Source organism: Mucilaginibacter sp. JRF (assembly GCF_015223065.1).
Lineage (GTDB): Bacteria > Bacteroidota > Bacteroidia > Sphingobacteriales > Sphingobacteriaceae > Mucilaginibacter.
The window spans coordinates 1-57,671 of the sequence record NZ_JADFBY010000002.1 but is presented as its reverse complement, the minus strand read 5'-3'; the positions used below and the strand labels follow the sequence as shown (position 1 = coordinate 57,671).

General features: G+C 44.2%; 56 protein-coding genes (1 of these 56 running past the window's edge). 14 read left to right on the top strand and 42 right to left on the bottom strand.

From position 1 onward, the window contains the following. A protein-coding gene (locus tag IM792_RS05640) for a glycosyltransferase family 2 protein (protein ID WP_194100869.1) crosses the window boundary here: on the bottom strand, window positions 1–217 show its 5' portion. It extends 479 nt beyond the left edge of the window; only the first 217 of its 696 coding nucleotides appear in the window; the start codon lies at window positions 215–217; the stop codon falls past the left edge of the window. A gap of 85 nt (window positions 218–302) precedes the next feature. Between IM792_RS05640 and IM792_RS05635 the strand changes: the two genes are divergently transcribed. From IM792_RS05635 to IM792_RS05625, 3 genes are all read left to right on the top strand, one after another. Further along, window positions 303–1,436 carry a glycosyltransferase family 9 protein gene (locus IM792_RS05635; RefSeq protein ID WP_194100868.1) on the top strand — a complete coding sequence of 378 codons (1,134 nt, stop codon included), beginning with the start codon at window positions 303–305 and terminating at the stop codon, window positions 1,434–1,436. 69 nt (window positions 1,437–1,505) lie between these two features. After that, window positions 1,506–3,344, top strand: a complete 1,839-nt coding sequence (locus tag IM792_RS05630) for an ABC transporter ATP-binding protein (protein ID WP_194100867.1) — start codon at window positions 1,506–1,508, stop codon at window positions 3,342–3,344. A 6-nt stretch (window positions 3,345–3,350) separates the two neighbouring features. Further along, window positions 3,351–4,289: a hypothetical protein gene (locus IM792_RS05625; protein ID WP_194100866.1), complete on the top strand. Its 939-nt coding sequence runs from the start codon at window positions 3,351–3,353 to the stop codon at window positions 4,287–4,289. A gap of 3 nt (window positions 4,290–4,292) precedes the next feature. Here IM792_RS05625 and IM792_RS05620 read toward each other — a convergent pair whose 3' ends face one another. From IM792_RS05620 to IM792_RS05610, 3 genes are read right to left on the bottom strand one after another with little or no spacing between them, the layout of a single operon-like run. Beyond that, window positions 4,293–4,946, bottom strand: a complete 654-nt coding sequence (locus IM792_RS05620) for a glycosyltransferase (RefSeq protein WP_194100865.1) — start codon at window positions 4,944–4,946, stop codon at window positions 4,293–4,295. Beyond that, window positions 4,946–6,118, bottom strand: coding sequence for a glycosyltransferase (locus IM792_RS05615; RefSeq protein ID WP_194100864.1), 1,173 nt, complete (start codon window positions 6,116–6,118; stop codon window positions 4,946–4,948). The genes IM792_RS05620 and IM792_RS05615 overlap by 1 nt, the downstream gene beginning before the upstream one ends. A 59-nt stretch (window positions 6,119–6,177) precedes the next feature. Then, a complete protein-coding gene (locus tag IM792_RS05610; RefSeq protein ID WP_194100863.1) occupies window positions 6,178–6,852 on the bottom strand; it encodes a porin family protein in 675 nt (224 codons plus the stop codon). Window positions 6,853–6,973: 121 nt separating this feature from the next. Here IM792_RS05610 and IM792_RS05605 point away from each other — a divergent pair, with 121 nt between their 5' ends. Together IM792_RS05605 and IM792_RS05600 are read left to right on the top strand one after the other, a co-directional pair. Further along, entirely contained in the window at window positions 6,974–8,701 is a 1,728-nt protein-coding gene (locus IM792_RS05605; protein WP_194100862.1) for a glycoside hydrolase family 3 N-terminal domain-containing protein, read from the top strand. Between the two features lie 142 nt (window positions 8,702–8,843). Next, window positions 8,844–10,691 (top strand): DNA polymerase III subunit gamma/tau, encoded by a 1,848-nt coding sequence (locus IM792_RS05600; protein WP_194101413.1) that lies wholly within the window; start codon window positions 8,844–8,846, stop codon window positions 10,689–10,691. 709 nt (window positions 10,692–11,400) lie between these two features. Here IM792_RS05600 and IM792_RS05595 read toward each other — a convergent pair. The 4 genes from IM792_RS05595 to IM792_RS05580 all read right to left on the bottom strand — a co-directional run bounded on the left by IM792_RS05595 (window position 11,401) and on the right by IM792_RS05580 (window position 15,615). Beyond that, on the bottom strand, window positions 11,401–13,449 hold the full coding sequence (locus IM792_RS05595; protein WP_194100861.1) for a M13 family metallopeptidase: 2,049 nt from the start codon (window positions 13,447–13,449) through the stop codon (window positions 11,401–11,403). Between the two features lie 64 nt (window positions 13,450–13,513). Next, window positions 13,514–14,272 (bottom strand): DUF4846 domain-containing protein, encoded by a 759-nt coding sequence (locus tag IM792_RS05590; RefSeq protein WP_194100860.1) that lies wholly within the window; start codon window positions 14,270–14,272, stop codon window positions 13,514–13,516. Then, the gene (locus tag IM792_RS05585; RefSeq protein WP_194100859.1) at window positions 14,269–14,982 is read right to left on the bottom strand and encodes a M23 family metallopeptidase; all 714 of its coding nucleotides are present in this window, start codon (window positions 14,980–14,982) and stop codon (window positions 14,269–14,271) included. Before IM792_RS05585 ends, IM792_RS05590 begins: the two co-directional genes overlap by 4 nt. A gap of 63 nt (window positions 14,983–15,045) precedes the next feature. Beyond that, complete coding sequence (locus IM792_RS05580; protein ID WP_194100858.1) at window positions 15,046–15,615, bottom strand: pentapeptide repeat-containing protein; 570 nt, start codon at window positions 15,613–15,615, stop codon at window positions 15,046–15,048. 118 nt (window positions 15,616–15,733) lie between these two features. Between IM792_RS05580 and IM792_RS05575 the strand changes: the two genes are divergently transcribed. Continuing rightward, window positions 15,734–16,681, top strand: a complete 948-nt coding sequence (locus tag IM792_RS05575) for a TIGR01212 family radical SAM protein (protein ID WP_194100857.1) — start codon at window positions 15,734–15,736, stop codon at window positions 16,679–16,681. A gap of 13 nt (window positions 16,682–16,694) precedes the next feature. Here the strand turns inward: IM792_RS05575 and IM792_RS05570 are convergent, their stop codons facing one another. After that, window positions 16,695–17,300: a hypothetical protein gene (locus IM792_RS05570; RefSeq protein ID WP_194100856.1), complete on the bottom strand. Its 606-nt coding sequence runs from the start codon at window positions 17,298–17,300 to the stop codon at window positions 16,695–16,697. Window positions 17,301–17,456: 156 nt separating this feature from the next. Between IM792_RS05570 and IM792_RS05565 the strand changes: the two genes are divergently transcribed. Next, a complete protein-coding gene (locus IM792_RS05565) occupies window positions 17,457–18,701 on the top strand; it encodes an acyltransferase (RefSeq protein WP_194100855.1) in 1,245 nt (414 codons plus the stop codon). On the opposite strand, the gene IM792_RS05560 is transcribed toward IM792_RS05565, so the two are convergent. Further along, window positions 18,684–19,154, bottom strand: coding sequence for an SRPBCC family protein (locus IM792_RS05560; protein ID WP_194100854.1), 471 nt, complete (start codon window positions 19,152–19,154; stop codon window positions 18,684–18,686). The genes IM792_RS05565 and IM792_RS05560 overlap by 18 nt on opposite strands. Before the next feature lie 183 nt (window positions 19,155–19,337). Here IM792_RS05560 and IM792_RS05555 point away from each other — a divergent pair, with 183 nt between their 5' ends. Further along, the gene (locus tag IM792_RS05555) at window positions 19,338–21,722 is read left to right on the top strand and encodes an ABC transporter permease (protein WP_194100853.1); all 2,385 of its coding nucleotides are present in this window, start codon (window positions 19,338–19,340) and stop codon (window positions 21,720–21,722) included. Between the two features lie 5 nt (window positions 21,723–21,727). Here the strand turns inward: IM792_RS05555 and IM792_RS05550 are convergent, their stop codons facing one another. From IM792_RS05550 to IM792_RS05500, 11 genes are all read right to left on the bottom strand, one after another. After that, window positions 21,728–22,201: a ribonuclease H-like YkuK family protein gene (locus IM792_RS05550; RefSeq protein ID WP_194100852.1), complete on the bottom strand. Its 474-nt coding sequence runs from the start codon at window positions 22,199–22,201 to the stop codon at window positions 21,728–21,730. 173 nt (window positions 22,202–22,374) lie between these two features. Beyond that, window positions 22,375–22,596 carry a hypothetical protein gene (locus tag IM792_RS05545; protein WP_194100851.1) on the bottom strand — a complete coding sequence of 74 codons (222 nt, stop codon included), beginning with the start codon at window positions 22,594–22,596 and terminating at the stop codon, window positions 22,375–22,377. A 72-nt stretch (window positions 22,597–22,668) separates the two neighbouring features. Then, a complete protein-coding gene (locus IM792_RS05540) occupies window positions 22,669–23,007 on the bottom strand; it encodes an MGMT family protein (protein WP_194100850.1) in 339 nt (112 codons plus the stop codon). A gap of 7 nt (window positions 23,008–23,014) precedes the next feature. After that, window positions 23,015–23,662 (bottom strand): tRNA (guanosine(46)-N7)-methyltransferase TrmB, encoded by a 648-nt coding sequence (gene trmB / locus IM792_RS05535; protein WP_194100849.1) that lies wholly within the window; start codon window positions 23,660–23,662, stop codon window positions 23,015–23,017. A gap of 73 nt (window positions 23,663–23,735) precedes the next feature. Continuing rightward, window positions 23,736–24,200: a hypothetical protein gene (locus tag IM792_RS05530; RefSeq protein ID WP_194100848.1), complete on the bottom strand. Its 465-nt coding sequence runs from the start codon at window positions 24,198–24,200 to the stop codon at window positions 23,736–23,738. Window positions 24,201–24,205: 5 nt separating this feature from the next. Further along, window positions 24,206–24,550, bottom strand: a complete 345-nt coding sequence (locus IM792_RS05525) for a phage holin family protein (RefSeq protein WP_194100847.1) — start codon at window positions 24,548–24,550, stop codon at window positions 24,206–24,208. 57 nt (window positions 24,551–24,607) lie between these two features. Beyond that, window positions 24,608–24,874 (bottom strand): YtxH domain-containing protein, encoded by a 267-nt coding sequence (locus IM792_RS05520; RefSeq protein ID WP_194100846.1) that lies wholly within the window; start codon window positions 24,872–24,874, stop codon window positions 24,608–24,610. 144 nt (window positions 24,875–25,018) lie between these two features. Continuing rightward, window positions 25,019–26,062 (bottom strand): AI-2E family transporter, encoded by a 1,044-nt coding sequence (locus tag IM792_RS05515; RefSeq protein ID WP_194100845.1) that lies wholly within the window; start codon window positions 26,060–26,062, stop codon window positions 25,019–25,021. A gap of 79 nt (window positions 26,063–26,141) precedes the next feature. Then, window positions 26,142–26,339, bottom strand: coding sequence for a hypothetical protein (locus IM792_RS05510; RefSeq protein ID WP_194100844.1), 198 nt, complete (start codon window positions 26,337–26,339; stop codon window positions 26,142–26,144). A gap of 5 nt (window positions 26,340–26,344) precedes the next feature. Continuing rightward, entirely contained in the window at window positions 26,345–27,820 is a 1,476-nt protein-coding gene (locus IM792_RS05505; RefSeq protein ID WP_194100843.1) for a sigma-54 dependent transcriptional regulator, read from the bottom strand. A 124-nt stretch (window positions 27,821–27,944) separates the two neighbouring features. Continuing rightward, window positions 27,945–28,727: an enoyl-CoA hydratase-related protein gene (locus IM792_RS05500; RefSeq protein ID WP_194100842.1), complete on the bottom strand. Its 783-nt coding sequence runs from the start codon at window positions 28,725–28,727 to the stop codon at window positions 27,945–27,947. Window positions 28,728–28,946: 219 nt separating this feature from the next. On the opposite strand from IM792_RS05500, the gene IM792_RS05495 reads away from it, so the two are divergent. After that, complete coding sequence (locus IM792_RS05495; protein WP_194100841.1) at window positions 28,947–30,602, top strand: glutamine--tRNA ligase/YqeY domain fusion protein; 1,656 nt, start codon at window positions 28,947–28,949, stop codon at window positions 30,600–30,602. 141 nt (window positions 30,603–30,743) lie between these two features. Beyond that, window positions 30,744–31,037, top strand: coding sequence for a hypothetical protein (locus IM792_RS05490; protein ID WP_194100840.1), 294 nt, complete (start codon window positions 30,744–30,746; stop codon window positions 31,035–31,037). 1 nt (window position 31,038) lies between these two features. Here IM792_RS05490 and IM792_RS05485 read toward each other — a convergent pair whose 3' ends face one another. The 4 genes from IM792_RS05485 to recJ form a co-directional block, all read right to left on the bottom strand. Then, window positions 31,039–31,869, bottom strand: coding sequence for an N-acetylmuramoyl-L-alanine amidase (locus tag IM792_RS05485; RefSeq protein ID WP_194100839.1), 831 nt, complete (start codon window positions 31,867–31,869; stop codon window positions 31,039–31,041). Beyond that, entirely contained in the window at window positions 31,869–32,822 is a 954-nt protein-coding gene (locus IM792_RS05480) for a DUF3578 domain-containing protein (RefSeq protein ID WP_194100838.1), read from the bottom strand. Before IM792_RS05480 ends, IM792_RS05485 begins: the two co-directional genes overlap by 1 nt. A gap of 47 nt (window positions 32,823–32,869) precedes the next feature. Further along, window positions 32,870–33,721 (bottom strand): neutral zinc metallopeptidase, encoded by an 852-nt coding sequence (locus tag IM792_RS05475; protein ID WP_194100837.1) that lies wholly within the window; start codon window positions 33,719–33,721, stop codon window positions 32,870–32,872. 106 nt (window positions 33,722–33,827) lie between these two features. Next, window positions 33,828–35,528: a single-stranded-DNA-specific exonuclease RecJ gene (gene recJ / locus IM792_RS05470; protein WP_194100836.1), complete on the bottom strand. Its 1,701-nt coding sequence runs from the start codon at window positions 35,526–35,528 to the stop codon at window positions 33,828–33,830. Window positions 35,529–35,660: 132 nt separating this feature from the next. Here recJ and IM792_RS05465 point away from each other — a divergent pair, with 132 nt between their 5' ends. Next, window positions 35,661–36,431, top strand: coding sequence for an MBL fold metallo-hydrolase (locus IM792_RS05465; RefSeq protein ID WP_194100835.1), 771 nt, complete (start codon window positions 35,661–35,663; stop codon window positions 36,429–36,431). On the opposite strand, the gene IM792_RS05460 is transcribed toward IM792_RS05465, so the two are convergent. The 3 genes from IM792_RS05460 to IM792_RS05450 all read right to left on the bottom strand — a co-directional run bounded on the left by IM792_RS05460 (window position 36,428) and on the right by IM792_RS05450 (window position 40,952). Beyond that, a complete protein-coding gene (locus IM792_RS05460) occupies window positions 36,428–36,847 on the bottom strand; it encodes a response regulator (RefSeq protein ID WP_194100834.1) in 420 nt (139 codons plus the stop codon). The genes IM792_RS05465 and IM792_RS05460 overlap by 4 nt on opposite strands. 344 nt (window positions 36,848–37,191) lie before the next feature. After that, window positions 37,192–40,083, bottom strand: a complete 2,892-nt coding sequence (gene gcvP / locus IM792_RS05455; protein WP_194100833.1) for an aminomethyl-transferring glycine dehydrogenase — start codon at window positions 40,081–40,083, stop codon at window positions 37,192–37,194. Window positions 40,084–40,223: 140 nt separating this feature from the next. Beyond that, on the bottom strand, window positions 40,224–40,952 hold the full coding sequence (locus IM792_RS05450) for a pyridoxine 5'-phosphate synthase (RefSeq protein WP_194100832.1): 729 nt from the start codon (window positions 40,950–40,952) through the stop codon (window positions 40,224–40,226). Between the two features lie 341 nt (window positions 40,953–41,293). Between IM792_RS05450 and IM792_RS05445 the strand changes: the two genes are divergently transcribed. Then, window positions 41,294–42,019, top strand: coding sequence for a glycosyltransferase family 2 protein (locus IM792_RS05445; RefSeq protein WP_194100831.1), 726 nt, complete (start codon window positions 41,294–41,296; stop codon window positions 42,017–42,019). A 2-nt stretch (window positions 42,020–42,021) separates the two neighbouring features. Here the strand turns inward: IM792_RS05445 and IM792_RS05440 are convergent, their stop codons facing one another. The 3 genes from IM792_RS05440 to IM792_RS05430 all read right to left on the bottom strand — a co-directional run bounded on the left by IM792_RS05440 (window position 42,022) and on the right by IM792_RS05430 (window position 44,694). Beyond that, window positions 42,022–43,044 (bottom strand): asparaginase, encoded by a 1,023-nt coding sequence (locus IM792_RS05440; protein ID WP_194100830.1) that lies wholly within the window; start codon window positions 43,042–43,044, stop codon window positions 42,022–42,024. Between the two features lie 27 nt (window positions 43,045–43,071). Then, entirely contained in the window at window positions 43,072–43,842 is a 771-nt protein-coding gene (locus IM792_RS05435) for a TatD family hydrolase (RefSeq protein WP_194100829.1), read from the bottom strand. A 93-nt stretch (window positions 43,843–43,935) separates the two neighbouring features. Then, complete coding sequence (locus IM792_RS05430; RefSeq protein ID WP_194100828.1) at window positions 43,936–44,694, bottom strand: DeoR/GlpR family DNA-binding transcription regulator; 759 nt, start codon at window positions 44,692–44,694, stop codon at window positions 43,936–43,938. Between the two features lie 141 nt (window positions 44,695–44,835). Between IM792_RS05430 and IM792_RS05425 the strand changes: the two genes are divergently transcribed. Beyond that, window positions 44,836–45,510, top strand: a complete 675-nt coding sequence (locus IM792_RS05425; protein ID WP_194100827.1) for an HAD family phosphatase — start codon at window positions 44,836–44,838, stop codon at window positions 45,508–45,510. A 79-nt stretch (window positions 45,511–45,589) separates the two neighbouring features. Here the strand turns inward: IM792_RS05425 and IM792_RS05420 are convergent, their stop codons facing one another. The 3 genes from IM792_RS05420 to IM792_RS05410 are packed head-to-tail and all read right to left on the bottom strand — an operon-like array spanning window position 45,590 to window position 48,612. Next, on the bottom strand, window positions 45,590–46,582 hold the full coding sequence (locus IM792_RS05420) for an FKBP-type peptidyl-prolyl cis-trans isomerase (RefSeq protein ID WP_194100826.1): 993 nt from the start codon (window positions 46,580–46,582) through the stop codon (window positions 45,590–45,592). 60 nt (window positions 46,583–46,642) lie between these two features. Beyond that, a complete protein-coding gene (locus IM792_RS05415) occupies window positions 46,643–47,599 on the bottom strand; it encodes an FKBP-type peptidyl-prolyl cis-trans isomerase (RefSeq protein WP_194100825.1) in 957 nt (318 codons plus the stop codon). Window positions 47,600–47,601: 2 nt separating this feature from the next. After that, window positions 47,602–48,612: a DHH family phosphoesterase gene (locus IM792_RS05410; protein WP_194100824.1), complete on the bottom strand. Its 1,011-nt coding sequence runs from the start codon at window positions 48,610–48,612 to the stop codon at window positions 47,602–47,604. 199 nt (window positions 48,613–48,811) lie between these two features. Here IM792_RS05410 and IM792_RS05405 point away from each other — a divergent pair, with 199 nt between their 5' ends. Continuing rightward, complete coding sequence (locus IM792_RS05405) at window positions 48,812–49,231, top strand: nucleoside-diphosphate kinase (RefSeq protein ID WP_194100823.1); 420 nt, start codon at window positions 48,812–48,814, stop codon at window positions 49,229–49,231. Window positions 49,232–49,416: 185 nt separating this feature from the next. On the opposite strand, the gene IM792_RS05400 is transcribed toward IM792_RS05405, so the two are convergent. The 8 genes from IM792_RS05400 to rplM all read right to left on the bottom strand — a co-directional run bounded on the left by IM792_RS05400 (window position 49,417) and on the right by rplM (window position 56,538). Next, window positions 49,417–51,177 carry an ABC transporter ATP-binding protein gene (locus tag IM792_RS05400; RefSeq protein WP_194100822.1) on the bottom strand — a complete coding sequence of 587 codons (1,761 nt, stop codon included), beginning with the start codon at window positions 51,175–51,177 and terminating at the stop codon, window positions 49,417–49,419. 72 nt (window positions 51,178–51,249) lie between these two features. After that, a complete protein-coding gene (gene frr, locus IM792_RS05395) occupies window positions 51,250–51,813 on the bottom strand; it encodes a ribosome recycling factor (RefSeq protein WP_194100821.1) in 564 nt (187 codons plus the stop codon). 99 nt (window positions 51,814–51,912) lie between these two features. After that, a complete protein-coding gene (gene pyrH / locus IM792_RS05390) occupies window positions 51,913–52,617 on the bottom strand; it encodes a UMP kinase (protein ID WP_194100820.1) in 705 nt (234 codons plus the stop codon). Between the two features lie 36 nt (window positions 52,618–52,653). Continuing rightward, the gene (gene nagA, locus IM792_RS05385) at window positions 52,654–53,778 is read right to left on the bottom strand and encodes an N-acetylglucosamine-6-phosphate deacetylase (RefSeq protein WP_194100819.1); all 1,125 of its coding nucleotides are present in this window, start codon (window positions 53,776–53,778) and stop codon (window positions 52,654–52,656) included. Between the two features lie 96 nt (window positions 53,779–53,874). After that, window positions 53,875–54,726 (bottom strand): translation elongation factor Ts, encoded by an 852-nt coding sequence (gene tsf / locus IM792_RS05380; protein ID WP_194100818.1) that lies wholly within the window; start codon window positions 54,724–54,726, stop codon window positions 53,875–53,877. A 90-nt stretch (window positions 54,727–54,816) separates the two neighbouring features. Beyond that, the gene (rpsB, locus tag IM792_RS05375; protein WP_194100817.1) at window positions 54,817–55,665 is read right to left on the bottom strand and encodes a 30S ribosomal protein S2; all 849 of its coding nucleotides are present in this window, start codon (window positions 55,663–55,665) and stop codon (window positions 54,817–54,819) included. Between the two features lie 21 nt (window positions 55,666–55,686). Next, window positions 55,687–56,073 carry a 30S ribosomal protein S9 gene (rpsI, locus tag IM792_RS05370; RefSeq protein WP_194100816.1) on the bottom strand — a complete coding sequence of 129 codons (387 nt, stop codon included), beginning with the start codon at window positions 56,071–56,073 and terminating at the stop codon, window positions 55,687–55,689. A 27-nt stretch (window positions 56,074–56,100) separates the two neighbouring features. Further along, the gene (rplM, locus tag IM792_RS05365; RefSeq protein WP_194100815.1) at window positions 56,101–56,538 is read right to left on the bottom strand and encodes a 50S ribosomal protein L13; all 438 of its coding nucleotides are present in this window, start codon (window positions 56,536–56,538) and stop codon (window positions 56,101–56,103) included. Window positions 56,539–57,671: the final 1,133 nt, after the last annotated feature.

Here is a 57,671-nt window from a genome sequence, read left to right as displayed (position 1 = left end):
TGGCATCGTAAATACCGCCGTCGGGTTCGCTTAGCCAGTAGCTTATTTTATGGGCATTTTGTTCAATTATCTGTTGTGTACCATCGGTACTGTTACCATCAATAACAATAAGCTGTATATGCTGATGCGCTTGCGCGAATACACTATCAAGGCAAACTTGCAGGGTTTTGGCCGCGTTGTAGGTAACTATTATTACCGATATGGTATCCGTTTTCATACAAATGTTTAATTACAGTATTGATGCCTATATTTGCCCTTGGGGATGCAAATTAACTTATTAAAAAGCAAATCCTGATGTATTGATGGCGCAAAACCGCAATTTATACCGGCTAACCCGTTTCATTTTACTCCGCGTGCCATACCTGTTCAGGCTTATCTCGTTTTTGAGGCCAACACGTAAAAAACTGCTTATTATTAAGGCCGATGCCATTGGCGATTATATCATATTTCGCAATTTTATTGAGCAGGTAAAAACATCAACACTATACCGCGATCACGAGATACATTTGTTAGGTAACGATTTATGGGCTGATCTGGCGCGTGAGGTTGACGGTGACCGCATTACCAGGTTTTATTTTACACGGCCCAATAGTTTATATTATAATCCACGGGCGGTATTTAAATTGGGATGGCAACTGTTTACCGCGGGCTACAATGTTGTGCTAAATCCTAACTCCACCCGCACATTTATTACCGATGGCTTTGCCGGATTAACAGCCGCCAAACAGACAATCGGTTTTGAAAGTGACACCGAAGGCATTGAGTTAAAATTCAAACGCAAAACCGACCGTTTTTACACCCGCTTGCTTCAACTACCCGGCAATGTAAACTTTGAGTTTTACCGGCACCGGTATTTTTTTGAAACGGTGCTTAACCAGCGCACATCCGTTTCGCAACCAAAGCTTGAGTTAGGTGTTGATGGCCACAGAGCTGGAATTATTATTATGGCTGGCGCCGGATTGGCCAACCGGGCCTGGGAGCCACACAAATTTACCGAATTGATAACCCTGCTACTTGAGCATACCACCGAAACCATTTACATAGCCGGTGCACCGGGCGATGCCGCCATCAATCAAAAGATAATAGCGCAATTTAATACCCCGCAAATAGTTAATATAACAGGGCAAACCAGCCTTACGCAGCTATGCCGCAAAATAGCATCGGCAACATTGGTGATAGCTAATGATAGCGGAGCCATACATATAGCGGCGGCCACGGGTACGCCATCGGTATGTGTTGTTGGCGGCGGGCATTTTGAAAGGTTTGTACCCTACCCCGAAAGTTTTGTGACAGCGCCGGTATCTGTATTTAAAAAAATGGAATGTTATTACTGTAACTGGCGGTGTATTTATACTGTAAAGGCCGATGAGGCGTTTCCTTGTATCGGTAATATAGCGATTGCTGATGTTTGGCAGCCGGTAAAACAGCTTTTATAGCAACAATAAAAACACTTGTACAACCTAATTTATTAATTACTATTAGCTTTGTACCCTTTATAATTCTTAATGAAAACATATTTCAGGCTTTTATCGTTCGCAAAACCTATCGAAAAATTTGCTATACCCTATATAGTATACACCATATTGTATGTAGTATTCAGTACTTCGGTATTGGCATTGCTTGGCCCGTTGTTAAATACATTATTTAATGTTAACGATAACTGCGGCCAGCAGCAAGCCGCGAAAGCAAGTCAGGATATTTCAACTTTTGATGTTGCAGGCCGGTTCACTTATTACCTTAACGATTTTGTAAATAAGTACGGTCATTTTGGCGCTTTGCAATTTGTTTGTGCCGTAATTGTTGTAGCGGTAATATTGGGTAATTTGTTTCGCTACCTGTCGCAGCGTACAATGGAGAACATGCGCATACATACACTGCTAAAAATACGCAAGGCCGTGTTTGATAATGTGATGAACCTCCACTTGGGTTATTTCAGCAATGAGCGTAAAGGTGATATTATATCAAAGGTAGCCTCTGAGGTTCAAACGGTACAATATACGGTAACCGGCACACTCCAGGTAATATTTAAAGAGCCGCTGTTACTTATAGCTTACCTGGTAGTGCTGTTCTCAACATCAGTAAAGCTTACTTTAATATCGTTGCTGGTAATACCTATAGCCGGCTTCATAATATCTCGCATTGTAAAAAAACTGCGCGCCCATGCGGTTGAGGCGCAAAACTCCTATGCTAACATGGTGAGCTATCTTGATGAGTCGCTTTCAGGCATTAAAATAATCAAGGCATTTAACGCTACCAATTTCATCATTAAACGTTTTGATGATGAAAATGTGCGCTACTCAAAAATAGGCAAAGCCATGTCGCGCAGGCAACAGCTGGCTTCGCCGGTATCTGAAGCATTATCCATCATCATGATCTCCTTCATTGTTTTGTATGGTGGATACTTGCTTTTCAATAACGAGTCAGAACTTACTCCCGGCCAGTTCATCGCTTACATAGCGCTGTTTTCGCAGCTGATGCGCCCGGCTAAGGCCCTGGGCGATGCCTTTAGCAACATACATTCGGGCCTGGTAGCAGGCGAGCGTGTATTAGCGCTTATTGATGAACAACCACAAATAACCGATGCGCCTAATGCCGTTGCCATTACCGAATTTACTGAGGGCATACACCTCAATAACGTAAGCTTTGCTTATAATGAGCGGGTGGTATTAAAAAACATTAATCTTACGGTGCCAAAAGGCAAAACGGTAGCATTGGTGGGGCCTTCGGGGGGCGGTAAATCAACCATGATGGATCTGTTGCCAAGGTTTATTGAACCTAAAGATGGTGATATTTTAATTGATGATAAGAACATTAAAGAAGTTACAGCTACATCATTACGCTCATTGATGGGTATAGTTAACCAGGAGTCGATTTTATTTAACGATACTATATTCAATAACATCGCTTTTGGTAAAACCGGGGTTACACAACAGGAAGTTGAAGCCGCGGCACGCATTGCCAATGCCCATAACTTTATTGTTGATACCGAAGATGGTTACCAAACCAATATTGGCGACAGGGGTGTTAAACTTTCGGGTGGCCAGAGGCAGCGCATTAGTATAGCCCGCGCGGTGCTTAACAACCCGCCGATCATGCTGCTTGACGAGGCCACATCGGCGCTGGATACCGAATCAGAAAAACTGGTGCAGGATGCTTTGAATAACCTGATGAAGAACCGTACATCATTAATTATTGCACACCGCTTAAGTACCATACAAAGCGCCGATATTATTGTGGTGCTTGAAGAAGGCCGCATTGTTGAGCAGGGCAGCCACAATGAATTGATAGAACATAACGGCCTCTATCGTAAACTGATAGATATGCAAACCTTTAATGCCGACTAATTTATAATGCATAAAAGAGGCTTTTTAAGCAAAAACTGGTTAAAGGTTACCAATAAGGCAGAGTACAAAACCTACAAACGTTTTTTAGAGGAAGAACGCCGTTTAAATGAGTTTTTATTTCTGTATAAAAAACAACGGTTAAATGACCGTGAAGTATATACCCTCAAAGCCCGGGAAACCGGCGAGCTTAATTTTAGCCATAGCGGTAACGCGGGCGATATAATTTACGCGCTGCCAACCATAAAAAAAATTCAGGAGATAACCGGCACGCGCGTTAACCTGTATTTAAAGCTCGATCAGCCACTGGAGCTGAAACCGGGTTACAAGCATCCGTTAGGTAATGTAATGCTTAACCAAAAAATGGTTGATATGCTGCTGCCTTTAATTAGTAAACAACCTTACATTACATATTGCGGCGTTAATACCGGCCAGGAAATTGATATTGACCTGGATTTTTTCCGCAACGGGCCTATGCCGTTGGATAAGGGCAACATTGCCCGGTGGTGTGGGTACATAACAGGTATTAATCCAGATTTAGGATCGGCCTGGCTTACTGTTGAGGCTAATAAGGAATATAATGACACCATTATAATTGCCCGCAGCGAACGTTATCAAAACATCACTATTGACCATTCATTTTTGAATGATTATAAGAACGTGGTATTTGTTGGCGTAAAAAGCGAATATGATGCCATTAAAACCAAGCTTAGTGGAATTGAGTGGGTGCGGGTAGATGACTTTTTACAACTTGCCGAAATGATAGCCGGATGCAAATTTTTTATCGGCAATCAATCATTTCCCTTCTCTGTTGCCGAAGGCTTAAAGGTAAAAAGGGTACTTGAAACAAGTTTTGAGGTGATCAACGTAATACCTGAAGGACCAAACGCATTCGATTTCTTTTTTCAGCAGCATTTTGAGCATTTAGTACACGAACTTAACAGTTAGGTATTAGCTAAGGGTGTCATAAAAATCATTCTGCTTTTCCTGCCGTTTTATATCCTTAATATGTAAAAGGCAGCGGGTATAATTACGGTCGGCAATATGATAGGGGCATTTAACACCGTCAAAAACCTCGTGCACCTTATTTTTCCAACGTATAGCGCCGTTGGTGTGTATTATTCGTGGCTGCGCATCCGGAAAATTGATATACCCTTTTTCGTTAACGTTCCAGTTCCATTTACCTGCATGCTCCTCAGTGTAACCATTAACAATATTTATACGGGGCACCAAAAAACAATCGCGCTTGCGCCCGTACTTAAACAGTACACGTTTTAGATCCTGTAAAAGCCCGTCTTGCGGTATTTCATCCGCATCTATCTGAAAAAGGAACTTTTTGCTTGCATTAGTTATAAGCCTGTTTTTAAATGAGGCAAAGTCACCATTAAGTCTGGCTTCAATAAGCCTTATCTTATCCTTATATTTTTCAATAACCGCGGTAGTATGCGCATCTTTATCAGTTACATCCTGCAATACAATAATTTCATCATTATTGTCAATACTGCTTACAAGGCAGCTAAGTAATTTATCAAGCTCGGCATGCTCATTGCAAACGGTTACCCCGTAGGTAATGCTTACAAAGTATTTATAAAAGTTAAAAAGCATTACTTACGTATTATCAATGTATGTTCAAGAGGACTATATCGCCTTATGTTTATTTGCAATATATCTCTCCTGAATTTAAAATTATTTTTACCTATTAACCGCTCAAAAAAATTGAGCTTTTTATTAGCCTTACGGGTTATTATCTCATTTAAATGTGTAATGGCACCATAGGTATCATCGGTAAAGCTATCACCGTTAAAAGTAATGATCACATCGTTTGTTCTTTCTGCATTGTAGGGTTTAATTCTTTGGCTTAAATTAAACGCTGTGTTTGCCTGCTCGGCATTAATATATTCATCAACAGGCCCATCGGTATAAATATTGGTGCAATAGGGTTCTATCTTAGCCAATAAGGCTGTATTGGCAGCTTTTACAACAAAACCAATATCGTATTTGCTTTTAATGGCCGCGTGGGTGCTAAAGCCCCATTTACGAATAAAGTTTCTGTTTGAATTTATTTCGATCGCTTTGGTACGATCCTTATATTCCTCAGATGACCGGGATGTTTTACTTACAAAGTGATAGGCTTTTGCGTTTTTAACGATGTAGAAAGATATTGCTGCCAATCGTAAGCGAAGCACTATGTCATCATCCTCACAAAACATCGGATCAAACAATGGGTCAAAGCCTCCAAGTTTTAATAGCACATCGCGGTTGAGGCATAAAAAAAAGCTAACACCATCCGGATAAGGTATAGGCTGGGTTTGAATAATTGAATCGTGAACAAAAGATTGAAAACCGTTAACATCTATAGTTTCCAGATCGCTGCCAAAATCCTTAATAATTTTATTCGGCCGCTCATCAGCTGAAAATATGGGAGGCTCTACAACAGTATAGGCAAGCGCCTTTTGAGGTGACAACTCCTTTTCAAGGCTTTCAATAAAACCCGGAGCCAGTACCATATCGTTATGAGCTAATACAATATATTCCTTAGTGGCTAATTCGGTACACTTATTAAAAGTGTCTGAAAATGTTTTTTGCTCTGCGGAGTAATAGTAGATCAGGTACGGATCATTCAGCCCGTCAAGCCATTCGTGGGTACTATCGGTACTGCCGTAGCTTACAAAAACTATCTCAACGTAAGGATACAGCGCACGCGTGGTTTTGTAAAAGTTTATACTGTAATCAAGGTTATTTTTTAACCCAACCAGCAGAGAAATATTGTTTTTCATTTAGATGACTTACGGGTAGCCATTGATAACAGCTGCCCATAAGTCAAAAATACACCTTTTTACCTGAACTTAAAGCCCAGGCCAATTTGCCAAACCTGGTTACGGTAATCGGGTATGGCCGAGTAGCGTTCGGTATTGCTGTCCTGCAAGTCAATGGTGTATCGTGCATGCAGATCAACCGTGCGGTTAAGGTCGATACTTAAGCCTACCACGCCGCCAACAAGGGTTTTGTTGCCCTCGTAATCGTAACGCTCCTCAATAACGGTAGCAAAATCATTACGGTAAATGTTTTTTGATGATACCAGGAATGACAGCTGCGGACCGATAACAAAGTTCAGCCCCGGTGTAAGCTTAAGTTTAGCTAACAGCGGCACATCAATAAAATTGTTACGTTGCTTAAAATCGCCGTCAACCGTTTGCGCGCTGAACCCTTTTTGCGACCACAGCACCTCCGGCGCGAAGGATAGCGGGTAAATGATCGGCACTTCTAAGGTAAAACCTACGTTGGCACCGGCAATGGTGTTGGTTGTCCAGTCGGAGTTGTAAGCATCAACCGTGTTGGCAATATTTAGGCCGCCCTTAATACCGGCCGTAACCTGGTAAAAATCGTTATGGCGGCGTTGGTTGTTGTAATAGCCCGGCGGCGGGCGGCGTACCGGTTTACGGCGGTAGTACTGAGCGCTAACATCTCCTGCTATGAGCAGGCATATGGCAATAAATACAAGTTTTTTCATTTTTTAAAACATGTTGGTTTCTCAACATAGAGTAAAACCGTGGGCAAAGGTTTATTCGTAACTTAAAAAACAGGAATGGCAAAACAATTGATAGGAATAGTAGATTAACTACATTTGAGCTATGAAAGGATATTATCCGCGTATAAAATATTTGCTGTTAACATTATCATTATTTTTTTGCAATTACACCTTTGCTCAAAAAACAAGCTTTGTGCAATCGCTGGCGCAACCCAACCGCTGGGTTGATTCGGTTTACGATGACTTGAGCACCCGGGAACGTATTGCCCAATTATTTTTTATACGTGCCCATACCAACAAAGGCCGCGCTTACGAGGATTCGGTTGAAACGGTGATCAAGGAGCAAAAAGTTGGCGGCCTGGTATTTTTTCAGGGTGGGCCGGGCAGGCAGGCGGCGCTGACCAACAGGTACCAGCGCGCGGCCGAAGTTCCGCTCATTGTATCAATGGATGGCGAATGGGGTGTTGGCATGCGCCTGGATTCGGTGATCAATTATCCTTACCAGATGACGCTTGGCGCCATACAGGATAACACATTGATATATAAAATGGGACAAATGATAGGCCGGGATTTTAAACGCCTTGGCCTGCAAATGAACTTTGCCCCGGTAATGGATATCAACAATAATCCCGCGAACCCGGTGATCAACTACCGTTCATTCGGCGACAACCGTTTTAACGTGGCGCGTAAGGGTATAGCCTATTTTCAGGGGATGCAAAACGAGGGGATATTGACCACGGCAAAGCACTTTCCCGGCCATGGTGATACCAATGTGGACTCGCATGCCGATTTGCCGATATTACCTTTCACCCGCTCAAGGCTCGATTCGCTGGAAGAATATCCGTTCCGCGAAGCCATCAACGCCGGACTATCGGGCGTTATGGTGGCGCACATGAATATCCCCGCGCTTGATTCGGCTAAAAACAGACCATCAACATTATCGCGACCAATAATTACCGGCATTCTGAAGGATTCGCTTAAATTTAAAGGTTTGGTAGTTTCCGACGCGATGGAGATGAAAGGCGTTACCAAATTTTTCCCTAACGGGGAGGCTGATGTACAGGCATTTTTGGCAGGCAATGATATACTGGAACTATCAGAAGATTCGGAACGTGCCATCAAGCTCATTAAAAAAGCCATCCGTAAGGATATGATAACCGATGCTGAGTTTGAAGCCAAGGTAAAAAAGGTACTTGCCGCCAAATACTGGGCAGGGCTTGCCAGCTATAAACCCGCCCCAACGCGTGATGTGCTGCCCTTTATTAATCGCCCCGAAGCCAAGGCATTGATACAGCAACTAAGCGACGCGGCAGTAACCATGCTGAAAGGCAATACCCAAACCTTACGTTTGAACCCTTTGGCCCGTACAGCTATAGTAAATATCGGGATAGATAAAATGACGCCTTTTCAGCAGGAGCTTTCGCGCTGGTACCCTAACAGCATGTTGTTTGTTGTGGGCAAAACCACTTCGCTTAACGATCTGAACGCCATGTTGGTGAACCTTAAAAAATACGACCAGATATTCATCTCGATATATGATACCCGTACCCGCCCGCAAAGTAAGCTGGATTATAACTCGGATATCAAGTTCCTGATAGCGCAACTGGCCGCGCAACCACGCACCGTAACTACCGTATTTGCCAATGCCTATACCATTGCCGGTTTACCGGGTATTGAACGCAGCGGCGCCCTGCTGGCCTGCTACCAAAACTCAGATGAGTTGCAACGTGCCGCCGTTAAAGTGATAACCGGGCAAATAAAGCCAATGGGCAAACTTCCGGTAAGTGTAAACAGCTTTTTCCCTACCGGAACAGGTGTGATGCTGCCGTAGATAAGCGAAACTTTAACAGCCCGTTAACCGGATTTATAATAGCGTGGCAAGGTGAAATTGGTAGGTGAGTGGAGTAATCCACCTCTCTGAATTTACCAACACCTGTTTACCGTTACCAAAGTTTTTAGCTACCTTTATGGCTGTGGAGAATTTTATAGTTTCGGCACGTAAATACCGCCCGGCTACTTTTGAAACCGTTGTTGGCCAGCAGCATATAACCAACACCCTCAAAAACGCTATTAAGAATAACCAACTGGCGCAGGCATTTTTGTTTTGCGGACCACGTGGTGTGGGCAAAACTACCTGCGCGCGTATACTCGCCAAAACCATTAACTGCCAAAATTTGCAGCCCAATGGCGAGGCTTGCGGTACCTGCGATTCGTGCCGGTCGTTTATGAACGGAAATTCCTTTAACATCCACGAGCTCGACGCGGCATCAAACAACTCGGTTGATGATATCCGTAGTCTGATAGACCAGGTGCGCATACCGCCACAAGCTGCCCGTTACAAGGTGTATATTATTGATGAGGTGCACATGCTATCGCAGGCGGCGTTTAACGCCTTCCTGAAAACGCTTGAGGAGCCACCTAACTACGCCATATTTATATTAGCCACTACCGAGAAGCATAAGATACTGCCCACCATACTTTCGCGATGCCAGATATTTGATTTTAACCGCATCCGAGTTGAAGATATGGCATCTCACCTGGCATCCATCGCCGAAAAGGAAAAGGTGAATTACGAGGCCGACGGTTTGCACATCATCGCTCAAAAGGCTGATGGCGGCTTGCGCGACGCGCTTTCGATGTTCGATCAGATAGTGAGTTTTTCAGGCGCCAACGTCACCTATTCGTCGGTGATCAATAACCTGAACATCCTCGATTACGATTACTATTTTAACGTTACCGATAGCCTGTTGGCAGGCGATAGCGCCAAAACTCTGCTGTTCTTTGATGAGATATTAAGCAAGGGTTTTGATGGCGCGCATTTTATATCAGGCCTGTCCGAACATTTGCGTAACCTGCTGGTAGGCAAAGATGCATCAACCCTGAAACTACTTGAGGTGAGCGAGAATATTCGTAACCGCTATTTGCAGCAATCGCAGGCGGCACCGGTATCGTTCATGCTATCGGCATTAAATATTGCCAACCAGTGCGATCTGAATTACAAGCTTAGCAAAAACCAACGTTTACAGGTTGAACTGGCATTATTGAAGATGTGCCATTTGCCCGCCCTGTTCAGCGCCGCCAATGCGTCACTGCCCGAGGGGGAGGTAAAAAAAAAACCTGATACCCCAGCAATAACAACTCCGCCGGCAGCCAAACCTGCCGAGGTGAACAGCATACCTGTTGTTAGCGAAAGCCCGGTAAGTTATAACACGGTTAAAACGCCACCACCTGTTGCTCCGCCTGTAGCTGCCCCTGTTTCGGCACCAAGACCGGAGCCTGTGCAGCCCGTAGCGCAAGCTACCCCGGCAGTTGCCCCGGCCATTGATAAGCCCAAGGTTTTTATACCGAACCTGCACTCGCCATCAACCTCTATAAAAATACCATCGCTCAATAACCTGAGCGCAATGGATGATATTGCCGTTGAGGAGGAAGACCCTTACCTGAAAGGCGAGGACAAGGAAGCTTTCACTGCCGAGCAATTCGTACATTACTGGAACCTTTACGGCGAGCGTGTAAAGACAGAAGGTAAAAAGATACTATCGACCATATTTACCGGCAAACCAGTGATGATGAACCCCGTACTGTACGAGATAGTGATTGAAACCAAGGTACAGGAAGCATCGTTACGAGATGAAAGACCTTTGTTGCTCAACTACCTGCGCAGTAACCTCAAAAACTTTGAGCTGGACATTATTACCCGTATTGACGAGGTACAAGCCAACCGCAAACCCTACGGTGCCAAAGAGATATTCCAATACATGGCAGCCAAAAACCCACAGTTAGTGGAGTTGAAGAATAAGTTGAATTTGGAGATCGATTAGATATAGGTCCTGAGTTAATCCCTTTGTGGATGTCCCCTTGAATTAGCCGCTTGGGGATTGCTTCGTACCTCACAAAGACGTTTCTTTTATTTCTTTATGTCATTTCGACGAAGGAGAAATCTGTACGCATTCAATGACCAGACGACAGATTTCTTCTCGTACCTCGTTCGAAATGACAAAAATGTATATAAAATTAAAAGCATAACCCGATAATAACCGCCCCCTCCGGCCTTTTAATTTTCGGGTAGCACTGATGATGCACTGCCTTTCATAGAAAATTAAACAGCCGGCGATTTTTGTTTCTTTTGATCGATCAAAAGAAATTCAGGACAGGTAATGAACTTTGCTCTATTAAACTTTTGTGCTTTATGTCAAAGGTTGTGCTTTTACCCTTGTCAGTCTGCTCTTGGGCGCAGAGCCCAATTACTTTACCTTAGATGCAAAGTAACCAAACATCAAGGCAGAAAAAACCTTCCGCCCGCAAGGCCATACTCCCTGGCCCGGTTTTCTGCCAGGCCGACGCTCTTTTTTCTCTGTTTTATCCTATTTTATAAAAAACGCGTCATTGCACGAAGCAATCCCCGAGCGACCTACCTTGTAGAATATCCTAAAGAGATTGCTTCACTATCGAAATGACCGGGATGGGTAAAAAGAAGTGCCGATCAATTATCTTGACCGGCACTTCTTATGATCATTGAATGTCAACTCATTACCAAACCTTAACCAAATCCTTTTCGGCGCGGTACATTTTGTCGCCGGGTTTTACGTTGAAGGCTTTGTAGAATGCCGGGATGTTTGACAGTGTACCGTTCACGCGATATTTCTCGGGCGAGTGCGGGTCAGAGCTGATGCGTACACGCATTACCTCATCGCTGCTTTTTATACGCCATACCTGCGCGTACGACAGGAAGAAACGCTGATCGGGCGTAAAGCCATCTACCTTAGCATCGCCCTTGCCTTGTTCGGTGTTTTTAAATGCCTGGTAGGCTATGGCCACACCGCCAATATCGGCCAGGTTTTCGCCCTGGGTAAGACTGCCGTTAACATGCAGGTTGTTAAGTACGGTAAAGCCATCATATTGCTTTATCATTACCTGTACCTTGTCCTTAAACTTGGTAGCATCGGCAGCTGTCCACCAATCTTTCAGGTTACCCTCAGCATCGTACTGGCGACCCTGATCATCAAAACCGTGGGTCATTTCGTGGCCGATAACCGCGCCGATAGCGCCGTAGTTAATGGCATCATCCGCATTCTTATCAAAGAACGGGAACTGCAATATACCCGCCGGGAACACGATCTCGTTGAATGATGGATTGTAGTAAGCATTTACAGTTGGTGGCGTCATCCCCCACTCGGTTTTGTCGACAGGCTTGTTCACCTTATCTATCATCTCCTTGTAGTTATGCTTCGCTATCGACTGTAAGTTTTTATAGTAAGCATCCTTGCTGATCTCCACATCATCATACTTCTTCCACTTGTCAGGATAGCCGATCTTTTTGATGAATGTGCTCAGTTTCTCCAGCGCCTTTTTCTTGGTTTCGGGGCTCATCCAATCCAGCTTTTCAATACGCTCCTTGTACACGGCTTGCAGGTTGTTCACCAGCTTAAGCATACGCTCTTTAGCATCAGGTGTAAAGTATTTTTCTACATATAGCTGGCCAAGTAACTCGCCCAGGCCGCCATCAACCTGCGATGCCATATCTTTCCAGCGCTCCTTTTGCTCTTTTTGACCATACAGCGTGCGGCTGTAAAAATCAAAGCGTGCGTCCCTGAATTTTTTGCTCAGGTCGCTTGCCGCGCTGTTCAATACGTTAAAGGCCAGCTTATCTTTCCAAACATCAATAGGTTGCGATTTCAGTAAGCCATTCAGCGCCTTGTAATAGCCGGGCTGACCAACCAATACGGTATCAGTACTCAGTTGCATACGCACAAAAACATCTTTCAGGTCAATATCCGGAACGGTTTTTTGCAGATCGGCCACAGCGAACTTATTGTAGTTGGCATTAGGATCGCGCAGCTCAACCGGTGTACGGTGCGATTTAGCTATCTCTGTTTCCAGTTTCAAAATACCATCAGCCTTTTTAGTGGCATTGGCAGGTGTTTCGCCGGTGTATTCAAACAACTTGGCAATGTATTTAACATAAGCCTTACGGATGGCTACCTTATCTGAATCTGGTTTCAGGTAATAATCGCGGTTAGGCAAGTTCAACCCGGCCTGATCAAAGTGTGCTTTGTTCTTTGAGCTCTCCTTATCATCAGGCGATACATAAAAGCCTAATAAAAAGCCATCACCATCCTTGTAACCATCAGCGGCAAGGGCTATCAGCTCCTTATGATCTTTTACGGCCTTTACTTTGGCCAACAGAGGTTTTATAGGGTCGTAACCCAGTTTTTCCATGGCTACGGTATCCATACCGCTGGTGTACAGGTCGCCTACCTTTTGCTCGGTGCTACCCTGCTCATTGCCTTGTTTGGCTATGGCTTCCAGTATTTGGTGCAGATTTTTCTGATTATCATCATACAAAGTATAGAATGATCCCCAACCCGTTTCTGATGGTGGTATCTTGGTCTTTTTCATCCAGCTACCGCTTGCATACATAAAAAAGTCGTCGCCCGGTTTAATGGTGGTGTCCATGGCGGTTTTGTCGAGAAACACGGTACGCGCGGGTGGTTCGCTCGTAGCATTCTTTTTGTCGGAGTTACAAGCTACGGCAGCAACGGCTACCGATGCCAGCATAGCCCAGTGTGTTATTTTCATAATAGGTTCAGTTAATTAATAAGTACTAATTGACGCAATATTATTTAATATGTTACCATATTAATCAAAAACGTTTCAAATATGTTTTATTTATCAGCTCGCCGTAAGGTATGGCAGCTACCCTGTCTAAACTAAACCAAGGGCCATCATCATCGCGCAGCACCTGTATACTTTGGGCGGGCATAAAGCTTTGCGCCAGCATAAATTGTTTTTTGCCCGATGCATTGGTAGCTACATCCATCACTATAAAGCAATGCCCCGGCGAGCCTCCCTTGATAAAAACATCACCCGCCTTAATATCAGCGGCGTTGGTTACGGGTTTAAGTTCTTGCTGTAAGGATAAGGTGCCCGCGTAGGAGAATACCAGCGTCATGTACTTCATAAAACCGGCGTAGCTGTAATCCTTAGCGGCCTTTTTAACCCATTTCTCGTTACTGTACCTATAGCCATCGGCAAAGTGGATATAATCGCACTTAAAGCCGCTGGTAAAATTGAAGCTGATGTCGCTATATTTTTTTTGCTGATACAGATATTCTCCGCGCAAGCGAATAACCGCATCGGCACACTGTTGCAGATCCTGCTTACCTATGCTCATATCAATCACGGCGGCGGTATACATATCGGTACGGGCTATACTGCCCTGATAAGTTACCGCATGGGTACCCGCTGGTTTTAATGGCAAGTTTTGCAACCAGGCTCCGAATGAACCGGCCGCAGGTTGCACGCGTTTAAAGCTGCTGTTTGTTTTAAAACGATCAGTTACGCCGGCATTAAATGTAAATACCGAAGTAAGGATAAGCACGATGGCGATCAAATTTTTCATGAGCGTGCAGCATTTACCAGTTTACTATATGGATTGAACGGCACCGGAATATCATTTGCCAGCGAGAATGCCGAGAAGTGCAAATGCGTAGGCGAACGCTTTTTGTACGCGCTAAACCCTGTGCGACCAACCTCGGCGATCTTCTGCCCCTGCTTTACCTCATCGCCGGGCTTTACCAAAATTTGCCTGTTGTGGGCGTAGTATGTAACATAATTGTATTGCGGGTGATATACCCAAATGTATTTACCGCCACGCAAGGTGCTGCCTGCATCCCAAACATTGCTGCAAGCTATCACAATGCCATCATCAACACTGAGTACATCAACAGGTTTGCTGGTGCGGTCGTCCAGGTCATTTTGATCACGGTCGGTTATAAAAATATCGTGCGCGGGGTGTGCCTTGTGTTTGTTACCATCCAGATAATTATAGCCCTTGCTGATATAGCCGTTACCATTTACCCCGCCAATGGCATTAGCCCTGTACCCCTTAAGCGGAAATACCCATTGCGCATGTTTAGCGCCGGTGGCAACCGTATTCAGTTGTTTTATCAGCACACCAAACTGGACTACCGCTGCCTTACGCTCAATAGTCCCGTTAAGCACCTTAGTATTAAGACTGTTTATTTTGTTGCAGATGCTTAGTCTGTCGGTTTGCGGCTGCTGTGGCTGGCTGATGGTTAAGGTTAATGCAAGTAGTAGCGTTTTAAGCATAAGGTTTATATATGCTACAGTAACGCTCAAACTAACGGATTAGTTGTGCGGGAAAAGAAAAATTTATCCCTCTATACGGATATCATACTTGGCCAGCAACCCGGGCAAACCATGCACCGAAAAGCGGGCCTTTTTCAACGTATTCTCATCCGGGTCGATAATATAGTTGTATGATGTACGCAGATCGGCATTTTTGAGGATGGTATAACTGAATACGGTACGGTGCATATCGCAATTGGTAAATATGGCATCGGTGAGGTCGCATTCGGTGAGGTCGGCTTCCTTTAGCGAACAATCGGTAAAGCGTGCGCGTTTGTTCTTCTTTTTGTAGAGGATAGCGTTGTTAAGCGTGCATCCCTCAAAACTCATCCCGAACAAAAAATCAGATGCTTTGCTGAAGTCGATACCATTCACATTGCAATCCTTAAAAAACGCACCCTGAAAACCGGTTTTAAAAACTACGCTCCTCTCCAGGTTACAACCCTCAAACTTACAATCAATAAAGGTGATGTTAGATAGATCGGCAGCGGGCAATTCGCAATCAATAAATTTACAGTTATCAAAACTTTGCGCCAGGCCGGCAAGGGTTGTAAGGCCGGTAAATGTGTTATCTTCCTCAATGTGGTTAAACATGGCGGCAAATTAAATATTTTTCCAATACAGACATTGGCATTATTTTCAGCATCTGCATCATCAAAGCATTATTCGTATCTTTGTAATTCACATCAATTTACGTTGCAATAAAAGATAAGTGGAAACAGCAGAAGTAAAACAGGGATTTAAAGGATACAACAACTACGGTGCATGGCTGCGCGAAAAATATGCCGGACAGCGCGTGTTCAAGGTAATTGTTGATGGTGGTTTTACCTGCCCCAACCGCGATGGCTCAAAGGGTTATGGTGGTTGCACGTATTGCAATGTTGATTCGTTTACGCCATCAGTATCGCGCAGTACGCCAAACCTGCGCGAGCAGGTTGAGCAAGGTATGGAGCGTGCCATAAAAGGCAATAAAGCCGATAAGTTCATCATCTACTTTCAGCCCAATACCAACACCTATGCCCCTACGCATTATTTAAAAATGATGTATGATGAGGCCCTGAGCATCAATACCGAAAATATTGTTGGCCTATCAGTAGGTACCCGCCCCGACTGTATAGATGCCGAAAAGATAGCCTTGCTTGAAAGCTATACCGACCGTTTTGATGTGGACCTGGAAATGGGTATGGAATCTATCTACAACGATACCCTGAACCAGATCAACCGTGGTTGTACGCATGAGGATCTGCTGAATGCCCTGAAACTGGTGGAGAACAGCAAACTGGATATTTGTGTGCATACCATCTTCGGCTTCCCGTGGGAAACCCGTGAGATGATGCTGCGCTATGCCGACGAGATAAACCGTCACCCGCAAATAAAATTCGTAAAGTTCCATCACCTGCATATTGTTGAAGGCTCGGTAATGGGTGTAAAATATAAACGCGACCCGTTCAAGCTATTTACACTTGATGATTACGCCGAGTTTTTATGCGAGCTGTTACCTATCGTTCGCCCGGATGTGGTGGTACAACGCCTGTTCGGCCTAAGCGATCGTGAGTTACTTATAGCCCCTAACTGGCAACTCAAAAAATCGGAGATACAATATTATATCGATAAAAAGATTTTAGACAGAGGTGTAATACAGGGTTCGGCATTGGTTTAACCAATGCTATCTGTTATTTCATTGGTGCTTCTTTAAACTCCAGTTTGGCGTCGGATATTTTCATCTTAAATCGAGGAAACATATTACCCTCAACAGTAATTGAATTTATAGTTCCGAGTACACGGCACAAACTACCGGTCATTTTATCGAAATGATCCTTGTCAAGTTTTTCTGCTAAAGCGATGTACTCAAATGAGTATAAATCAGTACCGGCTTTATTGGTTTGGGTGATAAATAAAGTATCGATCGTATTGTTATGCGGACTAAGCATATTCAGTCGTTGCTTCGAGCTTAAGGTATTCCAGGGTCGCAAAATGGTTAGGCCTTCAAATTTTTTTACTTTTTTCAACGCTTCGTCTTTCGATAGTTTTTTAGAATACATTAAGCCGGATTGAGCTGTTATATACATATATCTCAATATAGCAGCCTGACCATCATTCACATTCTGCTTAGGAATCCTATCCAGATAATCCTTTAAAACAGGGTCGACCTTTTCCCAATCTTCTTTATTAAGCACGGCAATTAAATCGCCAAATTCCTGCTGACTAATGGTTGACTGAGCTTTCGCTCTAACAATAAAAACAAACAATAAGAGTGACAAGATAATGGCCTTTTTCATACCCTAAATCTAATTATTCGCTATCAAATATCAGCACCAATAGTTTAATCTGGCTTAGTTATAGTTTAGTTCTGTTAATAGTTTGATGACTGTGGTATTTAGTTTGCGGTATTATTTCTTTAAACTTTTGGAATAAACCCTTACTTAAGTACTGCTTTGTCACAAAACCGCTTGCAAAACTACTTCCCGGCGCTTACGGGTGTGCGCGCTTTGGCTGCTTACCTTGTGTTTGTATCCCATTATTTCTACATATTTGGTGAAAATTTTTCCCAAATTGGGCAACGCTTCTTTGGCGAATTCCACATTGGGGTAACCATTTTTTTTGTTCTATCAGGTTTTTTGATCACTTACCGGTATTATAATAACTTCCATTTAACTAAGGATTGGTTTAAGCAATACTTAAAAAACCGGGTGGCACGTATATACCCAATGTACGCCCTGCTAACCGTTGGCGCGTTCGTGTATTTCTTCGCCACCGGCGATCAAAGCATTACCAAGGGCTACAACCCATACGCTATGCTGGCCATGAACATCACCTTTGTGCGCGGCTTTTTTTATAACTTTTGGGATACGGGCATTGCCCAGGGCTGGTCGCTTACGGTTGAGGAGTGCTTTTACTTTTCGGCACCGTTTGCGTTCTTTATTATGCAGCGTTACCGCAAGTTTTGGTTGCAACCGGGTATCATCACCCTGTTTGGCGCGTTGCTGGTAGTAATATTTAGCCGGGTGGATTGGTTCGGGTTTTTCGGCAACTTCACCTTCATGATGCTGTTCACCTTTTTAGGGCGCTGTTTCGAGTTTTTTGTGGGGATGCAATTAGCGCTTTACGTATTGGGTAAGGGTTTTGTGCGCAGTAACAAAGTTAAATACTCGTACCTGGGTTTACTGTTGATGTTTGGCTGCGTTTACCTTATGGCGCTACAAACTCCGCCAAAAGGCTGGCCTACGGGCTTGCAAAGCCCGATTGGTATATTCACCAATAACTATTTGCTGCCGGTTTGTATAGCGCTGTTCTTTTACGGGTTGCTTACCGAAACCACCATCCTCAAAAAAATATTAGCCAATAAATTTGTTGAGCTGCTGGGCAAAAGCTCGTACATATTTTACCTGATACACCTGGGCTGGATGTACAACCTGATGCACGGCTGGTTTGATCATGCCAACGAATACGCTTTTGAACTATACGACAAATGGGGCAAGGATTGGTACTCCCCTTTCGAGAACGACCCGATCAACCTGCTGTATGCTTTTGTGGCGCTAAACATTGTATCTATCATCCTGTTCAAACTGGTTGAGGAGCCACTGAACCACTACATCCGCAAGTCTGACTTCCTGATCAAAAACCCGAAGAAGAATCCCGAAAACAAATCGGCATTAATGGAATCACAGCCTGCCGAATAATTTTTCGATAGCTTTTTCGCGATAACTGAATATCTCGTTCACTTTTTTGCGCACCAATACTTTGTTAGCGATGGTGCCCACCGCGCCGTAAGGTATGGCATAGGTGAGTTTATCCGTCATGTGGATGCCCCCATCAATCTCCCTAAAATGATGCTCGTGGTGCCACATAGCATACGGCCCGAAACGCTGCTCATCAATAAAGTAACTTTTATCATCGGCAATGTGGGTTATCTCGGTCGTCCAGCGCATTTTTATGCCGAACAGTGGTGTTATATTGTATGAGATGAGCATGCCCTCGTACATCTTAGTGTGTTCGGTAAAATCAGATGTGATGACGAAGCCCATCCCCGCCGGGGTTATCTTAGCCAAATTAATCGGCGACGAAAAAAAGTCCCAGGCCTCCGCGGCCGAAATGGGTATGGCCTGCTGCCATGTTAAGGTGTATGTTTTCACGCTGTTATAACATATAACGCCCGTAATAGTTGTTACCTCAGCATAAAACAGCATTTGCTATAAAAGCGAACGCAGTGTTCATTATCGCACAACGCTAAAATACATACATAACTGAATAGCAATAGTTTATATATTGGCTTAAAATATGCGCCAATTACAGCGTAACTAACCTTTTTATCTGCCATGACTAATCTTGACGTAAAAATTGCGCTGCGAACTTTTTTAAAAGGCAAATGGTATAACTTTTTAAATATCGCGGGTTTGGCGTTGGGCTTAGCGGCCTTCATTTTTGTAACGCTGTATGTTAATAACGAAACCAGCTACGATACATGGAATAAAAACATCGACCGTATATTTTTGGTGGAGCGAGAGATGCCCAACGGACCATCGCCCTATACCCCCGGTAAACTGGCAGCCGAAATAAAAAGCCAGTGCCCCGAAGTTGAGGAAACCGGGCGAATGAATACCGCGCTGTTTCAACTGCCATTCCATACCGCAACAGCCAGGTTCCTGATAAAAAAATGGGTTGGGGCTGATTATTCTATCGCTAAAATATTAGGCATTAAGCCCGAAGGGTTTAACTTAAATCCGGACAATACCATTCCTACCATCCTGCTATCAAAACAAACCGCGAAAGCGCTTTTTCCGGGCGATAGCAGCGTTCAAAACAAAACGGTGAACATGGTATCTAAAAACGGAATGCCCATGACCATTGCCGGTATAGCCGAAGCCGCGCCCGGTAACACCAACCTGAATTTTGACTGCATTGGCTTTAGTGAGGATATAACGCAGGGCAAGGATCAAAGCTACGCCAACCAGATATACCAAACCTTTTTACTGGTAAAACCCAATACCGATGTAGCCCTGCTTTCAAAAAAGATAGACAAAATATACAAACAAGCAGCGCTGGCCGATAGCAGCCAGGTATCAAAAGACGCGTTAACACTTACTTCGGCTAAGCCCGCCATTTACTTAGATCCGCTTAAAAACCTGCACTTAAAGCCCCATTATGGTTCGCACGCTAATGATCAGATCGTGAAAAGCCTCATTATTTTAGCCTTGATTATACTGATAGTAACGGGTGTAAATTTTACTAACCTGTATATATCGCAAGCCAATAAACGCTCGAAAGAGGTAGGTGTTAAAAAGGTAAACGGTCAGCTTAAAAGGCATATCATTTTTCAATTTTTGGTAGAGATATTTTTTCAGTGCCTTTTAGCCTTAGCTGCCTCATTTGTAATAGTTGTTACCGGCTTGCCCTACTTTAATCAATTATTGGGGGTTGATCTGCTGCTGTCGGGCATAAACTTCACCATAGTTGCGCAACTGGTTACTGCCCTTGTTTTGCTCACGCTATTGGCAGGTATTTACCCGGCATTGGTTATGGCCGGCTTTAAACCGATAGAAGTATTGCAGGGCAACCAATTCACCAACCGCGATACCTTTGCCTGGGTGCGTAATTCAATTACGGTATTGCAATTCGCCTTCGCTATTGGGTTTGTAATAACGCTGATGGTGATTAGTCAGCAGGTAACATACATGCGGTCAGAAAACGTAGGCTTTACCGCCAAACAGGTGGTATACATTGATAACTTGGGTATTTATAATGATCCTGAAAAATTCGCCCCGGTGAGTGATCGTATAGCTGCCATACCGGGCGTAAAGGCGGTTACGGTGGCATCAAATATACCCGGCGGCATTATCCCGGCATCCTATGAGTACAAGGTGCATAACAAGGCTTATTCAATGCAAACCATTGGTGTGGGATATAAATATCCGGAAACGCTGAACATCGACTTAAAAGAGGGCAAGTTTTTTTCATCGACATTTAAGGCTGATTCTACCCATGCGGTGATCAACGAAACAGCAGCCAAAGCCATGGGCTTAACAGATCCGCTTGGCAGCGTGGTATCAGGCTGTGGTGGCAATTATAAGGTTATCGGTGTGATTAAGGATGTTAAGGCTAACGGATTTGAGGGCAACGTACAACCCGCCATTTACCTGATGAATGCCGGTTGTGGCTTACAAAAAACCCAGATAATGATAAGTGCCGAAAGCAAAGCCATACCCAACCTGTTAACCACCCTTAACCGCCAATGGAGCGACATTAACAAAATGGACGGCGATAATTTTAACTACCATTTTTTAGATGAGCTATATGGCCGGTTGTTTACCAAGCAAGAGCAGTTACGATCAGTGCTTACCTGTTTTTCGGCTTTGGCGGTATTTATAGCTTCGTTAGGGTTTTTCGCTTCGGCGGCACAATCAATCCACCTGCGGATGAAGGAGATAGCGCTCAGAAAAGTATTTGGCGCCAATGGCAAGCAGTTATTGCTTACGCTGAGCAAGCCTTTTGTTTATATAGTTTTAACGGCTAATGCCATAGCGTGGCCCGTAGCGCTCATGGTAACCAATACATGGCTGGCAACCTTTGCTTACCGCATACATGTTTCAATGGCGCCTTTTGCTATAGCGCTGCTTATCTCTATAGCAATTGTTGCCATAACAGTTTGCCTGCAAATAGCAAGGGCAGTTAGGTTTAACCCGGCTGTTAAGCTAAAAGCTTAGGGCTGTTACTGTACCATTTTATTGGCGCAGTATGAGCTGGCAAATGCTTCGGGCTTGGCCTTAAATACAAAGCCCATGCTTAAAATATAGCCCATAGCCTCGTGCAGGGCCTGGTTGCTTTTAAACATCGGGTTGGTATTAATGTCGGCGTGTACTTCCAGGTCAACATCGTACAGGTCGAGCAGATCGCAAAGGCGGTAGGCCGTGTCGATAGATTTTTGCACCTCGGTAAGCATACGCTCCTTAATGCTCATTTTTTGCGATGTACGCTCCTGATGAATGAACATGAACCCGCCGCGCTGCTCGCGTAAAAACACAATTACGGTGGCAAAATCAGTCACTGCGCCCTTAACCTGCGAATCGGTACCAATGCAAACCTTAAGTTTGTTGCCAAGCGCGGTTTCGCGTTCAATGGCATGTTCAACTTCGTCGAGGATGGGCGTTTGAATAATTTCGCCGCTGAATTTTCTCCAGGTCATATAAAATGTTTTAGGTTAAATTTATAGTGACCCTGAATAGGTCAATAAAAATAAGCTATAACATTCCATATTAATGTGAATAAGCAATTATTTATTTGTTAACATTATACTGATTGTCAACAAAATACAACGCACAACAAATCACCAGGCAACAAAAAAGGAGCAGTTTTACGCTACTCCTTTTTTCCACTGTCAACCACAGCCGTGCCGCCCGAGCCTGAATTATCAACGCCGGTGCTTGAGCTGTCGGTATGTTTTATTACGGTATCGGTATTCAATGTAGTATCATTGGCGTTCTGCGGGCTATCGGTACCCGCGCCTTGCTGGTTTGTGCCACTGCAAGCGGTAAATGCTAAGGCCGCAACTACTATCGGTATTAAAAATAGCTTTTTCATGGTAATGATGTTTTATTTTACAACACCCCTACCTTGCCAATAGTTTAAATAAAATACCTAAAAGTTAAAAAGTCACTCTATCGAGAGCTCTACAGATGGGTCCCAGAATTTTTCTTTAAAGTTTTGGATCTTGTTATCCTCAACCATGATGCCTTCGCTGGCCAGCATCTGCTCCATCAGGTCGAACGATGCGAAGTGGAATTTACCGGTAAGCAAACCTTGACTGTTCACCACCCGGTGCGCCGGTACCGGCGGGTATGCCGCGCCCGATGCGCCCATGGCATAGCCCACCACCCTGGCCGAGCGTTTTGTACCGAGAAAATGAGCGATAGCCCCATACGAGGTTACACGCCCGGCAGGTATTTGCCGCACTACCTCGTACACCCGGTCAAAAAAGTTCTCCTCGGCCATATCTTAGTTAAAATGAGAATTTAAGATAATTGATATTCTTGTTATCCTGCAAATATTTACGTTCGTAATAGGTTTTTATGGATAGCACCTCATCCGCGAATTCCGATCGGTATAAGTCCTCGGTACGTACATACAGCTTTAAGCCCAGTTCTTCTATCTTTTCGGCTGTGTAGGCGTGCAGGTCGTCGTTATCCGTTTTCAGGTTTATAAAGCCGCCCGGTTTTAATATCTGCTTATATTTTTCGAGAAAACGTGGCGAGGTAAGGCGTTTCTTTTCACGGCTCAGCTGCGGTTGAGGATCGGGGAAGGTGATCCATATTTCATCTACTTCGCCGGGGGCAAAATAGTCCAGTATGGTTTCAATCTGTATACGCAAAAAGCCTACGTTGGTAACACCATCCTCAATAGCGGTTTTAGCGCCGCGCCAAATGCGGTTGCCTTTATAATCAATACCAATAAAGTTCTTTTCGGGGAATAGGCGGGCAAGGTTAACGGTATATTCGCCCTTGCCGCAGGCCAGTTCAAGCACTACAGGCTTATCGTTCTTAAAAAACTCTTTGGCCCATTGGCCCTGCATCACCTTGCCCTCGTCAAGCTGCAATACGTTGCTAAAGGTTGCCACCTCGGCAAACCTGCGTAATTTATCTTTACCCACTTAAAAATATTAAAGCGCAAAAATAACTTTCGCTGTTACCAATAGCAAATGCAGGTATTTAATAAAGTATTTATCAGTAAGTTTCGCTGTAAGGCGGCTTGGTTGGGTCAGGTGGTACGGTAACGGTTTGTACCACAACCTCGGGTTTTTTCTTTTTACCAAAGCTGCTGAACAGGCCTTTTACCTTGCCCCATACACCGGTAACCGAATCTTCACTAATGTAGTTTGATGCCTTTTGCGAGAGCACGCTCACCAATGCCTTAACCAAAAAGTTAGAACTGCGGAACAACGTTTTGTTCAATGTTAACGGCAGCAAAAAGCGCGAGATCAAACCTAAAAAGTCCTGCTTAAAAAAGCCTGCGCCCTTAACGCCATCAAGCGTGGCCGATTTTGGGAATATGGATAACGCCGTAGCGAATAATGCCGAAGGGCTGCTGAAACGCAATTTTAACGCTACCGATTGTACATCTTCAGCAATTGTAAGCCTTGCTATCTCACTTCTCAAATCGTCGATATTTTTTATTGGGATACCTGCCATTGCTTTTATTTGAAGATTTTACGGATGAAACCATTAATTATTGGCTTTTCAAAGCTACCCTTTGCCGCTAAAATGATGATAACGATAAGCAGGTATAAACCGGCTACGGCGCCAAACCCCTTCCAGTAAGAAGCAAAAACATCGGCCAGGAACAGTGCCAGCGTAAAGCTTGCGAATAAGAATGTTACTGCCGCAATTACCACAACAATAAGGTCAATAATAATACCTGCAATAATTGATGAGCCTTTTTCAATGGCCTTGTATTTTGCAAGCGTGAAACGCGTTTCGGCGTATTCCTTTAGCTGATCGATGATCGGCTGTGTTGAGGTAGTATCTTTTTCTTCTTCCATAGGTAGAGGTAGTATTTAAGGGCCCCGCTATATGGCGGGGCCGGTAAACTTTGTTATTTATGCGTGCTCCAGGTCGTCCTGGTACTCTTCTTCAGCACCTTTAATTTTTGTTTTAATGTTTTGAACAACCTTGTCTTTAAAACCAACCAGGTTATCTATCTCAGCAGCCGCGGTGTCCTTAATTGAATCACCAAGGTTTTTTAACGATTCGCTGAGTTTGTCACGAGTTTCAGAGCCTTTATCAGGGGCAAATAATAACCCTAATGCCGCGCCTGCCGCTATTCCTGCCAGCAAGGCAACTACTGTTTTTGTGTTGTCGTTCATATTCTAATAAATTTTAAGTTGACGATTTTGTTTTAAAAAATAATTAAATACTTTGCCATAAAGGCAATACGCAGATTTATCGGAATAAATATGTAATTATTTAACCGTTTTTAGCCATTTATAGTTTACAGCACCTGAAATTTTTTACAGATCGGGCCCTGTACGTATACGCTCAAGGCGCTCGGCGGCCATGCGGTTGGTTTGGTATATCTCAACCAATAAAAGGAAGTAAGAAAGCAGCAGCGGCCCGAATACCAGCCCTAAAATGCCAAACAACGGCAGGCCGATAAATACCCCTACTACTGATATAAGCGGATGCGTATTGGCAATACGCTTGTTGATCACCATACGTAAAACATTATCAACATTGCCAATAAATAGCACACCATAGGCTATCAGCACCACGCCTTTTATAGCGTGCCCATCGGCCATAAGCAGCAGGCCCGCGGGTATGGTAAGCGTTGGCGCGCCAACAACGGGTAAAAAAGAGATGAATGTGCCTATCACACCCCAAAATATAGGGTCGGGTATACCAAATATCCAAAAGCCATTGGCCAGCAACGCGCCCTGTACTATTGATATTATGCCCTGCCCAAGCACGTTTGAGTAAGTAGAGTTTCGCAGCTCCTGCGCAAACTTTAAAGCATGCTGCTCCCTGAATGGAGCATAACGCAATAACCCTGCCTCAAAACCACGCATCTGCACAAACATAAAGTACAGTATGAAGTACATGAAAAGTAGTATAATGATAATGTTTGCCGCCCCGCCAATAAGCGAAGGGAAAAGCTCAGTAGCGTAATCGCTTAGTTTTTGGATGGCCTCCTCTGCAAAATGGGGCTTATTCAGGTTCGATCCGGTAAAGGCATCCACCTTTTTAAGCCACTTTTCAACCAGGAAGGAATCGGTATTCAGCTCGGCGATCTTGTTGATCACCATAAAGCTGAGCAGCAAAAAAGGTATAACTATTACTATGAGCGATACGATGATGATGCCTACCGCCACAACCGGGCCGTTAAGCTTGCGCCTATCAACCAAATAAACATAGGTTGACCTGAATATGGTAAAAAGCACCACGGCCCCCAATATGGAACTGAACAGGCCGCTAAGCGCGTACAGTAAAAAACAGCCAAGCACAATAATGCTTACCAGTATAATATTGTTACGCTGTTTATAGCTAAAAATAGACATGCAAAGGGGCGTGTTTTGCTTACGCTACGGTAATAATAAAACAAGGCAAATTGTTTTAACTTGCCTTGTAATGTAAATGTTATTCTTTTGTGGCCAGTATTTCCTGTATCTTTTTACAGCTTATGGCAATGGCCTCAAGATAAAACCGGTAATCTTCGGTTTGATCAACCACCTCATGTTTTAGCTGCTCAAGGCAAAGGTTGATGTTTGACAACTGGTTGTTTACATCGTGCCTTAGCAGGTGCATACCGCTTTTATCATCATGGATATCTGCCATAAATATTATTTGCCCATGTTAATGGCCTTCATTTTATTGTAGAGCGTTTTACGGTCGATCTTCAATATCTCGGCGGCGCGGGTTTTGTTAAAGTTAACCTCGCGCAGTACACGCAAAATGGTTTCGTACTCGGCTTCCAATGCAGCGTTTTTCAGATCGTGCTTTATCTCCTTTACCTCAACCGGCGGGGCAGCTACAGCAGTAGCCGTGGCGGCAACGTGCGATACCGAGGCATAAGCGCCAACGGTTTCCAGCACCGGCATTTTGTAGTTCGATAGCTCAAGCGGCAGGGCTTTTAAAGGCACTTCTTCGCCTTCGGTAAGCAGGGTAGCACGGCGTACAATATTTTTAAGCTCGCGGATGTTACCCGGCCAGCGATAGTTCATGAAACACTCCACCACCTCGGGCGAGAACCTGTTAACATTACGGCCAAGTTCATCATTAGCCATATGTAAAAAGTGCTCGGCAAGGGCTATAATATCATGCCCACGTTCGTGCAGTGGCGGCATGTAAATGGCAAACTCGTTAAAGCGGTGGTACAAATCCTCACGGAAACGGCCTTTGTTAATGCCATCCTGCAAGTTCTCGTTGGTTGCCACGATGATGCGCACATCCAGATCGATCTCCTTAGTGCTGCCTATGCGTTTCACCTTACGCTCCTGCACGGTACGCAGCAGGGCGGCCTGTATATCGTACGATAGGTTACCCACCTCATCAAGAAACAGGGTACCGCCGTTGGCCATTTCAAAGTGACCTATCTTGGTATACAATGCACCGGTAAACGAGCCTTTTTCATGCCCGAAAAACTCGCTCGCGGCAAGCTCCTTGGTTAATGAACCGCAATCCATCGCTATAAATGGCTTATTAGCCCGCGGACTGGCCACGTGTATGCTTTTGGCAACGGCTTCTTTACCGGTACCACTTTCTCCTAATATAATTACGCTGTAGCCGGTTGGCGCTACCAGGTCTATCTGACGGGCCAGCTCTTTTGATGCACGGCTGGTGCCTACCACAAACTCGCCACCCATCAGGTGTTTTTTACCGGTGCTTTTGGCAGCGGCAGCGGCTTTTTGAGGTACAGCAACCGGAATTTCTTCTTCATCGGCCTCCAAAAGCGCGTATTGCGTTTCAATAGCCTTGTTAATGGTATTTAATATCTCATCCGGGTATAGCGGCTTGGTGATATAATCATAGGCGCCCATCTTGATCAGTTCGACAGCCATTTTTATATCAGAGTAACCGGTAATGATGATCACACCGGTTTTTGGGTAATTCGTCTTGATATGACGAAGCATCTCGCGCCCGTCGGTATCTTCTAATCGGTAATCACAAAGCACCAGGTTATAATCACCGCTTTTTAAGCTTTCGATGCCATTGGCACCATTAGAAGCGGTAACTACATCAAAGCCATTTCGTGTTAGAAATTTTGACAACAACAGAGCAACGTTCACTTCATCATCAATGATGAGAATTCTTTTCATACAGCAAAATAGTGTTTAAACGGCAAAAAATACAATAGGTAGATAACAATAAGCCATTATATCTTTTATACTAAAAAAAATTAAATTAGGTTACAAAAATTTATTAACCAACAAGAAAACACGATCATTCACCTTTGAATTCGGGCTTACGTTTTTGTATGAAAGCCTGTATTCCCTCACCGGTATCATTAGTAGCAAAACATGCTGCAAATTCTTCTATCTCTGTATCAAAGCCCTTTTGGGCATCGATTGCCGAAGCGTTAACCGAACGGATTGCCGCCGCTACCGCGAGGGGTGCCCTCGTCAATATCTTATTCATTATTTCTTCGGCTTTTGGCAGCAGGGCGTCCGGATCAACTACATGGTTCACCAGTCCGAATTGTAGTGCCTGCTCAGCGGTGATCATATCGGCCGTCAATATCATTTCGAGCGCGCGGCCGCGGCCAATAAGGCGTGTTAAGCGTTGCGTGCCGCCATAACCCGGTATCAGCCCTAAAGTAACCTCGGGCAAACCCAGCTTAGCATTGGCCGATGCTATACGTATGTGGCAAGCCATAGCCAGCTCAAGGCCTCCGCCCAAAGCAAAGCCGTTAACGGCAGCTATTACGGGTTTTGTACCCTGCTCTATTACATCAAAAACATTATGCTGAGCGGTTTGGGCCATTTGTTTACCGCCATCAACATTTAGCGGGGCAAACTCGGCAATATCGGCACCGGCAACAAAGGCCTTGGGGCCGGCACCTGTAATTATAATACCACCCACGTTACTATCAGCCAAAGCCTGTTTAACAGCCTCACCCAGTTCAGTAAGTGTCGCGGTATTAAGCGCATTCAATTTACTTTCGCGGTTTATGGTAACGTAGCATATGCGCGAGCGTACCTCAACCAGTATATTTTCAAGGGGCATGCTGCTAATTTAGGGGATATAATTGCACAATAACAAATTTACCCTCATTTTTTAGCACATATTATACACTATCGGACTAAAAGAAAACAGTTGACCATGACCAAACAGCACTAATTTTTTGCCTACCTTTGAGCATTTATGCGTAATACATTTTTTGATTTATGTATTTATGCATAATTTTTAATCAGCGCGTTGCGCGTATTGTTAATTTTTGATCTCATGAGCGAAGAAAGATCGTTAAACTTTATTGAAGAAATTGTTGAAGATGATATAAGTGCCGGTAAGCACGGCGGCAGGGTACATACCCGTTTCCCGCCCGAGCCTAACGGTTATCTGCATATAGGCCATGCCAAATCTATCTGCCTTAACTTTGGCCTTGCCCAAAAATACGGCGGCAAAACCAACCTGCGTTTTGACGATACCAATCCTGTTACCGAAGATACCGAATACGTAGAAAGCATTAAGGAAGATGTGCGCTGGCTGGGCTTTGAATGGGCCAACGAGCTATACGCATCCGACTATTTTGACCAGCTATACGCCTTTGCCCTTAACCTGGTACGCCATGGTTTAGCTTATGTTGATGACAGTACACCCGAGGAGATAGCCGCCCAAAAAGGCACACCTACCGAACCGGGTACACCTAACCAATACCGCAGCCGCAGTGTGGAGGAGAACGCACAGTTGTTTGAGGACATGAAAGCCGGTAAATATCCTGACGGTGCTAAAGTACTGCGTGCTAAGCTTGACCTGGCATCACCAAATATGCACATGCGCGACCCGATCATGTACCGTATTAAACATGCCAAACATCACCGTACCGGCGATAAATGGTGTATTTACCCGATGTATGATTTCGCCCACGGCCAATCGGACGCTATTGAGGAGATCACCCACTCGATATGTACGCTGGAATTCATACCCCACCGTCCGTTGTACGAGTGGTTTATTGAGCAACTGGAGCTTTTTCCATCGCGCCAGTATGAGTTTGCCCGTCTTAACCTGAATTATACCGTAATGAGCAAGCGTAAGCTGCTGCAACTGGTTAACGAGGGTTATGTTGATGACTGGAACGATCCGCGTATGCCTACTATCAGTGGTTTGCGTCGCCGCGGTTATACGCCGGCCAGCATCCGCGAGTTTTGCGAGCGCATTGGCGTGGCCAAGCGCGAGAACATGATAGATGTTGCCCTGCTGGAATTCTGCATCCGTGAGGATCTGAATAAAACCGCATGGCGCCGTATGGCCGTGCTTGATCCGGTAAAGCTGGTGATCACCAACTACCCTGAAGGACAAACAGAAACCCTGCACGGCGAAAACAACCCCGAAGTTGAAGGCGGCGAGGGCGGACGTGATATACCATTTAGCCGAGAGATATGGATAGAGCGTGAAGACTTTATGGAAGTTCCGCCTAAAAAATTCTTCCGCCTGGGTGTTGGTTTAAGCGTGAGGTTAAAGAATGCCTATATTGTTACCGGCCAAAGCGTGGTTAAGGATGCTGACGGCAACATTACCGAGATACATTGTACCTACATTCCCGAATCAAAATCGGGCAGCGATACCAGCGGCATTAACGTGAAAGGCACCATACACTGGGTGAGCGTTCCGCATGCTAAAACTGCTGAGATCAGGCTGTACGATCGTCTTTTCCGTGTGGAAGACCCATCAAACGAGGATGGCGACTTTAAGGAATACATTAACCCGGATAGTTTGAAGGTAATAACCGGCTATATTGAGGAAGACCTGGCTACGGCAGTACCGGGCAAGGGTTACCAATTTATACGCAAAGGATATTTTACCCTCGACCAATACTCAACGCCCGACAAGCTGGTGTTTAACCGCACCGTTACCTTGAAGGATGGCTGGGTGAAAAAGTAAGTATTTTTCATCACGAATATAAAGCGGACTATTGATAGTCCGCTTTTTTTGTGGCTGGCAATCAGCGTGTATCAGTTTTGTTATTGATGGGTATTAAACCTAAGCACCCGTTTAGCCATCATACCTGCAAAACATATCACAATGAAGAAATTACTTATAGCCTTAACAATATTCATAGCCACCGGATGCGGATTACAAAGGTTAGCGCCGGTAACCATAGGCATGACTGAAGAACAATTTAAATTAGAGCATAAACAAAGCCTTGTGGTAGAAATGTCTGCCTATCGTACGGTATACAAGGATTGGGACCGCAGCCCCATATCGCGTGTTGATACCATCGACAAATTTTACTATTTCAGCAAAGGCAAACTAACATTGATGGACGAAGGCTTTTTCCCCAAAGGTGCAAAAGCCCCGGTACCTACCCCCATGTAGATCAATACTTTTGGTAAACGTTGTACAGCACATTCATATCCAGCTGTGATAACACCGGCGAACTATCGGCCTGTACAAAGTGATTTTTAAAGGCTGATATAGCGGCATTGAGGTTGCTTACATCATAACCGATGAGGCGCAGGGCAGTGGCTACATCAAAGCCTTCGGGCGCGAGTTCGAGCACATCATTGCTCCAGTAGCCAAAGCCTTTTTCGGCCAGCTTTTTCCAGGGAAAGTATTTACCGGGGTCAACCTTGCGGGTAGGCGCCAGATCCTGGTGACCGATGAAGTTGGTCGTTGGTATATTGTACGTTTTTTTAAGATGCGCCAGCAGGATGACCAGGCTATTGATCTGCGCATCGCTAAACGGCGATTTGCCATTGTTATCCAGCTCTATACCGATAGATGAGCTGTTAACATCAGTACCGTTACCCCACTTGCCCGAACCGCCATGCCAGGCGCGCAGATAATCGTTAAGCATGTGGTATATGCGCCCATCGCCACCGATAACATAGTGCGCGCTCACCTGCGTTTTGGCGATAGTAAACGTTTTAAGCGTTTGCGCCGCCGAATCCTGCGCGGTATAGTGGATAACCACATAGTTGGGCTTGCGTAAATTAAAATTCACCGTACCCACCCACTCGCTGGCCAGCTTTTGCCCCAAACTATCCGTAAGCACCACCGGCTCGGTTTGCAGCAACGTTTGCGCAAACGCCTCGGCCTGCTCGTTGTACACCTTATTGGTTACAGCGTAAGGCCCTTTTTTGGGGGAGCAGGCTGTGGCGAAGATAAATAGGGAGAGGAATATGTAGAGGTAATACTTTTTTATCATTAATATTTATTGCTTGAGATAATTAATTGTTTTAAATCGTCTAATTTACTAGGATCATCTAACTTGTGTATCATACTGTGACAGTTGGAGCAAAGTACGACAAAGTCAAGTCTAGCGTCTAATTCAACTTTACTACCTGTTAGTTTAGCTAAAGGTTTTAAATGATGAGCCTCTATAAAATTAGCTCCTAGCGCACCATATTTCTTTTTAAAATCAAATCCACATGCTTTGCATATATAACCTTGAATCTTTTTTACTTTTTGTGATAATTGAATATTACGTTCAATTCTTTTGTGAAAACGAAACCTTCTAATATCCTCAATTCCTTTAAATTCTTCGTCATTCTCAATTTCGGCTTGAAACGATGGTAACCCCTCATTATATGAAAGATGTTCATAAACCCGTATCATTTCATTAATATCAGCTTGCAGACCTACATCCTCGGGTAGTTTATAGATTGAATAATATTTAGCTATAATATTTCCTGCTTCATATAATTTTGCAAGATCGGAGCTTACACTATTATTAGATCTTAATTTGATGTCATGTAGATTAAAAACCCCTGATTGCAATCCTATTTGAGCTCTAAAATCTTCAGCACGCATTTTCAATACTTGTTTTGCATCTCGTTTATATTTGTTTTTAATTTCGGTTACTCCCTGATTAAGAGACAAGTAAAAACCAGACATATCTTCTTTAAATAAGAATACTGGATAATAACCTGATTGAGCAGTTTGGGTTATAAGAATATCAAAAATAGCAACCCATGGATTCGCACTCCATCTACCTTTTCCTGCCGAACCTTTCACAACATATCGCTCATTGTTCAACAATGACTCTTTAATTATATCTGGAAGTTGCTTTGTAACTAGCTTAGCAACCGGATGGTCTGCAAATTTTTGTCCATATGCTTCTTGATAATCATTCAGTAAATCTTGAAAAAACTCTTTCATGTTGGTGAAAGATACGATAAAAGATTTTACATGAATATAATCCCCCCTTACAACCCCATCTCCCCAAAAGTATCACCCTGCTTTACATCCCCGGTTTCGTAGCCTTTTTTGAACCAGTGTAGGCGTTGGGCGCTGGTGCCGTGGGTAAAGCTGTCGGGTTCTACGCGGCCGGTACTTTGTTTTTGCAGGCGGTCGTCGCCTATTTGGTTGGCGGCGTTAAGGGCTTCTTCAATGTCGCCGGGCTCTAAAACGTTCTTGGTGCTTTCCTCGTAATGGGCAAATACGCCCGCGTAAAAATCGGCCTGTAGCTCCAGCGCTACCGATAGTTTGTTGTATTCCGTTTCGCTCACCCTGCCGCGGGCACGTTCCAGTTTTGCGCTGGTGCCCAGCAGTTGCTGTATATGGTGGCCAACCTCATGCGCCACCACATAGGCACGGGCAAAATCTCCGGCGGCGGCAAAGCGACTCTCCAGTTCGTTAAAAAAGCTTACATCAATGTATACCTTACGGTCGCCGGGGCAATAGAACGGCCCCGTTGCCGATTCGGCAAAGCCGCAGCCCTGGGTTTGTACAGCACCATCAAAAAAGTGCAGGGTAGGCTCCTCGTACGTTTGGCCCATTTGCTTAAACAGCTGGCCCCATATATCCTCGGTATCGGCAAGCACTACGCGCACAAATTTCTTCTGCGGGTCGTTAGGGTCGCTGCCGGGTTGGGTATTAGTTTGTTCGGTTTGCTGTTGCTGCACATCGTTCAACAAGGCCGATGGATCAATACCGGTAAACAGGTATATGGCGGCAGCTATTAAACCTATCACGCCGCCACCCAATGCCAAGCCACGGCCACCGCCGCTGCTGCCTTCTTCGGTGTTACTACTTTCGCGCCTGCCGAGCCATTTCATGTTATGTTGTTTTTAAAGGTTTATTCGTTAACGTGAGGGCGCGGCAGTTTGTTTATGGTACGGCAACAAAAACCTTGTGTATACAGATGTTGATCAGGCGGAGATATTAATAACAGCGTATGCCCTTAATATTCAGTTGCAGCGAGCGTTTATCGCGCCATACATTTTCTTCGATGCTGTAGCATACATCAAACGGAACGCCGGGGCGTATCTGGCGCAGGTATTCGCCGTGATTAAAGGCAATACAATCAAACAATGCCGATCCGGGCTGACTAATGCTCATTTTGATATGGTTGCTGCCCACCAATCCCGGGGTGCCATTTACGTACACATTCTTCGATAAAAACACGGGCGACATATTCCCCGGCCCAAACGGAGCAAACTGGCTCAGCACACGGAAGAATTTACCGTCAATATCCTTCAGGTCGAGCTCGGCATCAATATCTATTTGCTGTATCAGTTGTTCGGGGGTAATGGTAGTGCTTACCACTTCCTCAAACTTATTAATAAAAGCTTCCACGTTTTCGGGTTTCATGGTGAGGCCCGCGGCATATTTATGCCCGCCAAATTGCAGCAACAGATCGCTGCAACCGCACAGTGCTTCGTACAGATCGTACCCCAAAACAGAGCGTGCCGAACCTGCCACGTGCCCGTTTGACCGGGTGAGCACTACAGTCGGGCGGTAATATTTTTCGGTTAGGCGCGATGCCACGATGCCTATCACCCCCTTGTGCCAGTTCTCGTTAAATACCACGGTTGATTTCCGGTTGATCATCACCTCGCTGGCACCTATCATGCTCAGGGCTTCATCGGTTATTTGCAAGTCGTGGCCTTTGCGTTCGGTATTCTTTACATTAATGAGGGCGCCTTTTTCGCGGGCATCCACCTCATCGCATGATATAAGGAGCTGTACGGCATGCTTGGCATCATCAATACGCCCGGCAGCGTTGATACGCGGACCAAGCAGAAACACAATATCAGCAATAGAGTAATTGCCTGAACGACCGGCAACCTCCATCAATATCTTAATACCGGTACAAGGCTCGGTGTTCAGCTTCTGCAAACCGAAGTAGGCCAAAACGCGGTTTTCACTGGCTATCTGCACAATATCGCAGGCAATGCTTATGGCTACCAGGTCAATAAACTGAAATACCTCCTCAAAGGGAATATCATTTTTTTCGGCATAAGCTTGCAGCAACTTAAAGCCAACACCACAGCCGGATAGCTCCTTGTAAGGATATTCGCAATCAGGGCGTTTAGGATCGAGCACGGCAACAGCCGCGGGGATGGTGTCGCCGCAGGTATGGTGATCACAAATAATAAAATCAATATTGAGCGTGTTGGCATAATCAACCTTATCAATTGATTTTATACCACAGTCGAGGGCTATGATTAACGAAAAGCCATTGGCTGCCGCAAAGTCAATACCCTGTGTTGATATGCCGTAACCTTCGGAATAACGGTCGGGAATATAGTAGTCCAGCTTATCATAGCGCTCCTTAAAAAAGCCGTATACTAACGATACCGCTGTGGTGCCATCAACGTCGTAATCGCCGTATATTAATATCTTTTCGTTACGGGCAATGGCCAGTTCAATGCGCTCTACGGCCTGCTCCATACCTGCCATCAGGAAGGGATCGTGCAGGTGGCGCACATCGGGGCGAAAGAAATAACGGGCATCATCGTAGCTGTTAGTCCCTCTGCTTATCAGCAAATGGCTTAAAACGGCATTGATGTTCAAGGCCTCTGAAAGGCTTTTTACTTCATCATGATCCGCTTTTTGCCTTATGGCCCACCGTTTATTCATATCTTTGCAGGGGATAAAACCCTAAATATATAACATTGGCTATTAAACATAAAAGCCAATTAAATTATTGTTAACAAAATAACACCGTGCTGATATTTTGAACTTGCTCAAACATCAGCACATATACATATCATGGAAATATTTACACTCGGCGAAGGCTCATACTCGGTAGATTCAACAAAGAAATTCATTCCCTTTAATCCTGAAACCGACGACCGTAAGAGCCGCCCCGGTTCGCTTTTCATCCATGTAAATCCCTTCCTGATAAAAACGGCTGATGACCTGATACTGTTTGATAGCGGCCTGGGTTATAAAGATACCCGCGACGAGCTGTACCTGCACCAGCACATACGCAATGCCGGTTTTGAGCCGGAGGATGTTACACTGGTACTGATGTCGCACCTGCATTATGATCACTCGGGCGGTTTGGTGGTTGAGCGTGGCGGCAGCCTGCAACCCAGCTTTCTGCAGGCCGAGCATGTGGTACAGCGCGGCGAATGGGAATTCGCTCTATCAGGCAAATCATCATCATACCATATCGAAATATTTGAAGCCCTGCAAAATAGCGTTAAGCTTACCCTTACCGAGGGCGACGGCACTTTTAAACCGGGCATAACCTACCAGCTATCGGGCGGGCATTGCCAGTACCACCAGGTATTTTTAATTGAGGATGGTGGCCAAAAAGTATTTTTTGGTGGCGATGAATTACCGGAGCCTGAGCAGTTGCTGCGCCGTTTTATTGCCAAGTACGATTATGATGGCCGCAAGGCTATGGAGCTGCGCGAAGAATATGGCAAACAAGCTGCTGCCGATGGCTGGCGCTGCCTGTTCTATCACTCAAAGGGCACTACGGTTGGTACGGTAACATTTGATGGCGAGCACTTTGCCATCCAGTCGGCTTAACTTTCTTTCTCTACGTCGAAAATTTCTCTGATACGTTCAACATTCAGCGGTTTTGAAATAAAATCGTGCACGAGCGGGTATGAGCGCGCCTTGCTGATATCGTTACTGAAAACGGAAGAAGATATGATGTAGATCTTGGTCTTTTTTAAGGGATCGATACCCAAACGTTTGTATTCGTCCAAAAAGTCCCAGCCGTTCATGATCGGCATATTTATATCCAGCAGGATATAATCGGGTAAATTTTCGGGGTCTTTTTGTTGCAATTCTACAAGCTGATCAATAGCAAACTTACCGTTCAAACAGGCGATAATGTTTGTGTTTAACATCGCCTTTTTTATAAGTTTTATAGAAATGAAATTATTGATCTCATCGTCGTCAACTAACAGAACATTTATTGTTTTGCTAAGAATACTCATATTAGGGGTGTTATACGTATAGTCAAATAAAAAGTTTTTTATTCTAAAAAGTTGTAAAATATAGAAAATTTATTTCTAAATATCCTTCCGCACAAAAATCTTACAGCAAATTTACAGCTTTAATTTTCAACGTGAATTACACTTTTTATTGCATAGCTAAATCTATGTATAATATTATTATAATTTACAAAATCTCAGAATATTATACATGCAAGCAACTAAATTGTTGCATGCGTGTAGTTTATGCACACTAAACAAACGGCTTTTTTACAAAAAACGCATAAATAACAGGCACATTAAGTGCTGTTATTTATGCGTTAAATTCGCGGTTGCGTATTTTGCTATTATTCTATTACACTTTCTTCAAAAGCGTAATCTTCAATTGGCGGGCATGAACATATCAGCGTACGATCGCCATAAGTATCATTAACCCGACCTACTGATGGCCAGAATTTATAAGCAGCCACATAAGGCAGCGGGAATGCCGCTTTTTGGCGTGTATAGCTATGCTCCCACTCGTTGCTGGTAACTACGGCGGTAGTGTGCGGGGCATTTTTCAACGGGTTATCAATTTTGTCTGACAAGCCGGCCTCAATATCCTTTATCTCGTTACGGATGGCTATCATGGCATCGCAGAAACGGTCAAGCTCGTGCTTAGGCTCTGACTCTGTCGGCTCTATCATTACCGTACCCGCAACCGGGAACGATACGGTTGGCGCGTGGAAACCATAGTCCATTAAACGCTTGGCAATATCGGTAACCTCAATGCCTTGCGCTTTGAAAGAGCGGCAATCCAATATCATCTCGTGCGCGCAACGGCCTTTGCTACCTGTGTATAATACCGGGTAGTGTACCTTAAGTCTTGTTTTAATATAGTTGGCGTTCAATATAGCATATTTGGTAGCGTTGGTTAAACCGTCGCCGCCCATCATGGCTATGTAAGCGTGAGATATGATTAGGATAGATGCCGAACCCCAAGGCGCTGCCGAAACAGCCGGGATAGATTTACCCTTATCAATATCAACCACCGCATGGCCTGGCAGGTAAGGCACCAGGTGTTTAGCCACACCGATAGGACCCATGCCGGGGCCACCACCACCGTGAGGTATACAAAAGGTCTTGTGCAGGTTAAGGTGACAAACGTCGGCACCGATGTTGGCCGGACTTGTTAAACCTACCTGTGCATTCATGTTGGCGCCATCCATATAAACCTGGCCACCATTTTCATGTATAATGTTGCATACCTCGATAATGCTTTCCTCAAACACACCATGTGTTGATGGGTAAGTTACCATCAGGCACGAAAGTTCGTTTTTATATTGCTCGGCTTTAGCTTTAAGGTCGGCAACGTCAATGTTACCATTCTCATCACATTTTACTACGATGATCTTCATACCGGCCATAGCTGCCGATGCCGGGTTAGTACCGTGTGCTGATGACGGGATCAACGCGATGTTACGCTGGGTATCGCCCCTATCCAGATGGTAGGCACGTATAACCATTAAACCTGCATACTCACCCTGAGCGCCTGCGTTTGGCTGTAAGCTCATGGCAGCAAAGCCGGTTATTTCGCTTAACCATTTATCCAACTCATCAAATAACTGCATGTAGCCGCCGGTTTGGTCAACAGGTGCAAACGGGTGCATCTTGCTGAATTCGGCCCAGGTTACAGGCACCATCTCGGTAGTAGCATTAAGCTTCATGGTACATGAGCCCAGGGCGATCATTGAGTGGCACAATGAAAGATCCTTTGCTTCCAACGATTTGATGTAACGCAGCATCTCATGCTCTGAGTGGTGCGTGTTGAATACCGGGTGGGTGAGGTAAGCTGATGTACGCTGCAAATCCGTCGGAATGGTGGTTTGCAGGTTGCCTTTCAGCTCATCAATATTTACATCGTTCAGGTTTTTGCCTTTTACCTTGGCAAAAAAGCGAACTATAGTTTTTACATCTTCAACCGAAGTAGTTTCATCCAGCGTGATGGTAACTACCGAACCATTATAGTTCAGGTTCATCTCGTTGTTCAAAGCCTCGCCATGCAGCGGGCCAACCAGGTCGCCAAGGTCAAACTGCAAGGTATCAAAGTAAGCCTTGTTCAGTTGTTTGTAACCCAATTCCTCTAACGAGTTTGAAAGCAGTACGCTTAAACCATGTATGCGCTCAGCTATCAGTTTCAACCCTTGCGGACCGTGGTACGCGGCATACATACCGGCCATAATAGCTAATAAAGCCTGCGCGGTACAAATGTTTGAAGTAGCCTTATCTCTGCGGATGTGCTGCTCGCGGGTTTGCAGCGCCATACGCAGTGCGTAGTTGTTGGCGCTATCAATAGTTACACCTATTATACGACCCGGCATTGAGCGTTTGTACTCCTCTTTAGTAGCGAAGAAAGCCGCGTGCGGGCCACCAAAACCCATTGGTATACCAAAACGCTGGCTGCTGCCCACTACAATATCGGCACCCCACTCACCCGGAGGCGTTAACAGTACAAGGCTCATCAAATCGGCAACTACGGTTAGCTTGATGCCTTTCTCATGTGCTTTGGCAGCAAAATCGCTGTAATTATATACCTCACCGTTTTTAGCGGGATATTGTACAATGGCGCCAAACATATCCTCGGTCAATTCAACCGACTCGTGGCTGCCCATTACCAGCTCGATACCATAAGGCTGCGAGCGGGTTTTTAATATATCAATGGTTTGAGCGAAAAGCTCCTCAGATACAAAGAATTTATTGGCCTTTTGATTTTTACGCAGGCTGTATTGCATAAACATAGCCTCGGCAGCGGCGGTACCCTCGTCAAGTAATGATGCGTTGGCTATTTCCATACCGGTAAGGTCGATCACCATGGTTTGGAAATTCAGCAATGCCTGTAAACGGCCCTGAGCTATCTCAGCCTGGTAAGGGGTGTATTGCGTGTACCATCCCGGATTTTCGAGAATGTTACGCTGAATTACGCCCGGTACAATAACATCATAATAACCCTGGCCTATATAGCTTTTAAAAACCTTGTTTTTTGACGCGGTTTGTTTAAGCGTGTTCAGGTAATCAAACTCGCTTTTTGCGGCCGGCAAATTCAACGGGTTCTTAAGGCGTATTTGCGCCGGAACGGTTTGTTCAATAAGCTCGTCTAATGAATTTACGCCTACGGTTTTTAACATTTCGGCGGTGTCGGCATCGTTGGGTGCGATGTGGCGCGACTGGAATTTTTCCTGGTAATCAGTGTTCAATTGCATGAAATATGGCCCTGTTAATATAATGCCGCAAAGGTACGATTATTACACCGATTATCAATTACCTAACCTGTTATTGACATTGCATTTACATGCCCCATATTTAAATATCAGCACATTATTTTTTCAATGTTGATAAAACGTTAAACCGCGCTGACTTTCAACTGCTCCAAATATTGCTGTATGGTGCTTTCCAACCCGAAATACAAGGCATCGCATACCAAAGCATGGCCAATGCTCACCTCTAATAATCCGGGAATATTGGCGGCAAAGTATTTCAGGTTTTGCAGATCAAGATCATGGCCCGCGTTTATGCCCAACCCTACCTCGTTAGCTACCTTTGCGGCGGCAATATATGGGGCTAGAGCCAGCTCACGCCCAAAAGCAAATTGGGTGGCGTAACCTTCGGTGTAAAGCTCTATTCTATCGGTACCGGTTGTGACGGCGGCTTCTACCATTTGCGGCACGGGGTCAACAAATATGGATACCCGTATGCCTGCCTCCTGAAACATGGCGATGGTATCTTTCAGATAATCCTGGTTGGCAATGGTATCCCAGCCATGGTTCGAGGTGATCTGCCCCAGTTCATCAGGCACCAGGGTAACCTGGGCGGGTTTGGTTTCGAGCACCAGGTCAACAAACTTCTGCTCGCGGCTGTTGCCTTCAATATTAAATTCGGTAGTAACTATGTTTTTGATAGCGCGCACATCATCATAACGAATATGGCGTTCATCAGGCCGTGGGTGTACGGTGATGCCCTCCGCGCCGAAACGTTCACAATCCATAGCCACCTTTAACACATCGGGGTTATTACCACCGCGCGAGTTACGTATTGTTGCTATTTTATTGATGTTTACTGATAAGCGTACCATAAATTACTACCTGTTTAAATTGAACGGCAAATATCATTAATTACCGTTTAAACAATAAAATGTATTTTTAGATTGATTTTTGTTCGACTTTACATTTCGACCGCACCTGCACAGATACAATAACTCGTCATTAAATTGCACCTTTTTTAACCTTTAGGTTAAAAATTGCTTACAATGCACTAAATCGGCGATAATAATAACATTCTCAAAACTTTCTCAATAATTTCTCGTAATAGTTGTAATTTACACACAATTATCGCACTATTCATTTTGTAATGAGGATACTGCGGCACTACCCTTGCTGAGCTAATTAGTTAACTCTATAATAAACTATTGACGAAATGCCCATCTCTAAACTCTCTATCATTATCCCGGCTTATAACGAAGGCCGAACGATACACTTTATTTTAAATAAGGTGAAAGCAGTAAAACTGCGAAACAACATCGCTAAAGAAGTAATTATTGTGAACGACCGCTCTACAGACAATACCGAGCAGGCGATCAACGATTACATCCTGGCCAATCCTGATCTGAATATTATGTATTACGCGCACGAGGTTAACAAAGGCAAGGGCGCTGCTTTACATACCGGCATCAGCAAGGCTACCGGCGAATACCTGATCATTCAGGATGCCGATTTGGAGTATGATCCTGAAGAATTTAACGACCTGCTAAAACCCGTAGTTGATGGCTTTGCCGATGTGGTTTATGGTTCAAGGTTTATGGGTGGTAACGCGCACCGTATATTATTCTTTTGGCATACGCTGGGTAATAAATTTCTTACCACGCTATCAAACATGTTTACCAACCTTAACCTTACGGATATGGAAACATGCTACAAACTGTTTGATACCCAAATGATACAAAGCCTTACCCTGCGCGAAAAACGCTTTGGTTTTGAGCCCGAAATAACCGCCAAAATATCCCGCATACCTAAAATTCGTTTTTACGAGGTAGGCATATCATACTACGGTCGTACTTATGAGGAAGGCAAAAAAATAGGCTGGAAAGATGGTTTCCGCGCTATCTATTGCATTCTTAAATACGGCATGTTGGGTGTAAAATAATATCAGGAAATGGTCAGCTCGCCACGCAGGTCGGTTTCAAGCCACTCTTTTACCTGCAACGGATCGTTAGACTGACCCAGCAGATACATAATTTTGGTTACGGCAGCCTCAAAGGTCATGTCGTAACCATTAGTTACACCAATATCTTTTAGTTGCTTGCTGGTTTCGTACCGGCCAAGCTCAACCGTACCTACCTTACATTGCGATATATCCAGTATCACCTTACCACTGTCGATAGCGTTTTTAAGCAGATCAATAAACCAATCGTCGGTAGTGGTATTGCCCGAGCCGTAGGTTTCCATCACTATACCGCGCACATCTGATGTCAGGATACTCTCAACTACTTTAGGGCTTATGCCCGGGTAAAGCTTAAGCACGGCAACATCATTAGCGGCCATATTGTGTACAATGATAGGCTCCTCGCCCTGCGATTGGCGTATATCATTTATGCTGAAACGCAAGTGTACGCCCGACTCGGCCAGTATAGGGTAGTTAGGCGAACGGAACGCCTCGAACTTTGATGAATTATATTTGAAGGCACGGTTACCACGAAAAAGCTTATAATCAAAGTAGATACAAACTTCGGGCACTCGGGCGCGGTCATTCTTTTTGGCTTTGGCTATCTCAATAGCCGTCATCAGGTTTTCCTTGGCATCGGTACGTACCGCGCTTATGGGTAGCTGCGAACCGGTGAATATTACAGGCTTATCCAGATTTTCGAGCATAAAGCTCAATGCCGATGCGCTGAACGCCATCGTATCCGACCCATGCAATACCACAAAACCATCAACCGAATCGTAATTCTTTTTAATCAGTCGGGCCAGCTCGTTCCATATTTCCGGATTCATGTTCGATGAATCGATAACGGTATCAAACGAGTGTACCTTTATTTTACAGTTCAGGCGCTCCAGCTCGGGCACGTTATCCATTATCTGTTCAAAGTTAATGGGCACAAGCGCCTTGGTTACCGGGTCGCTCATCATACCTATTGTCCCCCCGGTATAGATGATCAGTATCTGGTTCATTAATATCTATCTTGTTAGTTTAAATTATTACACCCCAAAAATCTTTTTTGAGTTTAGGGTAGTTACCTCAGCCACCGTTCCTACATCTGTATTATATATATCGGCAAGCTTTTGCGCAACGTATATCAGGTACGAACTTTCGTTAGGTTTACCACGGTACGGAGTGGGCGTAAGATACGGAGAATCCGTTTCTAAAACTATATGGTTTAAGTCAATTTGCTCAACCACCTTGTCAAGTCCGCTATTCTTGTAAGTTACCACGCCACCAATACCCAGGTAAAAACCCAGATCGATCACCTTTTGGCCGTATTCGGCAGTGCCGGTAAAGCAGTGGAATATACCACGCAGCTTATCGTCGGCCTCACTGGCCAGCACTTCGTACACCTCATCAAAGGCATCCCGGCAGTGAATAACAATAGGCAGGTCGAGTTGTTTGGCCCAGTTTATCTGTGCCTTAAAGGCAGCGATCTGCCCGTCTAAATAGGTTTTATCCCAATACAGATCAATCCCTATTTCGCCAATGGCATATATTTTATGTTCAGGCCGATGAAAGGCCTTTATTTTTTCCAGATGATCTTCCCAACCCGGCTTTACATCGCAAGGGTGCAGGCCCAGCATCGGGAAACACATCTCCGGGTAAGCATCGGTAAGTTCGTAAACCTTCGGCACCGAATCAGCATCAACATTGGGTAAAAACAGGCGCTTTACATCGTTTTGTATGCAACGCTCTATCAGTAACCGGCGTTTCTCCGGGTCGCTTTCATAGTACAGATGGGTATGTGTATCAGTTAATACCATGCGGCAAAAATATAAAAGCCTGCTGATTAATCGGGCAAGGCCGGTATTTTATATCGCACGAATTACCATCATTCAACATTATCTGCTTGCTTACTAAATAACGTTCAAACCAAATTCCCGAAACATGCGCATTTTTTCGTCGAGCGGATCTACATCGGTAACTAAAAAATCAATCGCATCCATATCGCAAACAAAAAATGCTTCGGCGGTATCTGTTTTGCTGGCTGTAGCCAGTGCCACTACTTTCTGGGCGTATTTTACAATGCTTCTTTTGAGTTCAGCATCTTCATATTCTTTTGCCGTGATGCCTATTTTATGGTGAATACTGTAAACCGACATAAAGCACAGATCGGCACGGATACTTTCATACATCCTTATTGTTTCTGTGCCGGCTGTATCAAACCCCATTTTTCTTAATCGCCCACCGGCAAATAAAATATCAATATTTGGATGGCTCTCTAACACGTTTACTATCGGAAAACTGTTGGTTACAACAGTCAATCGTATTTCGGTAGGTATGTTATTGGCTAACGCCAATGTCGAGGTTCCTCCGTCAAGTATAATGGTCTGATCATTTTGAAGCAGCTTAACCGCTTTCAATGCTATGATCTTCTTTTCTTCCGAATCGAAATTCAGCCGATCACGAAAAGGCTTGGGGATAGGCGAATGGGCTATCGCGCCGCCTCGTATCGCTTTAAGCAATCCTTTGTCATGTAGCTCCTTGATATCTCTCCGGATGGTATCAATAGAAACGTCAAACTTCTCGCCTAACGAACGCATATCTACCTTACCGGAATTTTCAACTTCGGTAATAAGCTTTAATAATCTCTGCTCCTTACTTAATAACTGCATGATGTTGCAATATTAATGAAAATTTAATAAATAAATATTGCATAATATTGCAATTTATAAATACATTTGCAGCATAAATATTGCATTATACAGCATTTTAAACAAAAACATTGCATAAACATGGAACATATACAGCAACCAATGGCAGTTATATTTGATATGGACGGGGTTATTATTGATAGCAACCCGGTAATTATCAAAGCCTGGAAAAACTTTTTTGATAGCCAAAATATAACCCTGACAGACGAACAGTTCAATCATTACATATTCGGCAGAACGGCATCTGATACCTTGAGGATGGTTTATGGCAAGCCCTTAGAAGCCGATGTACTGGCTGAATACTGCACATTCTTAAACAGCGAAGTTGGGTTATTTTATGAAACGGAGAGCAAATTAGTTCCGGGGATAACTGAGTTTGTTAAGGCACTCGCAGCGCACAATATTCCGGTTGCGATAGCCACTTCGGCGCCACGTAAAAATGTCGACCTGGTTTTGAAGCTTGCCGGTATCAGCGACCTGTTCAAGGTTATAACAGATGCCTCGCAAGTTCAATTTTCAAAGCCTCACCCCGAAGTTTACCTAAAAACCGCTGAGCGTTTAATGATCGATCCGTCGCGATGCGTAGTTTTTGAAGATTCCTTTTCAGGAATTGCCGCTGCAAAGGCCGCTGGAATGATGGTGATAGGCCTATCAACCACGCACACGGCAAACGAATTGAGCCCTGAAACAGAGGAGGTGATATCTGATTTTAGTGATATAGACGCGCAGCATATTATCAACTTGTTTAATGATCAATATGATGCTATCGGTAAATAAGGAAACTAACGAGCAATCTTAATAAAACAAAAAAAGTCCGGCAACGATGCCGGACTTAGTATACTGAGGCCAATAAACTCTATTTAGTTTTCTTGGTTGTAGTCGCCTTTTTAGCGGTGGTCTTTTTACGTACCGGAGCTTTTTTAGCGGGAGTTGCCTTTTTAACCGGCGCGGCTACTGCTTTTTTGCCTGGCTTAACCTTTACCAGCTCCACATCAAACACCAAGGTGCTGTATGGCATAATAACCGGCGGCGAACCACGCTCGCCATAACCTAATGCTGATGGAATGATCAACGTAGCTTTTGAGCCTTCGCCCAGCAATGCCAAACCTTCTTCCCAGCCTTTTATTACACGGCCTTCGCTTTGTACAACCTCAATAGGCTCGTAAGTGCGGCCCGGCTGTTGCAGGTTGGCTTTCTTGGCTTCGGCTTCAATACTCGAGTCGAATACCTTGCCATCCAGCGTGCGGCCTACGTAATTTACCAACATGGTATCGCCAGCCTTTGGCTTTAATTTAGCCGATGGTGCTGTGATAATATATTTTAAGCCAGATGGTGTTGTAGTAACCGTTAGCTTATTATCGGTAATGTATTTAGCAGCGGCGGCAGTTTCGGCTTCTTTAAGCTTGGCCATTTCGGCTTCCTTTTCGGCCATGGCCTCAGCCATTGATTGTACCTTTTCTATTTTTAAACGGGTGATGATGTTGGTACCTTTTTTCAGGAACGGAGGCATAGCATCCTCATGGCCTTTAAAAATAGAATCGACCGGAAGCTTTACCAGCGCGCTATCCTTAGCGCCAAGCAGGGTAAATACATCCATCAAATCCATCATGCTTTGTGAGGCACGTACCTGTGTTTGCACCGGGCGACCGGCTTTGTAGGTACTGAACAATACCGAATCCTTATCAGTCAGCTGCTCTACCTGGAAGGTAATGATGTCGCCCTCTTTAATATTAGGGCCGCTGTTTTTAGTTACGATGGTACACTCGGCACCCTTGGCCGTGCGTTGCACCTGCGCCGAAGCCTGGAATGACAGGGCCGCGATCGCGATAGCTAAACATATTTTTTTCATAAGTAATAAAAAGGCCTTTCTGATGGTGGTCAGAAAGGCCGGTATTTTTTAAATGTACAATTATTTTTTCGCCGGAGCCGGTGCCGGAGCTACTGGCGCCGCGCCTGCTTTTGGTTTTACCACGTCAACCACTTCAATCTCGAACGCTAATGGTGAGAATGGAGGGATAACGTTTGGTGAGCCTTGTTCGCCGTAAGCCAGGCTTGATGGGATAACGAAAGTACCTTTAGCGCCTTTGTTTAATAACACCAAAGCATCAGCCCAACCTTTGATGATACCTGCTGAACCAACCGGAACACGGATAGGCTCATATTTACGCATCGGGTTAGCGATCTTTTCTTTCTCTGCTACTTCCTTAACGCTGGTATCAAACACCTTGCCTGACAGTAAACGACCTGTGTAGTTAACAACAGCTGTATCGCCTTCAATAATTTGCGGGCCGCTGCCTTGTTTAGTAATTACATAGTTAAGGCCTGATGCTGTTTTTGATACTTTAAGGTTATTATCAGCAATGTATTTAGCCATTAAAACAGGCTCGCGTTTTTTCAGTTCTTCGCCTTGTTTTTTGAAGTACTCAGATATACGGCCCTGAAAAACCTGATCGCTCAGTTTACCTTTAGCGATAACTTTCTCAACCTTCATTTCATACACCAGGTATTTACCTTTAAGTTGCGGCGGGCGCTGACCTTTAGGGAATACCGAGTCGATATTCATTTTGATAGTGGCGCTATCACCTTCGCTCAATAATTGCAAAGCCGCGTAGATATCGCCTTTTGCCTGTGGTTTTTGCATCAGCACAGGTGCCGAGTTACCGGCATCATAAGTTGATGACAATACCGAGTCGGCATCGTTCTTGGTAATTACGTTAACTGCTAAAAAGTCGCCCTCTTTAATAGTAGCGCCTTCTTTATCAGTGTGTATATTGTAAAGCAAGCCACCTGGTGCTTGTTTAAATCCACCGTTACAGCTTGCCATAGCTAACGCTGCAAGCGCAAAAAACATGAAGCCTTTTTTCATTTCTATTGTATTAATAACTTTTTGTAATTGGGTAATATATCTTTTAGTTCTTGTATTACTTCGTTAAGCGGTTTGTCCGACCGTCCTCCGGCCGCGTTGCGGTGCCCGCCGCCGCTAAAATACTTTTTACATATCTCATTCGCCGGAAACTCGCCTTTTGAACGTAGCGAAAGCTTAACCTCGCCGGTGCGCTCAACAATAAACGCTGCAAGTTTAATATTGGCAATTGAAAGTGCAAAATTTACTATGCCTTCAGTATCGCCGGTTTGTACATCATACTGTTCAAGCTCGGCTTTTGTTATTGATACGATGGCGGTGTTAAATTCGTTCAGCACTTCGAGCTTATTGCTTAAACAATGCCCCAAAAAGCGCAAACGATTTTCGGTCGAGCTGTTATAAACCAGCTCGTGTATGCGCCAGTTAACCGCGCCCGCGTTGATCAGCTCGGCGGCTATCATGTGCACCTCGGCCGTTGTTTTTGGCAGGCGGAATGATGCCGAATCCGTCATGATACCGGTATATAAACAGGTAGCCACATCCTTATTGATCAATGCCTTGTTATTAAGCGCATCGGCAATAAAGGTGTACACCAGCTGCGCGGTAGCACAGGCGTTGATATCCCAGTAACGAAAATCGTCAAAATCCTCCGGCTCCAGGTGGTGGTCTATCATCAGCTTTACAGCCTGGCTGGCACGTACGCTGTCCGTCATGGCGTTAATGCGCGATAGGGCATTAAAATCCAGGCAAAATATCATCTCGGCCTCAGCGATCAACGTATTGGCAACAGCTACATTTTCTGTGTAGATGATCACCTCCTCGTTTCCGGGCATCCAGCTTAAAAAATCGGGATAGTCTGACGGTACAACAACCCTGGCATGGTGGCCTTGCTGTATCAAATAATTATACAAGCCTAACGACGAGCCCATCGCATCGCCATCGGGCTTATGATGCGTGGTAATTACTATTCTTCGTGGCTGCTCTAACAGCCGGGCAACCGAGGCTATGTCTAACATCAAACTTTTTTAAAGGATTGCAAAGCTAAGATAAATTTCCAACGCATTGATATTTAGGTGTAACATTTTTAATTATAAGCCCATAAAACCGCGTTTACACGTCCATTGCTTAAAGTGCTGCTACTTTTGCCTTTATACCAAAAAGTTTTAAAAATGATGCGGTAAAAGTCTATTTTTGCGGCAACTATAAACACTCAGAATGGAAACTAACAAAACATTTACCATGATTAAGCCTGATGCTGTTGCAAACGGGCATATTGGTGCAATATTAGACAAGATAACTAAAAGCGGTTTTAAAATTGTAGCGCTTAAATACACCGCGCTTAGCGCTGCCAAGGCAGGCGAATTTTATGCCGTACACAAAGAGCGTCCGTTTTATGGTGCTTTGGTTGATTTCATGTCATCAGGCCCTATCGTTGCCGCTATACTTGAAAAAGACAACGCGGTTGAAGATTTCCGTAAACTGATTGGTGCTACCGACCCTACTAAAGCCGAAGCAGGTACTATCCGCCAATTATTCGCCCAATCAATTGAGGCTAACGCGGTTCACGGTTCTGACTCTGACGAAAACGCGCAAATTGAAGGTAGCTTCTTCTTTTCAGCTTTCGAGAAATTCTAAGTTAAGTTAAACACCATAAAAATACCCCCTCTCTGCTATGCAAAGAGGGGGTATTTTTTTTATGAGGTTTTAATATTATTACTTGTCATTTCGAGCGATAGCGAGAAATCTGTACGCGTTGATAATACGGCGACAGATTTCTCCTCGTACCTCGTTCGAAATGACATTATAATCTTAGAGATTAACTACCCCGCCACTACGTCCTTCTCGCCTATCTGCTGGCGCCACATGGCGTAGTAAAGTCCCTTTTGCAGCAGCAGGTCAAGGTGTTTGCCCGATTCTACAATGTTACCTTTTTCCAGTACGTATATCCTATCGGCATGCATAATGGTTGAAAGGCGGTGGGCTATCAGTATAGTAATATGATCGTGCTTAACAGATACATCACGTATGGTTTCGGTAATCTCCTCCTCGGTCAATGAATCCAATGCCGATGTAGCCTCGTCAAATACCAAGATATCCGGGTTACGCAACAGGGCACGGGCTATCGACAAACGTTGCTTTTCACCTCCCGAAACCTTTACGCCACCCTCGCCTATCACGGTATCTAAACCTTTATCTGCACGGGCTAATAAACCCTGGCAGGCGGCACGATGCAGTACATTCATACACTCGGCATCCGTAGCGCCCGGGCGAACGAATTGCAAATTCTCGCGGATAGTACCTGAGAATAATTGGGCTTCCTGAGTTACAAAACCGATACGTTCACGCAATTGGTCAAGGTCAATATCTTTACTTAACGTACCATTATACAAAATTCCACCTTCAAGTGGCTGGTACAACCCAACGAGTAGTTTTACCAATGTACTTTTACCAGAGCCTGATGGACCTACAAAAGCTATGGTTTCGCCGGCATTTACTTCAAAATTTATATTACTTAAAGCATTCCGATTAGCGGTTAAGTGCTTAAATGATACACCATCAAACGCCAAATTACCAACCTTTTCTAACAATACAGGCTTTTCGGGCTTAACCTCAACCGGAGTTGACAATATGCGCTGAAAATTAGCAAGTGACACTTGGGCCTCACGCCATGACTGTATAGTATTACCTAATTCTTGAAGTGGATTGAATAAGAAAAATGAATAAAATAAGAACTTAAAGTAATTACCCGGCGTAAGGTCACCCTTGAATATCAGCATTAATAATACTACCACCATAGCGCTACGTACAAGATTAACCGTAGTACCCTGTAAAAAACTCATACTCCTCACAAATTTTATCTTCTTTAATTCGAGGTCGAGTATTTTATAGGTGGTTTTGTTTAGGCGTTCAATCTCCTGATTGGCCAGGCCAAGACTTTTAACTAATTCAATATTCCGGAGCGACTCGGTAGTAGAGCCGGCTAATGAAGTGGTTTCAAAAACTATTTTCTTTTGAATGTTTTTAATGCGCTTACTAAGCGCCATGCTTACCAAAGTAATAATTGGTATAGCTGCAAAATACACAAGAGTTACCTTATAGCTTACTGTAAGCGAATATATAACAACGAATATCATGCCCACCAAGCTCACAAACAGCACTCCGATGAACGAGGTTATGAATTTTTCGCAATCAGTGCGTACCTTTTGTAATATGCCTAAAGTTTCGCCGCTACGTTGATCTTCAAATACCTGAAAAGGCATTTGCAACGAATGTCTTAAACCATCCGAGTACATTTGTGCGCCTACCTTTTGCACAATAATATTGGTAAAGTAGTCCTGAAAGTTTTTCGCTATACGTGATACCATTGCAGCACCAATAGCAAGTCCGACTAAACCCAGTGAACCATAAAAACGATACTCAAAAGTATAAGCCTTGTCCGTACGCGGTAACATATACTTATCAACTATGTTTCCGGTTATTAAAGGATCGAGCAAAGAGAAGCCAATATTAATAGCTGCAAGCACTAACGCAAGCACCACTACCCATTTATGTTTGGTTAAATAAGATAAAAGCAGTTTCATACAGGCCGCAAAAATAAAAAAAGGGAATGGCGTAAAACGCTCACTCCCTTTAATTTGACATTAGGTTGGTTATTAAACCGTCATTATATCTTTTTCTTTTGCTTCTGATAGGACATCGCATTTAGCTATGTAACTGTCGGTCAGCTTCTGGATTTCGGCTTCGCCGGTTTTGATCTCGTCTTCTGATACACCTTCAGATTTTAGCTTTTTGATCTTCTCGTTAGCATCCTTACGAATGTTACGCACAGCAACCTTACCGCTTTCAACCTCGCCTTTGGCTTTCTTCACCAAATCACGACGACGCTCCTCAGTAAGTGGAGGTATATTGATACGGATGATAACACCATCATTAGTTGGGTTTACACCCAGGTTAGCTTCCTTAATAGCTTTCTCGATAGCGTTAAGTAATGATTTTTCCCAAGGTTGTACCACAATAGTACGCGCATCAGGCGTATTAACGTTACCTACCTGGCTAAGCGGTGTTGGTGTACCGTAGTAGTCAACGGTAATATCATCAAGCATGGCCGGGTTAGCTTTACCCGCGCGTATCTTTAAAAGTTCGCTATCAGTATGGTCAACGGCTTTTTCCATTAAAGCCTTTGCTTCGGTGATCTGTTTTTTAATGAGTTCGCTCATTGGTATAAATTTTCAACAAAAATAGTAAAAACATCTGTTCTGTGTAATGCCATTTAACACAGGTTAAAATTTACCTGCATCAGCCCAACAAAACGTTTGTTACTTTACAATAGTACCTACGTGCTCGCCTTGGGCAAGTTTCATAAAGTTGCCTTCCTTATTCATATCAAACACCACAATTGGCAACTTGTTCTCTTTACAAAGAGTAATAGCGGTCATGTCCATTACGTTAAGGCCTTTGTCATACACTTCCTGAAAGCTGATCTCGTCATAACGGGTAGCGGTTGGATCTTTCTCCGGGTCGGCAGTGTAAATACCATCCACGCGGGTACCTTTCATTACCACATCAGCCTTTATCTCGATGGCACGTAATGACGCGGCCGTATCCGTAGTAAAATATGGGTTACCGGTACCGGCACCAAATATTACAATCTTACCGGTCTGCAAATGCGTCATGGCACGGCGGCGGATGTAAGGCTCGCAGATCTGCTCCATTTTAATAGCCGATTGCAGCCGGGTATCAATACCAATATCCTCCAGCGCGCTTTGCATGGCCATACAGTTAATTACGGTGGCCAGCATACCCATGTAATCGGCCTGGGCACGTTCCATACCTGATTTTTCGGCGCTCAATCCTCTAAAGATGTTGCCGCCGCCAATAACTATCGCAATCTCAATACCGGCATCAAATACGGTTTTAATATCCTGCGCATATTGCTGCACGCGGTTATTATCAATACCATACTGTCTTTCGCCCATTAGCGATTCTCCGCTGAGTTTTAATAAGATCCTTTTGTATTTCATCAGATATGTGTTATAGTGTTGTCAGTTAGTTTCGAGTTATTGGTTTGCGTTGTACACGATTTCGCCCCGCAATATGGTTTTCGCGACCGCAAAACTATCATTAAATATTATCAAATCAGCTAAGTAACCGGCTTCAATTTTACCATTTTTTGTGAGTGATGCCAACTGCGCCGGGTAAAGTGAGGCCATATTTATGGCTTCGGGTAAGCTAATGCCCACATTTTTCACACCATTTTCAACGCACTTCAACATAGTTAATGCCGAGCCTGATAAGGTGCCATTGGGCATAACATACCTATCGCCCTTTAACTGGTGCTGGTAGGCGCCCTCGCTGGCTATGGTAACCGCATCGGTAATAAAAAAAAGCTTATCGCCAAGCTCACGTTTTGCCAGGGCTATCATCGGGAAGCTCACATGTATACCATCGGCCACAATGCTGGTATAAGGCCTTTGCTCAAAAATAGCAGGAACAATTCCCGGCTCACGATGGTGCATTTGAGGCATAGCATTAAACAGGTGCGTTGCCGCCGCTACCGGGTTGTTCAAAAATTGTGAAGCCTGATGGTAAGTAGCATCAGTATGCCCTGCGGAGATGATGATATTTTGCGATGCGAGGTAATCAACAACTTCGGCATCCTGCAATTCGGGTGCTATGGTCATCATTTTAATGATGCCTTCGCCACGTTCAACCCAGCTTTTAAGTTCGGCCAGGGTTGCTTTCTTGATATATTCTTCGGGATGGGCGCCTTTACGCTTCGGGTTAAGGTAAGGCCCCTCAAGGTGTAAACCTAAAAAGTTGCCTTTGGCCTGCGGCATATATGCCTTGCAAGCATCGATGCCTTGCAGCACCACCTCATCGCTGTTAGTGGCGATGGTAGGAAAAAAGCCTGTAGTGCCTTGTTTAAGCAATACATCTTCCATTTCGGCCAGTGCTTCAACTGATGGCATGCCGCCAAACAATTGGGTACCGGCACCGTAAATTTGCAGGTCGATAAGTCCCGGAGCTACGTATGCCCCGTTAAGGTCAATGCTTTTTACACCGGCGGGGAGTTGGCCGGCATCGGTCACGGCCTTAATAACATCACCCTCAATTAAAATAGCTTTTCCCGAAACAATGGTTCCGTTAGTTATTAATTGCAGGTTGTGTAATGCTGTGACCATTAAACATTAAGTTGCCGAAACAAGTTCGGCATAAGGTAGTTAAAAAATGTGATCGCAAAAAAAATCCCCCTCGTTAAAACGAGGGGGATAATAAAATTAAGCTCCTAAAGCAACTCGCTTAAAGGCGGTTACGGTAAGGCCTTTCTCAACAGTTGCCAGGAACTGTGAAATATTTTTTGATGGGTCTTTAACAAACTCCTGGTTCAACAGGGTTGAATCTTTGTAGAATTTGTTTAGTTTACCAGCGGCAATTTTCTCAACCATTTCTTCTGGTTTACCTTCGGCACGAATTTGCTCTTTAGCGATAGCTAATTCACGCTCGATAGTAGTTGAATCAACACCATCTTTATCGATAGCAACAGGGTTCATGGCGGCAATTTGCATTGCAACGTCTTTACCTGCTTCTTCAGCACCTTCAGCGTTAGCACTCAAAGCAACCAATACACCTAAACGGAAGTTACCGTGGATGTAACCAATTACTTTCTCACCTTCAACAATCTCGTATTTAGATACGCCTATCTTCTCACCAATTTTACCGGTTTTGTCGGTAATGGCTTCGCCGATAGAGATACGTGAAGTTTCAGTATCAATTTCAAGTTGGTATAACTCATCAATTGAAGCCGGAGTTTTTTCAACAGCGGCGTTAGCGATAGCGTTAGCAAAAGCGATGAACTCAGCATTTTTAGCCACGAAATCAGTTTCGCAGTTAAGCTCAATTACAACACCTTTTTTGCCATCGGCAGATGCACGGGCGATAACAACACCTTCGTTTGACTCGCGGTCCTGACGGCTTGCTGCTACTTTAGCACCTTTTTTTCTTAAATAGTCAATTGCTGCTTCAAAATCACCATTGGTTTCAGTTAAAGCTTTTTTGCAATCCATCATACCGGCACCGGTTTGCTGGCGCAGTCTGTTTACGTCGGCGGCAGATATTTGTACTGTAGACATATTTTTTTAAGTTTTTTGTTTGCTTAGTGAGTAACACGTGATGAACAATAAGCCGCAGCCTATTGTTCATCACTGTTTGTTAACTCAATATTATTCTTCAGTTGAAGCTTCGGCAGATGGAGCTTCGGTTTCAGTTTCAGCCTCAGCTGTTACTTTACGTGCTCTTTTGCCACCTTCGGCAGCAGCCTCAGGGCTATCAGCTTTTGCTTTAGCAACAGCTGCTTCTTTTTCAGCTTCGTCTTCTTTTTCGCGTTTGCGCTCGTCTAAACCTTCTTCAATAGCTTTGATGATGATTGAAGTGATCAAAGAGATCGATTTTGTAGCATCATCATTCGCCGGGATCGGGAAGTCGATGTTTGAAGGATCAGAGTTAGTATCAACCATCGCGAAGGTCGGGATGTTCAGTTTCAACGCTTCAGAAACAGCGATGTGCTCTTTCTTAACGTCGATCAGGAACAAAGCAGCCGGCAAACGGTTAAGGTCAGCAATACCACCTAATAAAGTTTCAAGTTTGATACGCTCACGTTGGATCATCAAACGCTCTTTTTTAGAAAGGATGCTGTAAGTACCGTCTTTGGTCAATTTGTCGATGTTCGACATTTTTTTGATCGACTTACGTACAGTTGCGAAGTTAGTTAACATACCACCTAACCAACGCTCGGTTACGAAAGGCATGTTTACAGTTTTAGCTTGTTCAGCAACGATGTCTTTAGCTTGTTTCTTGGTAGCAACAAACAAAACTTTACGTCCTGATTTTACTATTTGTTTGATGGCAGCAGCTGCTTCTTCAACTTTTGCCAAAGTTTTATTTAAATCGATAATGTGGATACCGTTGCGCTCCATGAAAATGTACTGAGCCATTTTCGGATCCCATTTACGGGTAAGGTGACCAAAGTGTACACCTGCATCCAGTAAATCCTGATATGTTGTTCTTGCCATTGTTGAGTCCTCCTTAAAATATTAACGTTTACTGAATTGAAATCTTCTTCTCGCTTTACGACGACCTGGTTTTTTACGTTCAACCATACGGTCATCACGTGTCATTAAACCTTTAGCGCGTAATGCTGGTTTCTTTTCAGCGTCAAGCTCAACAATAGCTTTAGCGATAGCTAAACGAACGGCCTCGGCCTGTCCTTTAACACCACCACCTGCTACGTTTACCTTAACATCGTACTGGCCTGCTACACCCGCAACCTCTGATGATTGGTTAACGATGTATTGTAACGGCAATGTTGGGAAGTACTCTTTGTAATCTTTACCGTTAACGGTAATGTTGCCGTTGCCTTCGCTTAAATAAATGCGGGCAACTGCGGTTTTTCTTCTGCCTGAAGTGTTAGTTGTTGGCATTTCTTTTCTCCTTTAGAAATTAAAAAGTTAAATGGTTTTAGGGTTTTGAGCGGCGTGCGGATGTTCGGCACCGGCATAAACATGCAGATTACCAAATAAGGCCTTGCCCAAACGATTCTTAGGTAACATACCACGAACGGCTTTTTCAATTACGCGCTCAGGATGCTTTGCCATTAACTCCTTAGGAGAAATGAAACGCTGACCACCTGGGTAACCAGTGTATGAAACATATTGCTTATCGGCAAACTTGTTTCCGGTCAGTTTTACCTTGTCTGCATTAATAACAATAACGTTATCACCGCAGTCTACGTTTGGGGTAAAGCTTGGCTTGTTTTTTCCTCTGATGATCATAGCGATCTTAGAAGACAAGCGCCCCAAAATCTCGCCTTCCGCGTCAACAACAACCCACTCCTTGTTAACGGTTTTTTTGTTGGCTGAGACAGTTTTGTAACTTAACGTATTCACTTGCTTAAAATTAAATTAATTAAACGTTTATTATACCCGTAAAATTCGGGACTGCAAAGATACGTTTTATTCCAACTCTGTCAAATGCTTTTTAACTATTTTGTTTCAGGCTGTTAGCTAAGCGTTGCAAATATAGTTTCAAGGAGCTTTAATATTGATTAGTAATAGATTAAGTGGGTGTTATATTATAGTATCCGATCCCCCTTCCATATTATTATAATAATAGATAATAAGAGAATCAACGAGCGCAGGCCTGGCAGAAAACCGGGCCAGGGAGTATGGCCTTGTGGGCGGAAGGTTTTTTCTGCCTTGACTTTTGGTTACTTTGTGTCTAAGACAAAGTAACTGGGCTCTGCGCCCAAGAGCAGACTAACGATGATAAAAGCACAAAACTTTGAACTAAGCACGCTATTGTAAAAGCACTTTCACTGCTCATGAGCACAAAGATGTACTTTATTGATCGTTAGTGATTGTCACTTTCTTTTTTGCAGAAAAAAGAAAGTAACCAAAGAAAAACTGCCGGCTACGCCCTGCCCGGTGAAAGGGTGTGCTTTGGCAAGAGTTGTACTGCTCCGGGCATTTCTGATGCCGGTAACAACGGTTATTAACAGTTCGTGCTTTCAAATTATATAAATACCCCTTAATCCGTCACGTCTTTGCGAGGCACGAAGCAATCCCCGAGCGGCTGATCTTGAAGATTGTCCTAAAGAGATTGCTTCGTACCTCAATGACGAAAGAGGTATTCCTCACCCCCTCTCCCTTGGAGAGGATTTAGGTAGGGTTTCTCCATAGTTAACCTTTATAGGCCATAGAATTTAGCTATTTGTTGTGAGGTGTTTGGTGTGGCTTTTCTGCCAAAACGTTGTTTTAAGCTGTGTTTAAGTGTTTTTCCCGCTGGGGAATTGTCTGTGGATTTCCCCAATATCCTTGCCCGTTCCCGTGGGTTGGGGAAAATGTTTCCCCGTGATTAAAGTTTCAGTTAATATTTCTTTGTTTTTCAATATGCTGATTATCAGTGCATTGTGTTTTTGATGGTGCCTTATGGGGTGATCTGCAGCCTTTGGATAACTTTTTGCCTAATGCTTAACAACTATTGAAACGAAAAAGTTTACACAAAGGAAAAATAATCGGGC

Excerpts from the sequence above, each read along its gene's own strand:
- IM792_RS05515 (WP_194100845.1), bottom strand. The coding sequence starts at position 26,062 with ATGTCTATTTTTAGCTATAAACAGCGTAACAATATTATACTGGTAAGC.
- IM792_RS05425 (WP_194100827.1), top strand. The coding sequence starts at position 44,836 with ATGGCAGTTATATTTGATATGGACGGGGTTATTATTGATAGCAACCCG.
- IM792_RS05615 (WP_194100864.1), bottom strand. The coding sequence starts at position 6,118 with ATGAAAAACAATATTTCTCTGCTGGTTGGGTTAAAAAATAACCTTGAT.
- IM792_RS05540 (WP_194100850.1), bottom strand. The coding sequence starts at position 23,007 with ATGGCCGAGGAGAACTTTTTTGACCGGGTGTACGAGGTAGTGCGGCAA.
- IM792_RS05405 (WP_194100823.1), top strand. The coding sequence starts at position 48,812 with ATGGAAACTAACAAAACATTTACCATGATTAAGCCTGATGCTGTTGCA.
- IM792_RS05520 (WP_194100846.1), bottom strand. The coding sequence starts at position 24,874 with ATGAACGACAACACAAAAACAGTAGTTGCCTTGCTGGCAGGAATAGCG.
- IM792_RS05595 (WP_194100861.1), bottom strand. The coding sequence starts at position 13,449 with ATGAAAATAACACACTGGGCTATGCTGGCATCGGTAGCCGTTGCTGCC.
- IM792_RS05400 (WP_194100822.1), bottom strand. The coding sequence starts at position 51,177 with ATGAAACTGCTTTTATCTTATTTAACCAAACATAAATGGGTAGTGGTG.
- tsf (WP_194100818.1), bottom strand. The coding sequence starts at position 54,726 with ATGTCTACAGTACAAATATCTGCCGCCGACGTAAACAGACTGCGCCAG.
- rpsB (WP_194100817.1), bottom strand. The coding sequence starts at position 55,665 with ATGGCAAGAACAACATATCAGGATTTACTGGATGCAGGTGTACACTTT.
- IM792_RS05510 (WP_194100844.1), bottom strand. The coding sequence starts at position 26,339 with ATGGCAGATATCCATGATGATAAAAGCGGTATGCACCTGCTAAGGCAC.
- IM792_RS05445 (WP_194100831.1), top strand. The coding sequence starts at position 41,294 with ATGCCCATCTCTAAACTCTCTATCATTATCCCGGCTTATAACGAAGGC.
- IM792_RS05435 (WP_194100829.1), bottom strand. The coding sequence starts at position 43,842 with ATGGTATTAACTGATACACATACCCATCTGTACTATGAAAGCGACCCG.
- frr (WP_194100821.1), bottom strand. The coding sequence starts at position 51,813 with ATGAGCGAACTCATTAAAAAACAGATCACCGAAGCAAAGGCTTTAATG.
- IM792_RS05485 (WP_194100839.1), bottom strand. The coding sequence starts at position 31,869 with ATGATAAAAAAGTATTACCTCTACATATTCCTCTCCCTATTTATCTTC.
- IM792_RS05460 (WP_194100834.1), bottom strand. The coding sequence starts at position 36,847 with ATGAGTATTCTTAGCAAAACAATAAATGTTCTGTTAGTTGACGACGAT.
- IM792_RS05495 (WP_194100841.1), top strand. The coding sequence starts at position 28,947 with ATGAGCGAAGAAAGATCGTTAAACTTTATTGAAGAAATTGTTGAAGAT.
- IM792_RS05605 (WP_194100862.1), top strand. The coding sequence starts at position 6,974 with ATGAAAGGATATTATCCGCGTATAAAATATTTGCTGTTAACATTATCA.
- IM792_RS05610 (WP_194100863.1), bottom strand. The coding sequence starts at position 6,852 with ATGAAAAAACTTGTATTTATTGCCATATGCCTGCTCATAGCAGGAGAT.
- IM792_RS05440 (WP_194100830.1), bottom strand. The coding sequence starts at position 43,044 with ATGAACCAGATACTGATCATCTATACCGGGGGGACAATAGGTATGATG.
- nagA (WP_194100819.1), bottom strand. The coding sequence starts at position 53,778 with ATGGTCACAGCATTACACAACCTGCAATTAATAACTAACGGAACCATT.
- IM792_RS05555 (WP_194100853.1), top strand. The coding sequence starts at position 19,338 with ATGACTAATCTTGACGTAAAAATTGCGCTGCGAACTTTTTTAAAAGGC.
- IM792_RS05570 (WP_194100856.1), bottom strand. The coding sequence starts at position 17,300 with ATGAAAAAGGCCATTATCTTGTCACTCTTATTGTTTGTTTTTATTGTT.
- IM792_RS05505 (WP_194100843.1), bottom strand. The coding sequence starts at position 27,820 with ATGAAAAGAATTCTCATCATTGATGATGAAGTGAACGTTGCTCTGTTG.
- IM792_RS05635 (WP_194100868.1), top strand. The coding sequence starts at position 303 with ATGGCGCAAAACCGCAATTTATACCGGCTAACCCGTTTCATTTTACTC.
- IM792_RS05630 (WP_194100867.1), top strand. The coding sequence starts at position 1,506 with ATGAAAACATATTTCAGGCTTTTATCGTTCGCAAAACCTATCGAAAAA.
- IM792_RS05475 (WP_194100837.1), bottom strand. The coding sequence starts at position 33,721 with ATGAAATGGCTCGGCAGGCGCGAAAGTAGTAACACCGAAGAAGGCAGC.
- IM792_RS05500 (WP_194100842.1), bottom strand. The coding sequence starts at position 28,727 with ATGCCCCTTGAAAATATACTGGTTGAGGTACGCTCGCGCATATGCTAC.
- IM792_RS05450 (WP_194100832.1), bottom strand. The coding sequence starts at position 40,952 with ATGGTACGCTTATCAGTAAACATCAATAAAATAGCAACAATACGTAAC.
- IM792_RS05580 (WP_194100858.1), bottom strand. The coding sequence starts at position 15,615 with ATGTTTAACCACATTGAGGAAGATAACACATTTACCGGCCTTACAACC.
- IM792_RS05590 (WP_194100860.1), bottom strand. The coding sequence starts at position 14,272 with ATGAAAAATTTGATCGCCATCGTGCTTATCCTTACTTCGGTATTTACA.
- IM792_RS05585 (WP_194100859.1), bottom strand. The coding sequence starts at position 14,982 with ATGCTTAAAACGCTACTACTTGCATTAACCTTAACCATCAGCCAGCCA.
- IM792_RS05530 (WP_194100848.1), bottom strand. The coding sequence starts at position 24,200 with ATGGCAGGTATCCCAATAAAAAATATCGACGATTTGAGAAGTGAGATA.
- IM792_RS05550 (WP_194100852.1), bottom strand. The coding sequence starts at position 22,201 with ATGACCTGGAGAAAATTCAGCGGCGAAATTATTCAAACGCCCATCCTC.
- IM792_RS05410 (WP_194100824.1), bottom strand. The coding sequence starts at position 48,612 with ATGTTAGACATAGCCTCGGTTGCCCGGCTGTTAGAGCAGCCACGAAGA.
- pyrH (WP_194100820.1), bottom strand. The coding sequence starts at position 52,617 with ATGAAATACAAAAGGATCTTATTAAAACTCAGCGGAGAATCGCTAATG.
- IM792_RS05465 (WP_194100835.1), top strand. The coding sequence starts at position 35,661 with ATGGAAATATTTACACTCGGCGAAGGCTCATACTCGGTAGATTCAACA.
- IM792_RS05525 (WP_194100847.1), bottom strand. The coding sequence starts at position 24,550 with ATGGAAGAAGAAAAAGATACTACCTCAACACAGCCGATCATCGATCAG.
- IM792_RS05625 (WP_194100866.1), top strand. The coding sequence starts at position 3,351 with ATGCATAAAAGAGGCTTTTTAAGCAAAAACTGGTTAAAGGTTACCAAT.
- IM792_RS05415 (WP_194100825.1), bottom strand. The coding sequence starts at position 47,599 with ATGAAAAAAGGCTTCATGTTTTTTGCGCTTGCAGCGTTAGCTATGGCA.
- gcvP (WP_194100833.1), bottom strand. The coding sequence starts at position 40,083 with ATGCAATTGAACACTGATTACCAGGAAAAATTCCAGTCGCGCCACATC.
- IM792_RS05430 (WP_194100828.1), bottom strand. The coding sequence starts at position 44,694 with ATGCAGTTATTAAGTAAGGAGCAGAGATTATTAAAGCTTATTACCGAA.
- IM792_RS05480 (WP_194100838.1), bottom strand. The coding sequence starts at position 32,822 with ATGAAAGAGTTTTTTCAAGATTTACTGAATGATTATCAAGAAGCATAT.
- IM792_RS05490 (WP_194100840.1), top strand. The coding sequence starts at position 30,744 with ATGAAGAAATTACTTATAGCCTTAACAATATTCATAGCCACCGGATGC.
- recJ (WP_194100836.1), bottom strand. The coding sequence starts at position 35,528 with ATGAATAAACGGTGGGCCATAAGGCAAAAAGCGGATCATGATGAAGTA.
- rpsI (WP_194100816.1), bottom strand. The coding sequence starts at position 56,073 with ATGCCAACAACTAACACTTCAGGCAGAAGAAAAACCGCAGTTGCCCGC.
- IM792_RS05545 (WP_194100851.1), bottom strand. The coding sequence starts at position 22,596 with ATGAAAAAGCTATTTTTAATACCGATAGTAGTTGCGGCCTTAGCATTT.
- IM792_RS05420 (WP_194100826.1), bottom strand. The coding sequence starts at position 46,582 with ATGAAAAAAATATGTTTAGCTATCGCGATCGCGGCCCTGTCATTCCAG.
- IM792_RS05620 (WP_194100865.1), bottom strand. The coding sequence starts at position 4,946 with ATGCTTTTTAACTTTTATAAATACTTTGTAAGCATTACCTACGGGGTA.